Raw genomic sequence first — 57,068 nt, 5'->3', positions numbered from 1 at the left:
CGGCCTTCCGGGAACGTCTCAGCGATTTTGAGGCCGTCAGCACCGGCAGTTTCAGTGGCGCAAGTGGGTTAATTAACGGCTGGCTGCACGGCCCCTCCAGGCCAGGTAAGCGAAGCGCCACCGACAAAACGACGGCTCCTCAGCTGACCTCACTTCATCCGGTGTTCCCCGTTGAGCAGCGCTTCGCGATCGAAAAAGCGCTGGATCACCCCCTCCGCCATAAACGCCGCCCGATCGGACATATGGGCGATGACGTCGGCATCGTGGCTGACCAGCAGATAGGTCATGTCGTGCTCCTGTTTCAGGCGATTAAGCAGATTGAGGATTTCCGCCTGCACCGACATATCCAGCGCCGAGGTCGGCTCATCCAGCAGCAGGATCTGCGGACGCAGCAGCAGGGCACGGGCAATGGCCACGCGCTGCCGTTGACCGCCGGAGAGCTGGTGCGGATAGCGGCGTGCGGCGTCGGCGGCCAGACCCACCTGCTCAAGGGCGGTGGTTACCCGCGGGGCAACGTCGCGGATGCCGTGGATCTGCAGCGGCTCCGCCAGGGTGCGCCACAGGGTGTGGTTGGGATGCAGCGAAGCATACGGATCCTGAAACACCATCTGCACATTGCGTCGCAGCTCGCCCTGAAAGCGGGCGCCCGGCGCGATGGCCTGGCCCAGCAGCGCCACGCTGCCGCGCCATTCGCGCTGTAATCCGGCGAGCACGCGCAAAATCGTCGATTTGCCGCAGCCCGAGGCGCCGATCAGGCTGAAGGTTTCCCCGGCGTCGACACGGAAACTGGCGGCGGAAACCGCCGTCTTCGCGCCGAATGTTACCTGTAGATCCTTAAGATTAACGATCGCCATGGGTCGTCTCCGTAAAGTCCTGGGTTCTGTCGAGGGTCGGCAGCATCTGACCGTAGGTTTGCGCATTTGGCCGGCAGGTCCACAGGGTGCGGGTATAAGGGTGCGTCGCGGTCGGCAGCGCCCGCGCCGGCATCTCATCGACCTGTCTCCCCTGGTACATCACCAGCACGCGATCGCAATGCGCGGCCACCAGCGGTAGATCGTGGCTGATCAGTAACATGGCCATCTGCCGCTGCGCGCACTGCTCCACCAGCAGCTCGAGGATCTGGTTGCGCAGGCGGGCGTCAAGGGCCGAGGTCGGCTCGTCGGCTATCAGCACCCTCGGGTTATTGAGCAGCGCGAGGGCGATCATCACCCGCTGCCCCATCCCGCCGGAGAGCTCGCCGGGATAGCGGCTGAGGACCGCGAGATCCAGACCGACGGCGGCGATGGCGTCTTTGACCGCCTCGGCGCGAGCGCGGCGGCTGAGACGCTGATGCAGGGTTAACGCCTCCTCCAGCTGCGTCTGAATGGACTGCACCGGATTCAGCGCATAGCGCGGATCCTGCAGCACCATGGCGATATCGTTGCCGCGCAGTTCGCGCCAGCCGCGGGCGCTGAGGGTCAGCACATCGCGCCCCAGCACCTCCAGCCGTTCGGCGCTCACCACCCCGGGCTTGCGCACCAGGCCCATCAGCGCCCGGGCGGTCATCGATTTGCCGGAGCCGGATTCCCCCACCAGCGCCAGCCGCTCGTTGCCGAGGGTGAAGCTGACGTTGTCCACCACCCGGGCGGTGGGGTAGTCGACGGCGAGTCCCTGGACGGTCAGTCGGATGTCAGTCATGTTGCGGCTCCAGAATATCGCGCAGGCCATCGCCCAGCAGGTTAAACGCCAGGCTGGCGAGCAGGATCGCCGCGCCGGGGATGGCGGCGATCCACCACTGATCGAAAATCACCTGCATCCCGTCGGCAATCATCGCTCCCCACTCCGCCATCGGCGGGCGGGCGCCCAGGCCGAGAAAGCCGAGCCCGGCGGCGGCGAGGATAATGCCAGCCAGATCGAGCGCCAGCCGGACAATCGCCGACGGCAGACACAGCGGCAGAATATGGCCGACCAGCAGCCGCCGGCCGCGGATGCCCAGCATCTCCGCCGCGGCGAGATAGTCGCTATGGCGCAGGCGCTGAATTTCGCTGCGCGCCTGACGGGCGTAGGCCGGCCAGGTAGTCAGGGCTAACGCCAGCGCGCCGTTGACCAGCCCCGGGCCGAGCATCGCCACGAACGCGAAGGCGAGGATCAGCCGCGGCATCGACATCACCACGTCGGTAAAGCGCATCAGTATCCGCTCCAGCCACCCGCCATAGTAGCCGGAGAGAATACCCACCAGCAGACCGACGGGCAGGGTAATGGCGGTCACCAGCGCGACCAGACCCAGCGCCGGACGGGCGCCGTAGAGCAGGCGCGACAGCAGATCGCGGCCGTAGCTGTCGGTGCCGAGCCAGTGCCCCGCGCCCGGGCCCTGCAGACGGGCGGCGGCATCCTGCCAGTTGGGATCGTGCGGCGCCAGCCACGGGGCGAACAGCGCGGTCAGCACCAGCAGAATCACCAGGGTCAGGCCGCAGAAGGCGGCGGGTGAGCGGCGCAGACGGCGTAAAAACAGATAAGTCGGCATCAGCGCACCCTCGGGTCGGTTAACCGCACCAGCAGGTCGGTCAGGTTATTGATCAGCACAAAACTCACGCCGATCAGCAGCGTGCCGCCCATGATCGCCGTGGTATCCCCGGCGAACAGCGCGGTGGTGAGGTAGCGGCCGATCCCCGGCCATGAGAAGACGGTTTCGGTGAGCACCGCCCCTTCGAGCATTGAGGTCCAGGCGAGGGCGGTCACCGTCAGCAGGGTGCCGCGGATATTGGGCAGAACGTGACGCAGCAGAATCGTCATCTCACCGGCCCCTTTGGCCCGCGCCAGCAGAATGTACTCTTTGTTCATTTCACTGAGACAGGCGGAGCGGGTCAGACGGGTGATGCTCGCCAGCGAGTAATAGGCCAGCACCAGCCCCGGCAGCAGCAGATGGCCGATAGCATTTTTGAAAGCCGCTGTATCGCCGGAGAGCCAGGTGTCGATCAGCGCAAAACCGCTGCGCGGCTCGACGGTGTACTGATAAATATCGTCGAGACGACCCGGGCCCGGCGCCCACTGCAGCCGGGCGTAGAACAGGGCCAGCATCAGCAGGCCGAGCCAGAATATCGGCACCGAGTTGCCCAACAGGGTAAAGGTGCGCACCGCCAGATCCCACGGCGAACCGGCGTAACGGGCGCACAGCACCCCGGCGACGATGCCCAGTATCGCGCCGACGATCAGCGCCAGGGTCGCCAGCTCAAGGGTCGCCGGGAAGACCGCCAGCAGATCGTGGAGCACCGGCTGGCCGGTGGCGCTGGCGATACCGAGATCGCCATGGGCCAGGTTGACCAGATAGTGCCAGAACTGCACCGGCAGCGGCTGGTCGAGACCCAGCTGATGGCGAACCTGATCATAGGTCGACTGGCTGGCATGGTCGCCGACGATCTGCAGTACGCGGTCGACCGGCGACAGCGCGGAGAGCGAGAAGGTGACCAGCAGCAGCCCGAACAGCGTCAGCAGCAGCGTCAACAGCCCCTGCAGCAGGCGGGTAAGATGAGTGGAAAACGATGGCATGGAAAATGGAAATTCCTGGTATATCAACATGGTTCCCGGCGGCGCGACGCCCACCGGGTCCGGGTGGAGAAACGGTCATCCGGGCAGGGCGAGACCGCCATGCCCGGTAACATAACCCGCTTACTTGGTCACGTTATCGTACCAGACCATGTCGGCGTTCAGCCCCTGCTGATAGCCCTTCACGTTATCGCGCACCACGATCTGGGTTTTCCCCTGGTCAATAAAGACGTATGGCGAATGCTGCAGCAGGGTTTCCTGCATCGTTTTGTACAGGTCGAGGCGTTTTGCCGGGTCCGGCTCCGCCACCGCGGCGAGGGTGGCTTTATTCAGCTCAGGGATCTGCCAGCCGTTGAGCCCGGCCACGGTGCTGGATTTACCATCGTTCCATGCAAAGGCGCTGGCGTTGGAATGGGCATCAAAGTAGTCCGGGATCCACAGGCGGATCGCCGCCTGATGCTGCTTCGCGCGCACCCGGGCATAGACCTGGCTGCCGGCGGCGGGTAGCAGATCCACCTTCACCCCACCCTGGGCAAAGCTGGCCTGCAGCGACTGGGCGATGGTGATAAACGGCGGTTTGTTCTCCACGTCGAGGGTGAAGTGGGCATCCTTAATGCCCGCTTTATCAAGGATAGCCTTAGCTTTTTGCGGGTCGAAGGCGAATGGATTGGTCTCCAGTGCCCCCGGCAGGCCGGCCGGCAGGAAGCTTTGGTGAATAAAGTACTGGCCTTTCAGCAGATTTTTGGTGATGCCCTCATAATCGACCAGCCAGCGCGCCGCCTCCCAGAAGGCCGGATTATTGAGCAGCGGGTTGGCGCTGTTGGCGGTATTAAACACCAGATAGTTCTGCTCGGCGGACGGGATGCTCAGCACCTTCACGCCGGGTTTATCCTGCAGGGCGGCAATCTGGTCAGCGCCGAGATCGCGCGCCACGTCGGCATCCCCCTGCTGGATCAGCAGGCGGCGGGAAGCCGGGTCGGGGACGTTTTTAATAATGATGCTCTTGATCTTCGGCGCGCCGGTGGGGGAGCTGGCGTTGGCTTCCAGCACGATGGCCTGATGCGGCTGGTAGACGCGCATTTTATAGGCGCCGCTGCCCGCCGAGTGCATCTTCAGCCAGTCGTTGCCGAAGTCGTTATTTTTCGCGTTCGGCGCCACCTGTTTTTCATCAACGATGGAGGCGATGGGGGTGGAGAGTATATTCAGCGCCACCGCCGGGCTGACGTCGGCGGTCCAGTGCAGCGTCAGGGTATGGTCGTCAACCTTTTTCAGCTGGCTGGCGATGTTGTCCGGCTGCCAGCCGAGCACGTTGAGAATAAACGCCGGCGATTTATTCAGCGTCACCGCGCGGGTGTAAGAGAAAATCACATCTTCCGGGCGCAGCGGATTACCGGAGGCGAATTTGGCATCCGGCTTCAGTTTGATGGTCAGGTTTTTCGCCGCCGGGTCGGCCTGCCAGCTTTCGGCGAGGATCGGTACGATTTTTTCAGGGTTGTTGCGGTCCGGCTGTACCAGACGCTGGTAGAGGCTGGGCACCGTCTGAATGCTGGAGAGTTCGTTCGCTTCCGCCGGGTCGAGACTGACGATATCGTCGAGACCCTGGGCGACCACCAGCGTGTTGGGCGGCGTGGCGGCATGCGCGGCGGCGGAGAGCGCCGTCAGTACCAGTAAAGGCAACAGTTTCTTGGTCATATGCAATCCCTGAAAAATGGTTATTTTAATTTTTTATGCTTCGCTACGTTAGGCCGCTTGCCAAAAGGCGTAAAGTCAAAATAAGGATATCCTTATGCTAAAAACGCATAATCAAGAACGACAGGTTATTGCCAGGCGTGCAGAAGCGCCTTTCTCGGCTGCTGGCTTCTTGCTATAACGCATTGTCTATTGCGAGGAGGTGGGTGTGCCGGAAATCAATGAGTTTGGCCAGCAGGTGAATGATCTTGTCCCTGGCTGGCAGGGGGCGCGAGTCCTGCGGCGAACGGCGTTAAATGGCCGTTTTTGTCGACTGGAGCCGCTGGACGTTGACCGTCATGCGGCGGATCTGTTTGCCGCCTATGCGCTCGGCGACAACAGCGACTGGACGTGGCTGGCGTCTACGCGGCCGGAGAGCGTAGCGGCGACCGCCCACTGGATCGCGGGCAAGGTGAATGATGATGCTCTGGTGCCCTACGCGGTGATTGACCTGCGTAGCGAGCAGGCGGTGGGTATCGTCAGCTATATGGCGATCGAACGGGAAATGGGCACGGTTGAGATCGGCCATGTCACCTGGTCGCGACGGATGAAAAACACCCCGCTGGGTACCGAAGCGGTCTGGCTGTTGCTGAAGAACGGCTTTGACCATGGCTACCGTCGGCTGGAGTGGAAATGCGATTCGATGAATGTCGCCTCGCGCCGGGCCGCCGAGCGGCTGGGCTTTAGCTGGGAAGGGCGTCTGCGGCAGAGGCTGGTGCGCAAAGGGCGGACGCGCGACAGCGATATGCTGTCCATCATCGATGGCGAGTGGCCTGCGCGCGATGCGGCGCTGCGGGCGTGGCTGGCGGCGGAGAACTTTGCTGCCGACGGGCAGCAGATCAAACGCCTGGAGGCGTTTCGCTAACATCAGAGGCTGTCCCGACCTTCCGGGAACGCCTCTGCGATTTTGACGCCGCCGATACCGGTGGCGTAAGTGGCTACATTAACCGCTGGCCGCCCGGACCGTAGGCCGGGCAAGGCGTAGCCGCCGTCCGGCCTAAACGATTAGCGGCGAACCGGCGCGTCGCCAGCGACATAATACGCCGCGGTGCTGCGCGGCAGCGGCTGGCGGCCGCGAATGGCGTCAGCCATCTTCTCGCCGATCATAATGGTGGTGGCGTTCAGGTTGCCGGTGATGATCTGCGGCATAATTGACGCATCGACCACCCGCACTCCTTCCAGACCGTGGACACGGCCTTCGCCGTCGACCACCGCCATCTCGTCGTAACCCATCTTACAGGTCCCGCACGGGTGGAACGCGGTCTCGGCGTGGTTGCGCACAAACTCATCCAGCTCGGCATCGCTCTGGCAGTCAATACCCGGGCTGATTTCGCGGCCGCGATACTTATCCAGCGCCGGCTGGTTCATGATCTCCCGGGTGATGCGAATGGCGTCGCGGAACTCCTGCCAATCCTGCTCATGGGACATATAGTTAAACAGGATCGCCGGATGGGCGTGCGGGTCGCGCGACTTCAGACGCACGTGGCCGCGGCTGGGGGAGCGCATCGAGCCGACGTGGCACTGGAAGCCATGCTCTTTCACCGCGTTGGAGCCATTGTAGTTAATCGCCACCGGCAGGAAATGGTACTGAATGTTCGGCCAGGCGAACTCGGCGCGGCTGCGGATAAAACCGCCCGCTTCGAACTGGTTGCTGGCGCCGATCCCGGTGCCGCCGAACAGCCACTCGGCGCCGATCTTCGGCTGGTTCCACCACTGCAGCGCCGGGTAGAGCGACACCGGCTCTTTGCACTCGTACTGCAGGTACATCTCCAGATGGTCCTGCAGATTCTCACCCACGCCGGGGAGATCGTGCACCACCGGGATATCGAACTGCCTGAGCAGCTCGGGGTTGCCGACGCCGGAGCGCTGCAGGATCTGCGGCGAGGCAATCGCCCCGGCGCACAGCAGCACCTCTTTGTTGGCCGTCGCTTTTGACGGGATAGTGCTTTCCCCCTCCAGCCACTCGACGCCCACCGCGCGCTTGCCGGAAAAAATAATGTGATCGGTCAGCGCATGGGTGCGGATGGTCAGGTTGGGGCGACCGCGCGCCTGGTCGAGATAGCCGCGGGCGGTGCTGGCGCGACGGCCCTGCGGCGTCACGGTGCGGTCCATCGGACCAAAGCCTTCCTGTTGGTAGCCGTTGAGATCGTCGGTGCGCGGATACCCCGCCTGCACCCCGGCTTCAACCATCGCCTCGAAGAGCGGATTATTGCCCGGCTTCGGCGTGGTGACGCTCACCGGGCCATCGCCGCCGTGATAGTCGTTGGGCCCGATATCGCGGGTTTCCGCTTTCCGGTAGTAGGGCAGGCAGTCGAGATAGCTCCAGTGTTCCAGTCCAGGGGCGGCGGCCCAGTTATCGAGGTCCAGAGCGTTGCCGCGAATGTAGCACATGCCGTTAATCAGCGAGGAGCCGCCGAGCCCTTTGCCGCGCCCGCACTCCATGCGGCGGTGGTTCATATAGGGCTCCGGTTCGGTCTCGTAGGCCCAGTTGTAGCGTTTGCCCTGCAGCGGGTAAGCCAGCGCGGCGGGCATCTGGGTGCGGAAATCGAACCGGTAGTCCGGGCCGCCGGCCTCCAGCAGCAGGACGGTGGTGTTTGGATCTTCAGTCAGTCGTGTCGCCAGAACGTTGCCGGCGGAGCCGGCGCCAATAATGATGTAGTCAAATTGCAAAAAAACCTCCCGGTTAAAATATGGACTGGAATTTACCCATCTCAACCTGGATGGACTTCACCTGGGTGTAACTCTGCAGGGTCATCACGCCGTTCTCGCGGCCAATACCGGAGTGCTTATAACCGCCGACCGGCATCTCCGCAGGGGATTCCCCCCAGCTGTTGATCCAGCAGATGCCGGCTTCCAGCTGATGAATGGCGCCGTGGGCGCGGTTCAGGTCGGCAGTGACGATACCCGCCGCCAGACCGTAGTCGGTATCGTTGGCGCGGCGGATCGCTTCTTCTTCGGACGCGTAGGTGAGGATGGACATCACCGGGCCGAAGATCTCCTCGCGCACGATGGTCATCTCATCGGTGCAGTCGGTAAACACCGTCGGGGCCACCCATGCGCCGTTGTCAAAGCCTTCGCCCTTCAGCACGTCGCCGCCGCACAGCAGGCGCGCGCCTTCTGCTTTGCCTTTGGCGATGTAGCGCAGCACATTGTCACGGTGCGGGAAGCTGACCAGCGGGCCAAAGTTGGTGGTTTCATCGAACAGATCGCCCGCGCGGATGCGGCCCACGCGCTCAACGATTTTCTGCTCAAACGCCGCCTTAACCTTCGCGGGGACGAACACGCGGGTGCCGTTGGTGCACACCTGGCCGGAGCTGAAGAAGTTGGCCATCATGGCGATGTCGGCCGCGAGATCGAGATCCGCATCGTCGAAAATAATCAGCGGCGATTTACCGCCCAGCTCCATGGTGACCTCTTTCAGCGATGAGGCTGCGGAGTTGGCCATCACCTTTTTGCCGCTGGCGACGCCGCCGGTAAAGGAGACTTTAGCGATGCCCGGATGTTCAGTCAGGTACTGGCCGGTCTCCGCACCCACGCCCGGCAGGACGTTAAACACCCCGTCCGGCAGGCCCGCTTCGCTGTAAATTTCCGCCAGCCTGAGGGCGGTGAGCGGGGTGACTTCGCTCGGTTTGAAAATCATTGCATTGCCGGCGGCCAGCGCTGGCGCCGATTTCCACAGGGCGATCTGGATCGGATAGTTCCACGCGCCGATCCCGGCCACCACACCCAGCGGTTCGCGGCGGGTGTAGACGAACGACGTCTCGCGCAGGGGGATCTGACTGCCTTCCAGCGCCGGGATCAGCCCCGCGTAATACTCCAGCACGTCGGCGCCGGTGACGATGTCCACGGTTGAGGTTTCGGAATACGCTTTACCGGTGTCGAGGGTTTCCAGCTTTGCCAGCTCGTCGTTGCGCTCGCGCAGGATATCGACGGCGCGACGCAGGATGCGCGAGCGTTCCATGGCGGTCATCGCCGCCCAGATTTTTTGCCCGCGCCGCGCGCTCTCAACGGCGCGGTCGACATCCTCGCGTCCGGCAGCCTGAACGGTCGCCAGCACCTCGCCAGTGGCAGGGTTGATGGTCTCGAAGGTGCGACCGCTGGTGGCCGATGTATAACCACCATTAATATAAAGCTGCTGTTCTGCCATTCGGGACATAACGCCTCCTCGGTTATGGGTTCGATAAATGCTGACGAATAAAGTGGCTGGTCAGCGACTGCGCCAGCGTCTTATCCAGCGGTTTGCCGCTGAGCGCCGCCCGCAGCCACAGGCCGTCTATCAGCGCCGCCAGCCCGTAGCCGGCCTCCTGGGCCTGCTCGCGCGGCAGCTCGCGGCGGAACTCGTACACCAGGTTTGACAGCAGGCGGCGGCTGCTCACCTGCTGCAGGCGGTAGAGCATCGGCTGGTGCATGCTGCTGGCCCAGAAGGCCAGCCAGGCCTTCATCGCCGCGCTGCTGATCTGCGTCTCATCAAAGTTGCCGCCGACTATCGCCTGCAGACGCTCTCCGGCGCTGCCGTCCGGCAGGGCGTGCAGACGGTTAAGCACCGCGTCGCGCAGCTGGCTGGTGATGTCGCGCATGGTCGCTTCCAGCAGACCATTTTTGTCTTTGAAATAGTGACTGATGATCCCCGTCGATACGCCCGCCCGCCGGGCGATCTGCGCGATGGTCGCGTCGTGCATTCCGACTTCATTTATTGCGTCCAGCGTGGCGTCGATCAGTTGCCTGCGCCGGATTGGCTGCATCCCCAGTTTGGGCATTTTTGCCACTCCATTCATCAGCGTTGGTTAACTATTAAAGCGGTTTTTGATTGGACGTTCAATATAAAATGTGTCTTAATTGTTACGTTATTGAATTTTAATAGTTACAAAAACAGTGGGGATACTGGATGACAGATCTTTCGCAAAACAGAGAAAAGGACAAAATCAATCCGGTGGTTTTTTATACCTCGGCCGGACTGATTTTGTTGTTTTCCCTGATGACGATCTTTTTTCGCGATTTTTCTGCCGAGTGGATTGGGCGCACCCTGGACTGGGTGTCGAAAACCTTCGGCTGGTACTATCTGCTGGCGGCGACGCTGTATATCGTCTTCGTCGTCTGCATTGCCTGTTCGCGCTTCGGCTCGGTGAAGCTCGGGCCGGAGCAGTCTAAGCCCGAGTTCAGCCTGCTAAGCTGGGCGGCGATGCTGTTCGCCGCCGGGATCGGCATCGACCTGATGTTCTTCTCGGTCGCCGAACCGGTGACGCAATATATGCAGCCGCCGGAAGGGGCGGGGCAGACCATCGAGGCGGCGCGCCAGGCGATGGTGTGGACGCTATTCCACTACGGACTCACCGGCTGGTCGATGTATGCCCTGATGGGCATGGCGCTGGGATACTTTAGCTATCGTTATAATTTGCCGCTCACCATCCGCTCGGCGCTCTATCCTATCTTCGGGAAAAAGATTAATGGCCCCATCGGCCACAGCGTCGATATCGCGGCGGTGATCGGCACCATCTTCGGCATCGCCACCACCCTCGGCATTGGCGTGGTGCAGCTCAACTACGGTCTGAGCGTGCTGTTCGATATTCCTGACTCGCTGGCGGCGAAGGCGGCCCTGATAGCGCTGTCGGTGATCATCGCCACCATCTCGGTCACCTCCGGGGTGGACAAGGGCATCCGCGTGCTCTCCGAGCTGAACGTCGCCCTCGCGCTGGGGCTGATCCTGTTCGTGCTGTTCATGGGCGATACCTCCTTCCTGCTCAATGCGTTAGTGCTGAACGTCGGCGACTACGTCAACCGCTTTATGGGCATGACGCTGAACAGCTTCGCCTTCGACCGCCCGGTGGAGTGGATGAACAACTGGACGCTCTTTTTCTGGGCGTGGTGGGTGGCCTGGTCGCCGTTCGTTGGCCTGTTCCTGGCGCGCATTTCGCGCGGGCGCACCATCCGCCAGTTTGTGATGGGCACCCTGATTATTCCGTTCACCTTTACCCTGCTGTGGCTGTCGGTGTTCGGCAACAGCGCGCTGTATGAGATCATCCACGGCGACGCGGCCTTTGCCGGGGAGGCGATGCTCCACCCGGAGCGCGGCTTCTACAGCCTGCTGGCGCAGTATCCGGCGTTTACCTTTAGCGCGTCGGTGGCGACCATTACCGGTCTGCTGTTCTACGTCACCTCTGCCGACTCCGGCGCGCTGGTGCTGGGAAACTTTACCTCGAAGCTGAAGGACATCAACAGCGACTCCCCGAACTGGCTGCGCATCTTCTGGTCGGTGGCTATCGGTCTGTTGACCCTCGGGATGCTGATGACCAACGGCATCTCGGCGCTGCAGAACACCACGGTGATCATGGGGCTGCCGTTCAGCTTTGTGATTTTCTTCGTGATGGCCGGACTGTATAAGTCCCTGAAGGTGGAAGATTACCGCCGGGTCAGCGCCAGCCGCGACACTGCCCCGCGCCCGCTCGGCCTGCAGGATCGGCTGAGCTGGAAGAAGCGCCTGTCGCGGCTGATGAATTACCCGGGCACGCGCTATACCAAACAGATGATGGAGACGGTGTGCTTCCCGGCGATGGAGGAGGTTGCCCAGGAGCTGCGGCTGCGCGGCGCCGCGGTGGAACTGAAGAGCCTGCCGCCGGAAGAGGGCGAGAACCTTGGTCACCTCGATCTGCTGGTGCACATGGGCGACGAGCAGAACTTTATCTACAAGATCTGGCCGCAGCAGTACTCGGTGCCGGGCTTTACCTATCGGGCGCGCAGCGGGAAATCCACCTATTACCGGCTGGAGACCTTCCTGCTGGAGGGCAGCCAGGGTAACGACCTGATGGATTACAGCAAAGAGCAGGTGATCACCGATATTCTCGACCAGTACGAGCGGCACCTGAACTTTATCCATCTGCACAGGGAAGCGCCGGGGAACAGCGTGATGTTCCCGGATGGCTAGTCAGGGGAGCCCCCGTCGGGGAAAGACTGACGGGGGCGACGGGCCGTTACTGGTAGTTAAAAGCGTCCGGATGGTTGTCGAGGCTGCCGCTGAGGGCGGCATACAGCACGGTTTTGCCATCAATGGACAGGGCGTCGCTGACGTTAAGCCAGGTTAGCTTCTCCTGGTCGGTTTTTTCATCGACCACCGAGTAAACGCCTGACATCTGTTTGGTTTTTTCCGACCAGATCACCGCGATACGCTCATGGCCGCAGTCGTGGGGTTTGCAGGCGCTTAGCACCTGCCAGGATTCGCTACCCAGCTTCACCGTCTGCGCCGGCGAACCGGTGCCGCCGGTAGTCACCCAGGCGGGCAGCTGATGGCCTTTGACCATCTGGTTAAACGACGCCCGGGTGGCGGTATCGTGGGCCAGACTGTTCAGCGTGACGTCGCCTTGCGCCATGACGCTGGCGGAGGCGGCTAAGGCGATAATAGCGGTAAGCGTTTTAAACATGTTTCCTCCTGGACTTATTCCGTCCTCATAACAAGCCTCTTTATAGTGAGCGTAGATAATGATTAATGCAAACTATGACATAAATCCCGCGAATGATTAGCAGCGGTGCGCGCATGGACGTTACGCTAAGCGATATGCCATGATGCGGATTGATTAAAATTTTCCAATATATGCCCTTGTGATAAAGCAGTTAGCGAAATGGCATAGTTATTCAGGCGATAAAGCATGGCGTATGTGAATCATCTACTGACGTTTATTGAGAGTAATCCGGCGCTGGCGGTGGGATTTAACCTTATTCTGCTGCTGCTCTCTGGCATATTTGCCCACCTTTTATGCAAGTTCTTGCTGATTAAAGTGGTGCGTAAGGTCTTCTTTGGTAGCCATAAACAGGACGTGCCGCTGGAGAAGGATCGACGCATCGCCGAAAAGCTGTCCAATTTCATTCCGGTTATTATCGTCTATTACGTTCTGCAGTTTATGCCAGCGATGCCGGCATCGCTGGTGACGGCGATTAATACCATCTGCGGGATCTTGTTTTTTATTTTTATGTCGGTGTTTTTCAACGAGATGCTGGATATTGTCAACAGCTCTTATCTGCGAAAAACCAAACGTAAAAATCATTCCATTAAGGGCTATATCCAGATAGGCAAAATCTTAGTCCACATCCTGGCGGCGATTATGATCCTCGCCGTGATGTCGAACAAATCGCCGATCATTATTATCTCCAGTCTCGGGGCGGTGGCGGCGGTGCTGATGATCGTCTTCCAGCATACCCTGCTGTCGCTGGTGGCGAACGTTCAGCTGTCGTCCAACGACGTGCTCCAGCTGGGGGACTGGATTGAAATGCCTGACAAGAACCTCAGCGGTGAGGTGACGGATATCGCGCTGCACACCATTACCATCCGTAACTGGGACAATACTATTTCCCGTATTCCCACCAAGAATTTCCTCACCGAGACCTATACCAACTGGCAGGCGATGTTCTCCTCCGGGGCGCGGCGGATCATGCGCAGTATCGCCATCGATCAGCACTCGGTGCGTTTTCTCAACCAGGAGATGCTCTCCTCGATGCTGACCATCCGCGGGGTAAGCGAGCCTCTGACCACGCTGCTTGACGGTCGCGATCCCGGCGGCGTGGCGGACCGCTGGTTTGTCGATAACGGCCTGACCAACCTGACCCTGTTTCGCCACTACCTGATGCACTATCTCGCCGAGCGACCGGATATTATTAAGGAGATGTATATTGTGGCGAGGACGCTGAAACCGTCGCCGTCGGGCATCCCGTTAGAGATTTACTGCTTTACCTCTTCGACGCTGTGGAAAGACTACGAGAATACCCAGTCGGCGATATTTGAGTACATTACCGCGGTGGCCGGGCAATTTTCCCTGCGCCTCTATCAGTATCCCGCCGGGCACGATTTCTGGCGTCTCTCCCAGGAGCACGCCGCCCGGGCGGGCCTGCCGCCGTCGGCGGAAGGCTAAGCGCTGAGCTGCTGGCGCCAGAGGGCGATCTCCTCCTCCAGCCAGGCGATGAACCGGGCGACTTCCGGGCGGTTCTCCGCCTGCGGGGAGACGGTCAGCCAGTAGTGCCAGGGGTAGGGGACGGTGACGGCGGTGAGCTGCACCAGCTCGCCGCGGGCTATCGCCCCCGCCACCAGCGAGCGCCGCTCCAGCGCTACGCCCGCTCCCAGGCGAACCGCCTCCAGCACCAGGTTGGAGTCGTTCAGGCGCAGGCCCGCAGGAATGATTGTCTTTTCCAGCCCCGCCTGGCTGCACCAGGCGTTCCAGGACTCCATGGAAAAAACGATATCGCTGGCGGCGATCGCCTGCGGGGTGGTCGGCAGGTCGCCGCCGCGATAGTGCGGCGCGGCCACCACCAGCTGTTCATCGGCAAACAGATGTCGGCTTTCCATCCCCTCCCAGTCGCCTTGCCCCATGCGAATGGCCAGATCGATACCCTCCTGCTGCAGGTTAACCACCGCCAGGCTGGTCAGCAGGCGCACCGCGATCTGCGGATGCCGCGCCTGAAAGCGCGCCAGCCGCGGCAGCAGCCAGTGGCAGCCAAAGGAGGGGAGCGTCGCCAGGGTCAGTTCCATCGTGCGGGGTTTGATCTGCACCATCCGCGTGGCGTCGGCGATGTGCTGTAACGCCTCGCGGATTTGCAGGGCATAAAGCCGCCCCTCTTCCGTGATGCGCACCCCGCGGCCGTGGCGGACAAACAGTGTGACGCCGACCAGGGCTTCCAGCTGTTTGATGTGCTGGCTGACCGCCGAATGGGTCACGCTCATCTCATGGGCGGCCTGCGTCACGCTGCCGAGGCGCGCCACCGCCTCAAAGCTGCGCAGGCTGGCGACAGGGGGAAAATCTGCCATGGTCATCTCTCTTGTCAGGGGGGCAATACGTTAACGTTACTACCGGGTTAGCGGGTTTTAAAGCCGCCGCGATCAGACAGTGGACGGACTTCAGGCGCTCTCAGTCGGTATAGCACAGGGGAGACAGGCGGACTATCCCGTGGCGCCAATTTGTTAGTTTTTCTAACCTTTGCGGTAAGCATCCCCTGATATTCGCGGGGCGGCTTTTCCAGTAAGGTAAGCCAGCAACCCCTTTATCGCAGGCAGGAGTGACGATGAAACTCATTGGTATGATGGATTCACCTTATGTAAGACGCGTGGCGGTTTCTCTGGCGCTCTATGGCGTGGAATTCGAGAGCCTGCCGCTGTCGGTCTTTAGCGGCTTTGATGAATTCACCCGTATTAATCCGGTGGTCAAGGCGCCGACGGTGGTTCTCGATGACGGGACACAGCTGATGGACTCCACGCTGATCCTCCACTATTTCGAAACGACCTATCCCGCCGGACGCCGGCTGCTTCCCGCGCATTCCGAGGCGCTGGCCCGCGACCTGCACCTGCTGGGGGTGATCCTCGCCGCCAGTGAAAAAGCGGTCCAGCATGTTTATGAGCACCGTCTGCGGCCGGAGGAGAAGCAGCATCAGCCGTGGATAGCCCGGGTGACCGGTCAACTGCTCGCCGCCTGTCGGGAATGGGACGCCCGGCTGGCAGACCGCGTTGCCGCCGCGCAGCCGGACCAGGTGTTGGTCACCAGCACGGTGGTCTGGTCCTTTATCCAGTTGATGATCCCGACGGTGGTGCCGGCAACGGCGTTTCCGCATATCCGCGCGCTGGCGGAGAAAGGAGAGGCGCTGCCGGCGTTTCAACAGTATCCGCTGAGTTAACGGCGGGGATGGCGCGTTGGATTGCAGCCGGACAAAGACGTTATCGCCCGGCTGGGTTGCGCTCAGCGTCTTGCCAGCGTCACCGCGTGTTGCCAGGACTGCCATCGCTGCACAAGCCGATGATGCCGGAGCGGGTCTGGCGCATAAGTGATGTGTTCTGGCAAAAAGGGCTGAAGCTCTGCCACCGTCAGCTTGTGCAACGCTTTACGCGCCAGCAGTGCCGCACCGGTCGCTGACAGCTCGGCCACATCGCTGCGCATCACCGGACAACCCAGCAGGTCGGCCTGGTACTGCATTAACCAGTCGTTTTTGGTGGGGCCCCCATCCACCAGCAGCGTGTTGAGCGTAAAGCCATGATGGGCACGCATCGCAGTGATTACATCGGCAATCTGGTAGGTAATAGACTCGAGCGCGGCACGAATGAGATGGGCACGCTTCACCCCCCGGCTTAACCCATGGATCAGTCCGCGGGCATTCTCGTCCCACCAGGGCGCCCCCATGCCGGTGAGGGCAGGTACAAAAAAGACGCCTAAGGTGGAGTCTACCGAGCGAGGCAGAGCATTCAGCGCCTGGGCCAGCTCAACGGGAGAGAGTTCGCTCAAGCCTGTACTGTCGGCCATCCACGCCACCGCATCGCCGGTATGGGGAATATTCCCCTCTAGTGCATAGACCAGCTTTTCTCCGTCGTGCCAGGCCACCGTGGTGGCGAGATTGCTGACGTGACACGCCACCGAATCGACGGGCGCCATCACCGAGGTTCCTGTACCGTAAGTAGCTTTAACGCAACCGGCGGCGCCCAGACCGTGGGCGAAAAGGGCGGCATGCGAATCGCCAATCATCGCCATTACCGGGATCCCATCAGGGAGGGTGGCTAAACCAGCGGTGTAACCAAACAGGCCGCTCGATGGTTTTATCACCGGGAGTGCTGCAGGCGGAATGCCAAACAGGGCGAGCATATCGGTATCCCAGTCCGCTGTTTGCAAATTCATGAGCTGCGTACGAGACGCGTTCGCGTAATCACAACAAAAATGCTGGCCTTGCGTCAGGTGCCAGAGTAGCCAGCTATCCACCGTACCGAGGCAAATCTCGCCATCTTTCGCCCGGTTGAGGCCATCCGGGGTGTGGTCCAACAGCCAGCGCATTTTCGAGGCGGAAAAGAGCGGGGCGATTGGCAGGCCGGTTACCGCCTTGATCTGCGGCTCATGACCTTGTTCACGCAGCGAGCGGCAAAATGTGGCGCTACGTGAACATTGCCAGCTCAGGGCGGGCGCTATGGCCTCGCCCGTTTCCCGATACCAGCCCACGACGGTTTCGCGCTGGTTGCTGATCGCCAGGGCCGCCACACGCTCCGCGCCAACGGCGGCCACTGTGCGAGAAATCACCTCCAGCGACGCGGCAAGCAGAAGCTCCGCTGACTGTTCTACCCATCCTTCCTGAGGCGTAGCGATCTCAAGCGCGCGGGAAAATTGCGCGATTACCCGCCCGTGGCTATCGAAGGCAACGGCTTTGGCATTGGTCGTGCCCTCATCGAGGGCAATAATAATATCCTTGTTTACCGACATAGCGGACTCCGGCCTTACTGGTGGAGATAGGTCGACACGCCCAGGTATCGCGTAAACGCCTCGTGCAGAATTGAAGCACTGGCAGAATGGTTCATCGCGACATGGTGCTCAAAGCCGTTACGGCAGATCCACGACAGCAGATTTTCCAGGTGGGGAACCTGAATGACCGCCCGACAGCCTACCGTATCCAGGGGATCGTCAACCGATTGGCCTTCGCCGACGTAGGCCTTGATTTCGCCAGTCAGGTCGTCAGTGCTGAGGCGAAAATAGGTCAGCGCGCCGCTTTTCATGCGACCATGCACGGCACCGCAGGTGTTTTCTTTGCCGACGGTGGTGCCAATAATATCGGCCGTTCCCATGTGCGGCGACTCGAGACTGGCCGAGGCAAAGTTCCCGCAATGGAACAGCACACATTTATCGCGATCGTCGCCGAAGTTATTATTCCAGTCCGCGATCGAGGCGGGGCTCAGATTGCTGCTGGCGAGCGCGTACATGGAGAGCGCGCCCATGACATCGACTTCACAGGCGCTTGGCATCAGTTGTCCGGACATCACGCTCATGATGGAGCAGACGTTAATCCCCAGATTTTCCTGTAGCGAGGTCCAGCACTGAATCGCGGTGGTGTCGATATCGTTGGCAACAATCCACTCGCTCAGGACCACAAACAGTTTTGCCATAGTATTCAGTTTATCTGCCGGAATACCGCTGGCGTCGGCATTATCGATCAGCAGGCGGCGCTTCTCATCCACACGAATATCGTCATCACGCAGGCACTTAATCCGGGTAAATACCTCGGATAGATCTAACGTTTCCACTGCGATGCCCAAACGTTCGAGCAGTTTTTCGCTGTAGCGCACGGTGTTAAAGCCCGCAGGACGGGCGCCAATCGCGCCAACGCGTACACCGCGCATACTGTTTACCACGCGACATATCTGCGTGAAGCGCCGGAGATCCTGCTCAAACACCTCGCCGCTAAGTGCGCAAACGTGCTGGGTGGTCAGCGTAAACGGGATACCGTACTGGCGCAGGTTGTTGCAAAGGGAAATTTTGCCGCAGAAGCTATCGCGGCGCGTCGACAACCCCATTTTATCCAGATTATCCTCTTCGGCCTGAATAAGCACCGGGACGTTGAGACCGGAGAGGCGCAGCGTCTCGGCGATGGCTTTTTCATCACCAAAGTTGGGTAACAGCACCACGACACCGTGAATGTTGTCGCGGTGGGTGCGGAACAGCTCGGCGCAAATTTTGGCATCCTGCCGGGTTTCCACGCCACCCAGTTCCGTCTGGGATGGATCAAGCATAATGGTGTTAATCCCAAGGCGGCTAAACAGGGCTACCGCCTGTTCGCGCGCTTCGGCGACCAGATAGCTGGGGAAAAATCCCCGATTGCCAATAATGACGCCCATGGTGAGTTGTTGAGGAATACGGGACATTGCGTTCTCTCCAGTAAGATGTTCTTGTTATTTTTCAGGATGCTTTTTTTGTGTGCAGCTTGCGGGCGTGCTTCGCCACCCCGGCGGCATCGATTTCATGGCGCGCGCGCGTGGCGGCGCGATCGGCGGCAATGGCGTATTGCCCGTCAGGGATACCTAAGCGTTTCAACGGGATAGCGCACCCGGCCTCGGCCAGCACTTCCGCCACCAGACTCCCGACGCCGCCGTTGACGTTGTGTTCTTCCACCGTGATCGCGACCGGACAGGACTGTATTGCCTTTAGTAGCGCCTGGGTATCACAAGGACGAATAGATGGGACACTGATAACGGTGGCGTCAATACCTTCTGCTGCGAGTTGTGCGGCGGCTTCCACTATTTCATGTACCGTTGAGCCCATGGCAACCAACGCAACATCGCGCCCCGAACGCAGCACATCAATGTTGCCCGGAATAAACCGGTAATGTTCGTCATGCAGTTCCGGTAGCGCTTTACCATCGAGGCGGATATACACTGGCCCGATGTGGGCAAGGGCATAATCGATAATCTGTCGGCACTCGCCGGGACTGGACGGCGCGTAAATTTCAATATTGCCAAAACCGCGCAGAACGGCGATATCGTCAATGCTATGGTGAGTGCTGGCCAGCGGACCGTAGCTGGCGCCCGCGTTCAGCCCGAACAGTTTGACGTTGGTGTTGTTGTAGCAAACGTCGACCTTAATCTGCTCATTGGCACGTGAGATAAGGAATGGCGCCGCGTTGCAGGTCACGGCCACTTTCCCCCCCAGCGCCAGGCCGGCGGCAGCGCCAACCAGCGTCTGCTCGGCGATGCCGACGTTGACCAGCCGGCCAGGGAATCTTTTGATAAATGGGGCAATTTTCGCCGTTGAGGTGGAGTCAGCCACTACTGGCACCAGATCCACGCCGCGGTCTACGGCATCAATAAAGGCATTCACCATCACCGTGGCGAGATGTTCGCTATTACTCATCTTTCAGTTCCTCCAGCGCCAGTTCAATTTCTTCTCCTTTCGGTACCCGGTGATGCCACTCGGGCCTTCCCTGAATAAAAGAAATACCTGCGCCTTTGGTGGTATTGGCAATCACGACGTGTGGTTTCCCGTTCGGCTGCAAGCGCTCAAGGGTGGCGACCACCTCCGCCATATCGTTGCCGTTGCACTGTGTGACCTCCATGCCGAAAGCGCGCCATTTTTCATCCAGCGGGTCGGTATTCATGATCTCTTTGGTCGCACCGGCCAGCTGCAGATTATTTTTGTCGTTGATAATAATAAGGTTATCCAGCTGGTAGTGGGCGGCGACCAGCGCGGCCTCCCAGTTGCTGCCCTCCGCCAGTTCGCCATCGCCGGTGACGACAAATACGCGACGCGGGTTGTTATCGCGTTTCGCTGCCAGCGCAATGCCTACCGCCACGGGCAGACCATGGCCCAATGCGCCGGTATTGAGCTCAATACCCGGCGTCTTGTGCTTCACCGGATGTCCAGGCAGATGCGAGTCGGCGTGTTGATAGGTTGCCAGCCAGTCAAGGGGGATAAAGCCTGCCTCGGCCAACACGCAGTAGTAACCGCCGACAGCGTGCCCCTTCGATTGAATATAAATATCGCGCTCGTCGCTCTTTTCTAGCGCAGGAGAGCAGTTAAGGATGCGAAAGTAGAGGGCGGTCAGAAGTTCGACTTGTGACAAATCTGCACCGGTGTGGCCGCCTGCCGGGCTTTCCGCATTTAAGACGATGATGCGGCGGCGGATGGCGCGTGCTTTTTGTTCTAACTCCTTAACGGAGAGTGAAAACGGATTCATAAAACACCTCTTGAAAGTAAATTCTTGTATGAATAAATATTCCAGTAGGGTAAAAAAACACTTTCCATCCTGACTACCTTTTATCGTCGACAAAACAAGGTATTAATAAGTGATTGAATATATATTCACTACTGATTTATTATTCACATAGGTAAGATATGCCCTGTGACGGGGTTTGTCCACGATTTGTACGGCCTATTTTCTAAAAAAGGAGAAAACGATCACATTTGGATCGTCGGGAAAAGGGCGCTGCGCTTGTTATCTATTCAATGATGCATAAAAATAACGAGCAGAAAACAGAGGGGAATGCCATGTCGAAGCAGGATGAACAGCGGTTGCTGGTGAAGATCGCCACGCTTTACTACAGCGAGAATAAAAAGCAGTCCGAGATCGCCTCGCTGCTGCATCTGTCCCAGTCTTTTGTTTCACGGGCGCTTACCCGCTGTCAGAAAGAGGGGCTGGTGAAAATTACCGTGGTCCAGCCGACAAACATTTTTGTCGATCTGGAAAAGGCGATTGAGGAGCGTTTTGGCATTCGACAAGCGATAGTCGTGGATGTGGGCGAGAATGCTAGTTACAGCCAGGTAAAGCATGCCATCGGCAGCGCGGCGGCGCACTATGTCGAAACGCGGCTGCGGCCGGAAGACCTCGTGGGGATCTCGTCCTGGAGCAGTACGATCCGCTGCATGGTGGATGAGATGCATCCGCAGAACATTCGCGCCGCCGGGGTGATTCAGCTGTTGGGCGGCGTCGGTCCCAACGGCAACGTGCAGGCTACCATTTTAACCCAGCAGCTGGCGGCACATTTAGGCTGCCCGGCGTGGCTGTTGCCGTCGCAGAGTATTGAGCATTCCGTGGAGGAGCGCAGCCGTCTGGTAAACAGCCCGGACGTCGCGGCGGTGGTGGCGAAATTTGCCGAAGTGGATGTGGCCATCGTCGGTATTGGTGAACTGGAGCCTTCGCAGCTGCTGAAAAACTCCGGTAACTATTATAATGAAAGCATGCTCCAGCTGCTGGCGGAGCGCGGCGCGGTGGGGGATATCTGCCTGCATTACTATGATGCGGCGGGCAAACCGGTACTGAGCCAGGATGAGGATCCGGTGATCGGGATGGAGCTTGAGCAAATTCGTCGCTGTCCGCAGGTGATTGCGCTGGCCGGCGGCGTGGACAAAGAGAACGCCATCCGCGGCGCGTTGCAGGGCGACTATATTGATGTCCTGATCACCGACTTCCCGACCGCGCGCGCGTTAATTAAGGGCTAAGCGGGGGGGGGAGACTGGCGTGCCTGGCGTGCCAGCGTCGCCAGTTCGTCCGCGCTGAGGCGAGTCATCCGCAACACGGTTTCAGTGTCCATACCGTTCTCTAACATCATCAGCGCGATGCGGCAGGCTTCGCGATGCTCGCCCGCCTGTAAACCTTCCTGAAGCCCCTCTTGCTGGCCTTGCTGTAACCAGCGTTGTTTTCCCTCTTCGCGACCTTTCTGCTTCAGGTACTCGGCAATCGTCATCAGGGTATCCTCATATTGCGGCAGACGTTCGACCAGCTGGTCGATAAAGTTATCCGGGTCGGCGCTATTGCCATGCAGCGACATATAGGTAAATAACGTTTTGAACTGCTGGTGGTCAGTGTATCCCATTAGCACCACCTCCACCAACTGCTGGAGGATATGGCTGAGATCGCGTTGACGGATGTGTTTCTGGACCAGTTCCAGAAGCGCGATCCGCCGATGCTGTAATATGGCGTCGTCGGGAATATCGGTCACATCGACGAGCGGAAAGGCCCCGAGATAAAGCTGTTTTGCCGGTGAGTCAGGTGGAAACTCATCCAGCCAGCACAGTGAAAAGGGATAGGGAGAAATGCTGCCATGATAAAACAGCATGGGAATTACCAGCGGCAGCGCTTTATGGCCGCGATCAAGATGCTGTTGCATGGCCGCGAGGGCATAGCGCAGGAGTCTGAATGCCATATGGCTGTCCGGGGTGCTCTGATGCTCAATGACCACATAGATATAGCCCTCTCCCTTGCTGGTCTGCAGAGAGTAGAGAATATCGGAATAGCTGGCGCGCAGGTTGCCCTCAACAAAGCTCCCGGATTCCAGGTGCAGAGTGCTTAAGTCGCACAGTTGCCGCAGCGCGGGCGGCAGATGAATATCCAGAAAATCGCGTGCGGTTTCGCTGTCGCGCAGAAAGCGCTTAAACAGACTGTCGTGCGGGGTCGAGTGAGGACGTTTTTTCATGGCTTCCTTGCCTGGCAGAGCAGAGTGGCGGGATGCTACCACCGCTTGCCGTCGGGCAGGATTTTTCGATGAGGTTTTGCGAAGCGCCTCGGAGAAAGGCGCATCGTGAGTCAGTCTCGCCTCCTGTGGCCTGAGCCACAGGAGGTCTTGCGGTTACTTATTCTCCATGACCGCTTTCTGGGCGACCACCGCCGCCTTCTGCTGCATCCGGTTTTGCATCTGATCGATAATGACCGCCACAATAATCACGATCCCTTTGATGACCATCTGCCAGAACTCGCTCACCCCCATCATCACCAGTCCGTCGGCGAGAAAACCGATGACAAACGCACCAATCAGCGTACCCAGGATGGTTCCCCGGCCGCCGGCCAGCGATGTTCCGCCCAGTACGACGGCGGCGATAGCATTCATCTCAAAAGCGGTACCGTTAGCCGGATGGCTGGCCAGCAGCTGCGCGGAGACCACTATCCCGGCAATGGCGGCGCAAAAACCGGACAGCGTGTAGACCAGCACTTTAATTTGCTTCACTTTCACGCCGGAGAGCTCGGCGGCGCGCTCATTGTCACCGATCGCATAAACATGGCGGCCAAAGGGCAAACGCCGCGCAATATAGGCGATGATCAGCGCCAGCAGGATCATCAGCCAGATGGCCCACGGGATGCCAAAGAGCGCACCTGCGCCAATTTCATCGAAACCCGTGTTGCCCAGCTGCGGATTGCCCGCGAGCCCGGGGAAGGTTTGGCCATCAGAGGTCAGCATCGCGGCTCCGCGGAGCACATACATGGTACCGAGGGTGCAGATAAACGGCGCCACATTGTAGCGGGTAATGATCCAGCCATTAACGGCGCCAATCAGCGCGCCTATCAGCAGCACCAGGGGCACAATGACCCACACGCTTGGAAAAATGGCGATGCCGAACATCGGCAAGACGATCCCTTTGGTGATAAGCCAGCCGGCTATCATTCCGCAGAGACCGAGCGTAGCGCCAATCGAAAGGTCGATACCGGCAGTGATAATGACAAAGGTGATCCCCAACGCCAGAAAGGCGTTAATCGCAATGTGTTTAATCATAATCACCATGCTGCCAGCGGATAAAAAACCGGGCACGGTCATCGTGAAGAAGCCGACAATCAGGAACAGCGCGATAAAGGTGCGCAGTTTTAATAACAACAGCAGGATATTTTCACGGGAGAGAGAGGCTCCGCCGCGCGGCGCCAGTGCGACCAATTGTGTCATTTTCATCTTAGAACCCCTGAGCGCTTGCTGAAACCAGCGCCGACTCTTCGGCCTGGTCACGAACGATATCGGCGGTCAGTTTGCCGCCTGACATCACCAGGATACGGTCAGAGACCGCCATGATTTCTTTTAAATCGGAGGTGGAGAACACCACCGCCATTCCCTGCTGCGACAATTGCACCATCATGCGAAACACATCCCCCTTGGCGCCGATGTCGATTCCGCGCGTAGGCTCGTCAAGAAACAGCACCTTCGGATTGGTTAACAGCGAACGGCCAATAACCACTTTTTGCTGATTGCCGCCGCTGAGCGCCTGGATCTCGACCTCTGGTGATGAGACCTTAATAGAGAGATTGCCAATCGTGCTGGCGACGACGGCCTCTTCCTCTTTATTGGCAATGGTTAACCCGCGCTGAAGACGACGCCACAGGCTGGCAATGGTCAGATTGCTGGCGACTGACGAGATGGGAAAAATCCCGGTCCGCTTACGATCTTCCGGCACCAGACTCATGCCCATGCGGATACGTTCGGCCGTGGTTAACCGCTGGGGAACCGGTTTGCTGTCCAGCCAGATCTTGCCAAAGTAGTGGCGCGCTGTCCCCAGCAGACATTCAAACAGCTCGGTTCGCCCGGCGCCCATCAGACCGTAGATCCCAATAATTTCACCGGCATGTGCTTTAAAACTGACGTTATCCACCACCGTATTGCCCGCGGCATTCACGCAGGTCAGGTTCTCCACTTCCAACAGTGGGGCGCCGAAGCGGCGATCCGGGGGAAGAAAATGGCTTACCGGATCGCTGCCCAGCATTTCACGGACGATCCATGGCACATCAATTTCACTCACCCTGGCCTCCGCCTGGAATTTGCCGTCACGGAGTATGGTAATGACGTCGCCGATGGCCATCAGCTCCTCCAGACGGTGTGAGATGTAGATAATGGACACCCCCTGACGCGTCAGTTCGCGGATGACCCGAAACAGAATATCCACCTCGGTTTTGCTTAATGCTGAGGTGGGCTCATCAAGGATCAGAATGTCCGCATTTTCCGCCAGCGCTTTGGCTATTTCGACCAACTGCTGCTGACCGACCTTCAGGTTACCCACCAGCTCCCGCGGCGAGATCGGCTGATCGAGTCGCTGCAACAGCTCCGCGGCTTGTCGTTCCTGCTCTGCTTCGTTAATTGGCGTCAGCCCGCGCTGTAGCTCGCGACCAAGAAAGATATTTTCCGCGACGCTAAGATTTTCAAACAGGTTCAGCTCCTGGTGGACCATACCAATGCCGTGGGCGGCGGCCTCGCGGGTGCTGGAGAAATGGACTATGTTGCCGTTGAGCTCCATTTCACCCAGGCTCGGCTGTTGCACACCGGCGAGAATTTTCATGAGCGTTGATTTACCGGCGCCATTTTCGCCAATGATCACGTTAACTTTGCCGCGCCAGACGTTGTAGTCGACGTTATCCAACGCCACCGTGCCGGGGAACAACATCGAAATACCACGGGTGCGTAAAATGATATCCTCTGCGGGTGAACTGGCCATCAGCGCGCCTCCTGTTTTAGCTGAAGAGCGGCCGCATCCTGCAGACTGCCGTTAATAACCGTGACCGCAAAGAGAATATCGACAGGCTTGCCTGTCCAGCTCGCGTCCACTGTCGGCAACGATTTTATCGCCTCCCGGTTGTAGGCGCGTGAAAGCTGTGCAAACTGCACCTGGTTGGTAAAGTCTTCAAATTTGAAACCGCTGGCATCGCGGATGGCATTGCCTCGCATGACAGGACCTAATTGCACGACCAACGGCTGGCCGTGTAGCGTAAGTTTGAGCTTTTGCTCGCGTGGGTTGCCGACGTCAATCCCGGTCACCTCGCTGTTCAGGCGGACAAAGACGCTCTGTGGCGTAGCGCCAGACGCCTGGCGCACTTTTACCAGCGCAGTCGCGTCCAGCGCATGTTGGTTCGCTGCGTCAATCACACGAGATTGCCAGGTTTGTTGCGCGATCTGCTGCGGGGTGAGATGGTCGAAGCTGGGTTTCGCGTTCGGGTCGGCAGGCAGCACTGGCTTGCCATTCTCATCTAAGTCCACCACCGTGCAGGCCGTCAGCAACAGGGCGGCGCACCCCATCAGCACGGCGCCCCATTGTTTTAACCGCATCATTTCCGCCTTACTCGCTGAGGTTGAACATGTTGAGTTTTTTCGCATTGCCACTATCGATGAGGATGCAGTCCATCAACTGCTTCTCTTCTTTCTGGGCTTTCCCGTTCTTGAGGAAAAAGTCCGCCTGTTCCACGGCCATTTGCGCCTGCTTCCAGCCAGGCTGGAGAACCGTGGCTTTAATGTTGCCCTGCTTGAGTATCGAGTCGCGCGTGTAGTCGCTGCCGTCGAAGCCGACGACAATCACGTCGTTTTTACCTGCGGCTTTCAGCGCCGCTTCCGCCCCCAGCGCCATGGTATCGTTGCCGGAAATCACACCGACGATATCCGGATTCGTCTGCAGAATAGCTTCCATACGGGTAAAGGCTTCCGTCTGGCTCCAGTTCGCCGTCTGCTGGGCGACCATTTTCATTTCCGGATAGTCGTCCAGCACATCGTGATAACCCTGCGAGCGGACGCTGGCGTTGGTGTCGGACTGACGACCTAACAGTTCGACATACTTGCCTTTACCGTTGAGGAGACTGGCGAATTTTTCCGCGCCAAGCTGGGCGCCCTGATAGTTGTTAGAGACGATCTGCGCCACGGCGACGCCGGTTTTATTGATCTCTCTGTCGATTAAAAATGCCGGCACACCTGCCGCTTTTGCTTTTTCCAGCGGGCCGACGGTGGCATCCGCGCCAGCGTTATCCAGGATGATGGCTTTGGCTTTCCGCGCAATAGCCGTTTCAATCAATTGGTTTTGTTTGTTGACGTCATCGTCGTGTGAGGCGACCAGGGTGCTGTAACCCAGCTCTTTCGCTTTCGCCGCTGCGCCGTCAGCCTCGGCTTTAAAGAACGGATTATCATGTGAAGGGGTAATGATTGCGATCAGGCCATTATCGGCGGCGAAAAGTGAGCCAGATGCGGCCATCATGGAGGCAAACAGAACAGACTTTATCAGGGTAGTTTTCATTATTATCTCCGCATTGAATATATATTCAATAATGATTTATTATTCAATGTAACCATAAAGCGGCCAGCCAGAACTGTCTACGGTTTGCACAGGTAATTTCTTAAAAAGCGAAAAGGATCACGCTTCGCGAGGCGGGCAGGTACAGGTAATAACGAAATCGTCTTCTATCAGATGGTTGATTTGCAAGGTGAAATGAGCAAGCTGTACGGAGAAGCTGGCGGTAAAACGTAAATGGATCTGCTGCGCAGTGAGTGCCACAATCCGGGCGCTGTGGAAGCCGGGCAGGGCTAAAGCGTGAGAGGACCAGGCCTTAAACCCACTCTCTTTCGCCGAAAAGGCCAGCGTCAGCGCCAGCGGGAAGGGCAGGCCGCTGTGCAATAGCACCTTTTTTTCCGCCTCGTTGATAATGCTGCTTTCCAGCTCCGCCGCCAGCTGTGGAGTAAACCGGCGCTCGATGTCGACGCCCACCGGCCGGTCAGCGACCACCGCCAGCGCGCGCTGGCCGCAGTGGCTGATACTACCGAACCAGGGCGCGGGCCACAGCGGCTGGCGCCGATCGCCAATCGCGGGAGGCTGTTTTTCTCCCACCTCGCGCAGGGCGTACACCGCGGCGATGCGCCCGGCCAGGTGCTCCGCCTGCCGCTTGCGGCCCCAGCCGCTCAGGCTGGCGTGGTAGGGCAGCCACAACAGATCTTCAGGCTGGAAAGTCGCCGGGTCGAAATCGATCTGCTGCAGCGTATAGCCGGCCAGCGGCAGGGGGGCGTGATGTATGCGCATAGGGCAAGAATACCGTGGTTGTCCCCGCCCTTTATCCTGCAAGGGCGGGGCAGGGAGAACCCGCTATCAGAAGTGGGTGTTGACGCTCATATACCAGGTGCGGCCCGATTCGTTGTAGGTCTCGGCGCCGGCGCCGTACATCGTGCCGGTGGCGCCCCCGGTGGTCTGGGCGTTGCCCGCGCGCCAGTGGCGCTTGTCGAAGACGTTATCCACGCCGCCGGTCAGACTAACGTATTTGGTCACGTCCCAGGTCGCGCTCAGGCCGAGGATGCTGTAGGGGCTGACCTCGTTCTTCTCGCTGCCGGTGACCGGTTGACCCTTATAGTTGTACTTCTTCGGCTCCTGTTTGCCGTACCAGGTAAAGGTCGACTGCAGCGAAACGTCATCGCGTACCTGCCAGCTCAGCGTGGAGTTCAGCGTGTATTCCGGGATAATCGACAGCCGATCGCCGGTCTCTTTATTCTTACTCTGCAGCATGTAGGTGATGTTGTTGGTCCAGTTCACGGTCTCGCTCACCGGGACGTTCAGCGTACCTTCCAGGCCTTCCACCACCGCTTTCGGCACGTTTTCCCATTGGTAGAGGTCGGTGCCTTTATTATTTTGATAAACCGGGGCGTAGCCCGCTTCAATTTTGTTGCGATAGTCGTTGCGGAACCACGTGACGCCCGCCAGCCAGCCGTCGCGTTTAAACTCGAGGCCAATCTCTTTGTTGATGCTGGTCTCGGCTTTTAAATCTTCATTCCCCTGCAGATAGCAGCCGTCTTTACTGGCGTAGCAGCCCTGGCCTTTGCTGTAGAGAATGTAGTTCGGGTTGGTCTGATACAGGCTCGGCGCTTTATAGGCACGGGCGATACCCATCTTCAGCGTGAAGTCGTCCCACAGGCCCTGAGACAGATTGAGGGACGGGCTCCAGTTGTTGCCGACGATGCTGTGATGATCGAAACGCAGCGCCGGGGTCAGCATGGTGGTGTCGGTCAGCTCCATGTTGTTCTCAGCGAACAGGGAGAAGATCTCCGCCTTCGAGTAGGGGCTGCGGCCGGTGCTGTCGTAGCCCGGAATTTCTCCCCCCGACAGCGCCTGGGTGTTGGAGGCCTTATCCTTCATGCGCTGCTGGTTCCACTCGCTGCCCAGCGTCAGGTTCTGATTAACCAGATAGTCGAACGGGATGCTGACTTCGCTGTGCAGCATCACATCCGCCAGATCGATATCCGTAAACTGGTTGCTGTTGAAGATCCCCTCGGTCCCCCCGGCGAGGCCTTCGCCTTTGCGCGAGTTGCGGGTACGTTCGTACTGCGCCCAGTTGCTGGTGGTCACCCCGTTGTCCCAGGCGCCGTTCCAGGTGACCGAGTAGGTGTTGCGGTACAGACGGTTGGTCTCTTTGCCGTAGTTCTCTTTTACCAGGTCGTTGGAGTTGGTGTTCTGGGTGTCGCCTGCATAGAGGTTGCCCTGGCGGCTGTAGCCGGCCTCAAACTCCAGCGACTGCATCGGGGCGAATTCCCAGCGCACCAGACCATCGATGTTTTTATTTTTTACCCCTTCGCGCCCGGCCGGCAGGGTGTCGGCATAGATCCCGGTACGTTCGGACTGATGGCCCTGGTTGATGTCCCAGGCGTCGGCCTGGGTTTTGTCGAGGTTACCGAACAGGCGGAAGCTGAAATCGCCGCCCAGCGGGCCGCTGAGGCTGAAGTTGGTGCGCTTGGTGGAGCCTTCGTCTTTGTGCTCCGGGGCGTTCATATAGGTGTTCCAGGAGCCGTGCCACTCATCGCCGGTTTTTTTAGTGATGATATTCACCACGCCGCCGGCGGCGCCGTTGCCGTAGCGGGCGGCGGCCGGGCCGCGAATCACTTCGATGCGTTCGATCATCTCCGGCGGCACCCAGCTGGTGTCGCCGCGGGTGTCGCGCTCGCCGCGCCAGCCGAGACGCACGGAGTTGCGGCTGGTGACCGGCTTGCCGTCGATCAGGATCAGGGTGTTTTCCGGGCCCATGCCGCGGATATCAATCTGGCGGTTATTCCCGCGCTGGCCGCTGGTGGAGTTGCCGGTCAGGTTGACCCCCGGCATGGTGCGAATGATCTCCGAGACGTCGCGCGCTGGCGGACGTTTGCGGATCTCATCGGCGGTGATGGTGGAGACGCCCGGCGCCTGCAGGTTCTGCTCGGCGGCGGTGACCACCATGGTCTCTTCCGCGGCGCTGTTTTTATCGTCGGTGGCGGTTTCCGCTGCGCTTAACGGAAAAGCAACCCCGTAAATTCCCAGATTGACCAGCAAGGCCAGGGATTTGATCCTGTTATTCATTGTTATTCCTGCTTTTTTGTCGCCACGTTCCCCAAACGCCCCTTCCCACCGGGAGGGGAGGCGGCATAAATGTTGCCGGAAGAGGGCAAAGGCACTCCGTCGCTAGCTGAATAAGCTCTCTTCGACATGTGTTGTGAAAGACGCGCTTCCCACGGCGCGCTAATACGCTATTGCAAATGCAAATAGTTATCAATAATATTATCAATAAAGAATGACAATTAATTAAAAAAGTCACGCGATACATAGGGTTAATGACTGAATGTTAACGACAGGAAGCGAGGAGTGGTGGCGAACTCTGCAGGGACCGCAGTCCCGGGCGGTGGATGACGCCATCGAGGTGACGTTCTGGTGGCGGGATCCGGTGGGGGATGAAACGCGTTCTCCACGCCGTCGGGTATGGCTCTATATCACCGGCGTGACCGACCACCATCAAAATGCGCGACCGCAATCGCTGCAACGTCTGCCCGGGACCGACGCCTGGTGCTGGCGAACCACGCTGTCGCCGACCTGGCGCGGCAGCTACTGCTTTATTCCCTCCGACCGTGATGATGATTTTTCCCCTGAGGTGTTCAGCGCCGATAAGCCGGACCGCGCGCTGCTGCGCGAAGGCTGGCGCAAACTGCTGCCGCGGGCGATAGCCGATCCGCTGAACCCGCACAGCTGGCGGGGCGGACGCGGCCATGGAGTCTCCGCCCTGGAGATGCCGCAGGCGCCGGCGCAGCCCGGCTGGGATCAGCTTAATGAGGCGCATCCTCCCGCCCGTTGCCTTGAGTGGCGCAGCGCGCGTCTGGGCAACCATCGCCGGGTCTGGATCTACACCCCCGGCGAGGCCGTCGACCCGCAAACGCGGCCCCTGGCGATCCTGCTTGACGGCCAGTTCTGGGCCGAAAGCATGCCGGTGTGGTCGCCGCTGGCCGCGCTGACCCGCGAGGGGAGGCTGCCGCCGGCGGTCTACCTGCTGATCGACGCGATCGACAACCAGCGCCGCGGGGTTGAGCTGCCCTGTCATCGCGATTTCTGGCTGGCGGTGCAGGAGGAGCTCCTGCCGCTGGTCCGCGGTCACGTCCCGTTCAGCGACCGCCCGGAGCGGACGGTGGTGGCCGGGCAAAGCTTCGGCGGCCTGGCGGCAATGTTCGCCGCCCTCAACTGGCCGCAGCGCTTTGGCTGCGTGCTCAGCCAGTCAGGCTCCTACTGGTGGCCGCATCGCGATGGCAGCGGGACGGGCTTTATCGGCGAACGTCTCCGCCAGGGCGAGGCGTCCTCGGCCGGGCTGCGCATCTGGCTGGAAGCGGGCCAGCGTGAACCGATTATTTTTCGCGCCAACCAGGCGCTGCTGGCGCAACTTACCACAACGCAGCAGACGATTTTCTGGCGTCAGGTTGACGGCGGGCATGATGCGCTTTGCTGGCGCGGCGGGCTGACGGCGGGGCTGATCCAGCTCTGGCAGCCTCTGCTGTCGCCCCCTTAGCACAGCGCTTTACGACAGGAGTTTGATATGCAATTCAGTAACCCCTTCGACAATCCGCAAGGGCAGTTTTACATTCTGCGCAATGACCAGCGGCAGTTCAGCCTGTGGCCGGGGCATTGCGCGCTGCCTGCCGGCTGGACGGTGGTGTGCCCTCCGCAGTCGGTCGAGGCGTGCAACGCCTGGCTGGCGGCCAACTGGCCGACACTGACCCCCGCCCATCATGCGGCATAAGGAGCTGACCATGACCACTCGTTTACCGCTGGTTGCCGCGCAGCCGGGGATCTGGATGGCCGAGCGCCTCTCCACTCTGCCTGGCGCCTGGAGCGTGGCCCACTATGTTGAACTGCGCGGCGCGCTCGACCCGGCGCTGCTGGGTAAGGCGATTGTCGCCGGGCTGCAGCAGGCGGATACCCTCAGCCTGCGCTTTGAGGAAGAGGAAGGGGAAGTCTGGCAGTGGCTGGCGGCGGAACGCACCTTTGGCGAACCGCCGATCGTTGACCTGCGTACGGCGCCGGATCCGCATTGCGCCGCCACGGAGCGGATGCAGGCGGATCTGGCGCAGGATCTGCGCGTCGATGGCGGCAACCCGCTGGTGTTCCATCAGCTGCTACGCGTCGGCGACGACCAATGGTACTGGTATCAGCGCTATCACCACTTGCTGGTGGATGGCTTCAGTTTCCCGGCGATTACCCGGCAGATCGCCGCCATTTACCGCGCCTGGCAGCGTGGAGAAACCACCCCGGAATCGCCTTTCACCCCCTTTGCCGAAGTGGTGGACGAGTACCAGCGCTACGCCGGCAGCGAGGCCTGGCAGAGGGATAAAGCCTTCTGGCAGGCCCAGCGCCAGGCGTTACCGGCTCCCGCCTCGCTCTCTGCCGCCCCGCTGGGCGGGCGCGCCGCCGGGAGCGATATCTGGCGGATGAAGCTGGCGATGAACGCCGACGCCTTCCGCCGCCTGGCCGGCCATGCGCCGCAGTGTCAGCCCGCTGACCTGGCGCTGGCGCTCACCACGCTGTGGCTGGGCCGCCTGTGCAACCGGATGGACTACGCGGCGGGCTTTATCTTTATGCGCCGGATGGGCTCAGCGGCGCTGACCTCGACGGGGCCGGTGCTCAACGTCCTGCCTCTGGCGGTGCATATTGACGCCCAGGAGACGCTGGCGGACCTGGCGATGCGCCTCGCCGCGCAGCTGAAAAAGATGCGCCGCCATCAGCGCTATGACGCCGAGCAGATCGTCCGCGACAGCGGCAAAGCGGCCGGGGACGAACCGCTGTTCGGCCCGGTGCTGAACGTCAAAGTCTTTGATTACCAGGTGGATATCGACGGCGTCGAGGCGGTGACTCACACCCTCGCCACCGGCCCGGTCAACGATCTCGAGCTGGCGCTGTTCCCGGATGAGACCGGCGGGCTGTCGCTGGAGATCCTCGCTAACAAGGCCCGGTACGATGAAGCCGAGCTGCGTCGCCACATGGCGCGACTGACCGCGCTGCTGGCGCAGTTTGCCGCCGATCCGACGCTACGCTGCGGCGAAGCGGAGATGCTCTCCGCCGACGAGCAGGCCCGGCTGGCGGCGGTCAACGATACCGCTATGCCGCTGCCCGCCACCACCCTCAGCGCGCTGGTGGCCGACCAGGCGCGGAAGACCCCGGATGCCCCGGCGCTGGCGGATGCTAACTGGCAGTTCAGCTATCGTGAGATGCGTCAGCAGGTGGTGGCGCTCGCGCAGCTGCTGCGTCAGCGCGGCGTGAAGCCGGGCGACAGCGTGGCGGTGGCCCTGCCGCGCTCGGTGTTCCTGACCCTGACGCTGCACGGCATTGTCGAAGCGGGAGCCGCCTGGCTGCCGCTGGACACTGGCTACCCGGACGACCGCCTGCGGATGATGCTGGAAGACGCCCGGCCGTCGCTGCTGATCGCCACGGAGGATCAGCTGGCCCGCTTCAGCGATATCCCCGGGCTGGAGAGCCTCTGCTACCAGCAGCCGCTGGCCGTTGCGGATGACGCGCCGCTGGCGCTGTCAAAACCGGAGCATACCGCCTATATCATCTTTACCTCTGGCTCCACCGGGCGGCCAAAAGGGGTGATGGTCGGCCAGACCGCCATCGTCAACCGCCTGCTGTGGATGCAGGATCGTTATCCGTTATCTGCCGACGACGTGGTGGCGCAGAAAACGCCGTGCAGTTTTGACGTTTCGGTGTGGGAGTTCTGGTGGCCGTTTATCGCCGGCGCGCAGCTGGTGATGGCCGAGCCGGAGGCGCACCGCGACCCGCAGGCGATGCAGCAGTTCTTCGCCCACTACGGCGTGACCACCACCCACTTTGTGCCGTCGATGCTGGCGGCGTTTGTCGCCTCGCTGGATGCCGACAGCGTGGCCGCCTGCCGCACGCTGCGGCGGGTATTCTGCAGCGGCGAAGCGCTGCCGACAGAATTGTGCCGCGAATGGGAGCGCTTGACCGGCGCGCCGCTGCATAACCTGTACGGCCCGACGGAAGCGGCGGTGGACGTCAGCTGGTATCCGGCCTGCGGGCCTGAGCTGGCGGCGGTGACTGGCAGCAGCGTGCCGATTGGCTGGCCGGTATGGAACACCGGGCTGCGCATTCTTGATGCCGCGATGCGCCCGGTGCCGCCGGGGGTGGCGGGGGATCTCTATCTCACCGGCATTCAGCTGGCGCAGGGCTATCTGGGGCGTCCGGACCTCACCGCCAGCCGCTTTATCGCCGACCCGTTTGCCCCCGGCGAGCGGATGTATCGCACCGGCGACGTGGCGCGCTGGCTGGCGAACGGTGCGGTGGAGTATCTTGGCCGCAGCGACGATCAGCTGAAGATCCGCGGGCAGCGCATCGAGCTTGGCGAGATTGACCGGGTGATGTCGGCCCTGCCGGACGTGGCGCAGGCGGTGAGTCATGCCTGCGTCTTCAACCAGGCGGCGGCGACCGGCGGCGATGCCCGGCAGCTGGTGGGCTATCTGGTCTCTGACTCCGGCCTGCCGCTGGATACCGCGGCGCTGAAAGCGCGGCTGGCGGAACAGCTGCCGCCGCATATGGTCCCGGTGGTGCTGATGCAACTCCCCGACCTGCCGCTCAGCGCCAATGGCAAACTGGACCGCAAAGCGCTGCCGCTGCCGACCCTCGGCGGCGAGCGCAGCGGCCGGCCGCCGGAGCCCGGGATGGAAACCGTTGTCGCCGCCGCCTTCAGTCAGCTGCTGGGCTGCGAGGTGAATGATATCGACGCCGATTTCTTCGCCCTCGGCGGCCATTCGCTGCTGGCGATGCGCCTGGCGGCGCAGCTCAGCCGCCAGCTGGCGCGGCAGGTGACCCCGGGGCAGGTGATGGTGGCCTCGACGGTGGGCAAACTGAGCGCGCTGCTGGCCGCCGATCTCAGCGATGAGCAGGCTCAGCGCCTGGGGCTGGATGCGCTTCTGCCGCTGCGCGAGAGCGACGGCCCAACGCTGTTCTGTTTCCATCCGGCCTCCGGCTTCGCCTGGCAGTTCAGCGTGCTCGCGCGCTATCTCAGCCCGCGCTGGTCGATTACCGGTATTCAGTCGCCGCGCCCGCAGGGGCCGATGGCCGGCGCCGCCAGCCTCGACGAGGTGTGCGAGCATCATCTGCAAACGCTGTTGGCGCAGCAGCCGCACGGTCCTTATTACCTGTTCGGCTATTCGCTCGGCGGTACCTTAGCCCAGGGCATTGCCGCCCGCTTGCGCCAGCGCGGCGAAGCGGTGGCCTTCCTCGGCCTGCTGGATACCTGGCCGCCGGAGACGCAAAACTGGGCGGAGAAAGAGGCGAACGGGCTGGATCCGGCGGTGCTGGCGGAAATTGCCCGCGAGCGCGAAGCGTTCCTCGCCGCCCAGCAGGGGCAAGCCTCCGGCGAGCTGTTCAGCGCCATCGAAGGCAACTATGCCGACGCGGTGCGGCTGTTAACCACCGCGCACAGCGCGAAGTTTGACGGCAAGGCGACGCTGTTCGTGGCGGAGAAGACGCGGCAGGCGGGGATGGATCCGCAGGTCGTATGGGGCCCGTGGGTGGGCGAGCTGGAGGTGTTCAGCCAGAACTGCGCCCACGTCGACATTATCTCCCCGCAGGCCTTTGAAGCCATCGGCCCGGTGGTCAGGGAGATTCTGGGATAACGGTTGAGTTCGGGCTACAGCAGGTAGCCCGGCTCAGCGTCGCGCAAGCCGGGGAAAGGGGAAATTACCGGCGGCCCAGCGGCACCACCAGCGGCGTATGCGCCACCGGATCCTCAATGATCGTGCAGCGCAGACCGTAAATCCGTTCAATCAGATCCGCCGTGACGATCTCCTTCGGCGCCCCCTCGGCGACGATCTTACCGTCGCGCAGGGCGATCAGGTGGGTGGCGTAGCGGCAGGCCTGGTTAAGATCGTGCAGCACCGCCGCCAGGGTATAGCCCTTCTCGCGATTCAGCTCGCTCAACAGCTCCAGCAGGTCGATCTGATGGCTGATGTCCAGCCAGGTGGTCGGCTCATCCAGCAGCATAATCGCCGTCTCCTGGGCCAGCACCATCGCAATCCACGCCCGCTGCCGCTGGCCGCCGGAAAGCGTATCGACGCTCTGCAGCGCCAGGTCGCTGATCCCGGTGGCCCGCATCGCATTATTCACCGCCGCTTCATCTTCTTTGCGCCAGCGGGTGAACAGCGGCTGGTGCGGGTAGCGCCCGCGGGCCACCAGCTCCTGCACCGTAATATCGCCAGGAGTGGTGGCATTTTGCGCCAGCAAGCCGATGCGGCGGGCGACCTCTTTACTGGCGTACTGCTGGATCTGCGCGCCGTCGAGCCAGACATGGCCGCTGGCCGGCGTCATCAGACGGCTGAGGGTGCGCAGCAGCGTCGACTTGCCGCAGCCGTTGGGGCCGATAATGGCGGTGAAGTGGCCGTCAGGGATGGTCACGTTCAGCGACTCGGCGATGGTCTTGTTCCCGTAGGCCAGGGTTAACTGCTCGCCGCGCAAACGGGAGGGGACAGCACTCATTTTTTGCGGGACTCCTGAATCAACAATGCAATAAGGTAAATACCGCCGAGGCTGACGGTTAGTACGCCCACCGGCAGCTGCCAGGGCATAAACAGCCGCTGGGCGCCGTAATCGGCCAGCGCCAGCAGCAGCGCGCCGCACAGGGCCGACTGGGTCAATCCCCAGCGGGCCGTGCCGCTCAGGCGGCGGGCGATGTGCGGCGCCACCAGCGCGATAAATGAGATGGGCCCTGCCAGCGCCGTCGAGGCGGCGGTGAGCACCACCGCCACCAGCATCAGCAGCAGGCGCGAACGCTCGACCTGCACGCCCAGCGCGCAGGCGGTATCGTCGCCCATCTCCAGCAGCCGCATCCGACGAACCAGCAGGGCGCTGCCCACCAGCATCAGCAGGATCAGCGGCGCCGACGGCCAGGTTTTACCCCAGGTCAGGCCGTTAAGCGATCCGGCGTTCCACAGGCCCGCAGAAAGGGCGGTCTCCAGCGAGGCGCGCAGCAGCAGCCAGGTGTTGAAGGCCACCAGCATGGCGCGCACGCCGATGCCGATAATAATCAGGCGGAAGGTCTCGATCCCGTTGCGCCAGGCCAGCAGCCAGACCACCAGCGAGGTGAGTACCCCGCCGGCCATCGCCGCCAGGGCAATCGCCGTCAGGTTCTGGCCGAAGAGAACCATCGCCACCAGCACGCCGCTCCAGGCGCCGGTGTTAAAGCCCATCACGTCCGGGCTGCCGAGCGGGTTACGGGTCAGCGACTGGAAAATGGCGCCGCTGACGCCGAGCGCGGCGCCGATGAGCAGCGCCATTAACACCCGCGGCAGCCGCCATTCGTTCACCACCATCGCGACGTTGCGCGGCGCGTCGCCGAACAGGGCGGAGAAGACCTGGTCAATCGTTAGCGGCACCGGGCCTTGCGCCAGCCCGAGCAGGGAAATCAACAGGCTGGCGGCCATCAGCAGCAGACAGCTGGCTATCAGGCGGCGGGACGGGGCAATCACAGGCCACCTCCGCGCGGCTGGCGCCGCACCAGCCAGATCAGCACCGGCGCGCCGAGAAAGGCGCTCACCACCGATACCCGCAGTTCGCCGGGCACCAGCAGGCGGCCAATCACGTCGGCAAACAGCAGCAGGGCCGGGGTGGCCAGCAGGGTGACCGGCAGCGACCAGCGATGATCGGCCCCCACCAGCCAGCGGGCCATATGCGGCATCATCAGGCCGATAAAGGCGATCGGGCCGACCACGGCGGTGGCGCTGCCGCACAGGACGGTAATCACAATCAGGCCGATCAGCTGGGTGCGGGCGACGCTGCTGCCGAGGGCGGTGGCGGTATCGTTACCGAGGCTCAGGCTGTTAAGCGCCCGGCTCAGCAGCAGGGCGGCGATCCCCGCCATCGCCACCGGCAGCAGGACAATTTTCAGGGTTTGCAGGGTGCGAATATCCAGCGAACCGGCCTGCCAGAAGCGCAGCTGATCGTAGACGTCCGGGTTGAGCAGGGCGATGCCGTTGGACAGCCCCTCCAGTACCGCCGCGAGGGCGACCCCGGCGAGGGTGAGGCGCACCGGGCTCAGCTGGCCGCCGCCCTGGCTGCCGGTGAAGGCCACCAGCAGCGAGGCGCAGAGCGCGCCGCAAAACGCCAGCAGCAGCTGTTCCTGCGGGGAGGTGATCCCGAACAGCGCAGCGCCGAGGACGATGGCGAAGCTGGCGCCGGAGTTGACCCCCAGCAGGCCGGGGTCGGCCAGCGGGTTACGGGTGAGCGTTTGCATCAGCGCGCCGGCGAGGCCGAGGGCGACGCCGGCCAGCAGACCGGCCAGGGTGCGCGGCAGGCGCGCGTCCAGCACGATGGTGCAGTCGGCGCTTTGACAGGTTCCGCTAAAGGCGGTGAATACCGTGCCGATCGGCAACGATTTGGCGCCGATGGTCAGGCTAAGCGCGGCGGCTAAGGCGAGTAACAGCAACAATCCGGGCACGGCGACAGAGCGTACCGCGGTCGTAGAAAACGACATAACTGACATCCCTGATATGATAATGATAGTAATTATCGTTATCGATTTTATTCAGCTATGGTAGCATGACCCACAGTAAAAAGGGTATTAAAAATAACGACAAGGCGCTGTAATGAACCGACAATCCTGGCTGCTCAACCTCAGCCTGCTGAAAACTCACCCGGCGTTTCGCGCCGTTTTTATCGCTCGCTTTATCTCTATTCTGTCGCTTGGCCTGCTGGGCGTGGCCATCCCGGTGCAGATCCAGATGATGACCCATTCGACCTGGCAGGTCGGGTTGTCGGTGACGCTGACCGGCGCGTCGATGTTTATTGGCCTGATGGTGGGGGGCGTACTGGCCGACCGCTATGAGCGCAAACGCCTGATCCTGCTGGCGCGCGGCACCTGCGGCGTGGGCTTTGTCGGCCTGTGTCTGAACGCCCTGCTGCCGGAGCCGTCGCTGGCGGCGATCTACCTGCTGGGGATCTGGGATGGGTTCTTCGCCTCGTTGGGGGTGACCGCGCTGCTGGCGGCGACGCCGGCGCTGGTGGGGCGGGAAAATCTGATGCAGGCCGGGGCCATCACTATGCTCACGGTGCGCCTGGGCTCGGTGATTTCGCCGATGATCGGCGGCCTGCTGCTGGCCTCCGGCGGCGTGGCCTGGAATTTCGGCCTGGCGGCGGCGGGGACCTTTATCACCACCTTAACCCTGCTGCGTCTGCCACAGCTGCCGCCGCCTCCGCAGCCGCGCGAGCATCCGCTGCGTTCCCTGCTGGCGGGGCTGACCTTCCTCTGCCAGAGTCCGCTTATCGGCGGGATTGCGCTGCTCGGCGGCCTGCTGACCATGGCCAGCGCGGTGCGGGTGCTCTATCCGGCGCTGGCCGGGAGCTGGCAGATGTCGGCCGGGCAGATTGGCCTGCTGTACGCCGCGATTCCGCTCGGCGCGGCGCTGGGGGCGTTGACCAGCGGCCAGCTGGCCCAGACCGTGCGGCCGGGCGCGCTGATGCTGGCGACGACGGTGTGCTCCTTTGTCGCCATTGCGCTGTTCAGCCTGATGCCGCACTGGGCGTTGGGCGCGCTGTGCCTGGCGCTGTTTGGCTGGCTGAGCGCTATTAGCTCGCTGCTGCAGTACACCCTGATCCAGACCCAGACGCCGGAACATATGCTCGGGCGAATTAACGGTCTGTGGACCGCGCAGAACGTTACCGGCGACGCCATCGGCGCGGCGCTGCTCGGCGGGTTAGGGGCGGTGATGACGCCGATCGCTTCCGCCAGCGCCAGCGGCTGGACGCTGGCCCTCGTCGGCGTGCTGCTGGTGGGGCTGCTACGCGAGCTGCGCCGTTTCCAGCGCCCGGAAATAGTCAACGAAAGCTGAGTACGGTGTGATTGCCCGGTGGCGGCTACGCCTTACCGGGCCTACGGTACGGCAGGCCGGTGCAAGCTCAGTAGGCCGGTGCAAGCGTAGCGCCGCCCGGCAAAGCGTTCCGACCGCATACTCGTCATGATGCCCGGTGGCGGCTGCGCCTTACCGGGCCTGGGGTACGGCAGGCCGGTGCAAGCTCAGTAGGCCGGACAAGCGCCGCGCCGCCCGGCAAGGTGTTCCGACCGCGTACCCGTCCTGATGCCCGGTGGCGGCTGCGCCTTACCGGGCCTACGATACGGCAAGCCGGTGCAAGCTCAGTAGGCCGGGCAAGCGCAGCGCCGCCCGGCAAAGCGTTCAGGCTGCGTTCCCGTCCCGATGGCACGGCCCGCGTTAGCCGAACAGGCTGGAGAGACGCTGGAGCACCAGCAGGGCGCTGTAGTAGTCAAGACGGAAGGTCTCGGTGCCCAGCGGGTAAACGCGTTTGCCTTCGACCGCCGGGAGATGCGCCAGCAGCGGGTTGGCGTAAATGGCATCGACATCTTTCTGGTCGCCGGCGAACAGGAACAGGCTCTGGCCGTTCAGACCGGCGGCCAGGTTCTCCCCGCCCAGCTGCACGATATCGTGGCGTTTGCCTTGACTATGGCTGGCGGGCAGGCCGCCCGGCAGCGTCGCCAGGCTAAAGCCCAGCTGTTCGAGCATCTGCCCCTGGGCCGATTCCGGCGTCCAGATATTGGCGCTGTGCGCGGCGGCGGTATAGACGAGGGCGGTGACCGGCTGCGGCGGCAGCTTCATTTTTTCTTTTAACGAAACGAGCTGTTTATTGAAGTCGGCGATGCGCGCGCTGGCCTGTTGCTCATGGCCGGTGATCTGTCCCAACTGGGTAAGCAGCGTTTGCCAGCTTTTATCGTCATAGTTGATGACCAGCGTCGGGGCGATCGTTTTGAGCTGATCGTACAGCGGCAGGGCGGAGTCGCCGCCGGTGGCGCTCACCAGGATCAGATCTGGCATCTGGGCGGCCACCGCTTCCGCGCTCGGTTCGCCGATGTACAGCCGCGTCAGCTTGCGGGCTTTGGCGACCTCACTCCACTGGCGCAGAAAGCCCTGGCTATCGGCCACGCGGTTGTTCGGGGTGGTGGCGCCGCTGGCGACCACCGGGGCGTCGATCGCCAGCAGCGAGCCGGTGAGGGTCACGCTGGTGGAGACAATGCGCAGCGGCTGGCTCGGCAGGGTGTGCGTCCCGTAGCTGTCGGTGACCTGGCGCGGCCAGTCCGCCGCCTGGGCTGAGGTAATTCCTAAAAACAACAGCATCCCGGCCAGCGCACCGCGGCGGTAAAAAGAAGAGAAGTTCACGTCATCGCATCCTGATTCGAAGGGTAATAAATGCGTCTCATTTTCAACTTTGCGCCGACAGGATGCAAGCCAAAGTGGCGGCGCGATGACGTAACGCGGTTGACATGACGGGCAATACCTTTTAGGTTAGCCAACCAAAATACAAATGATAATTATTCGTAATATATTTATCGTTTTTGGAGGATGATATGGAAACGTCACTGGCTGAGGATGTACAGAAATCTACCCGGACCTTATCGCCGGACAGCTTCTTCTTTATGTCGCCGTACCGCAGTTTTAGCACCTCAGGCTGCTTCCGCCGCTTCTCAGCGCCCGCCGACGGCGGCGATGCGCTGAATGGCGAGTTCCAGCAGCAGATGGCCGCCGCCTTTGCCGAGGCCCGGGCGGCGGGGATCCGCAAGCCGGTGATGGTTGGGGCCATCCCGTTCGACACCTGTCAGCCTTCCGAGCTCTATATCCCGGAGCGCTGGGAAGCGTTCTCGCGCCCGGAAAAACAGCGTTCCGCCCGCTATGCCGCGCCGCTGGAGGCGATGGAGGTGGTGGAGCGCCGGGAGATCCCGGAACAGGATGCGTTTTTAGCCATGGTGGAACGCGCCGCCGCGCTGACCGCCACGCCGGAAGTGGACAAAGTGGTGCTATCACGACTTATCGATATCACCACCCGCGATCCTGTCGATAGCGGCGCCCTGATGGAGCGACTGATCGCCCAGAACCCCGCCAGCTTCAACTTCCATGTGCCCCTCTCCGACGGCGGCGTGCTGCTGGGCGCCAGCCCGGAGCTGCTGCTGCGTAAAGAAGGACCGCACTTCAGCTCGCTGCCGCTGGCCGGCTCCGCCCGCCGCCAGCCGGACGATGTGCTGGACCGCGAAGCGGGCAACAGGCTGCTGGCGTCCGGCAAAGATCGCCACGAGCATGAACTGGTGACCCAGGCGATGAAGAGCGTGCTGGGCCCGCGCAGCAGCCAGCTGTCGCTGCCGGCATCGCCGCAGCTGATCACCACCCCGACGCTCTGGCATCTGGCGACGCCGATCGAGGGCACGGCGCTGGCGGAAGAAAACGCCATGTCGCTGGCCTGCCTGCTGCACCCGACTCCGGCGCTCAGCGGCTTCCCGCACCAGGCGGCGAAGCGCCTGATTGCCGACCTGGAACCCTTCGACCGCCAGCTGTTCGGCGGCATCGTCGGCTGGTGTGACGATGAAGGCAACGGCGAATGGGTGGTGACCATCCGCTGCGCGCGTCTGCAGCAGCGTACGCTGCGCCTGTTTGCCGGCGCGGGCATCGTTCCAGCCTCCTCGCCGCTGGGCGAATGGCGCGAAACCGGCGTCAAACTGACCACCATGCTTAACGTATTTGGCTTGAATTAAGAGGCAAGGATGATTGCATTTACCCGTTGGCCGGATGAGTTCGCGGCCCGCTATCGCCAAAAAGGCTACTGGCAGGATCTGCCATTAACCAATCTGATCACCCGTCACGCGGAAAACGACGCCGTGGCGATTATCGATGGCGATCGACACATTAGCTACCGCCAGTTTAACCAGCGGGTGGACAACCTTGCCTGCTCTCTGCAGCGTCAGGGACTGAAGCGCGGGGAAACCGCGCTGGTGCAGCTGGGCAACGTCGCCGAGTTTTACATCACCTTCTTCGCGCTGCTGCGCATCGGCGTCGCGCCGGTGAGCGCGTTGTTCAGCCACCAGCGCAGCGAGCTTAACGCCTACGCCGCGCAGATTAAACCGGCGCTGCTGATCGCCGACCGCGAGCACGCGCTGTTTACCGACGATAGCTTTCTTCACGCGTTTATCGCTGAACATCCTTCCCTGCGCGTGGCGCTGCTGCGTAACGACGGCGGCGAGCGCGATCTGGCGACGGAGATTAACCGCCCGGCGGATAACTTTATCGCTAACCCAACCCCTGCCGACGAAGTGGCTTTTTTCCAGCTCTCCGGCGGCAGCACCGGGACGCCGAAGCTGATCCCGCGTACCCATAACGACTACGACTACAGCATTCGCCGCAGCAACGAGATCTGCGGGATTAACGCTGAGACGCGCTACCTCAACGCGCTGCCGGCGGCGCATAACTATGCGATGAGCTCCCCGGGGTCGCTGGGCGTTTTCCTCGCCGGCGGGCGGGTGATCCTCGCCGCCGACCCCAGCGCCACCCTCTGTTTCCCGCTGATTGAAAAACATCAGATCAACGTCGCCTCGCTGGTGCCGCCGGCGGTCAGCCTGTGGCTGCAGGCGATCCATGAATGGGGCGGCAATGCCCAGCTGCAGTCGCTGCAGCTGCTGCAGGTCGGCGGCGCGCGCCTGTCGGCGACCCTTGCCGCGCGCATCCCGGCGGAAATTGGCTGCCAGCTGCAGCAGGTGTTCGGCATGGCGGAGGGGCTGGTGAATTACACCCGCCTTAATGACAGCCCTGAGCGGATCATTCATACCCAGGGCTGCCCGATGTGCCCGGACGATGAAGTGTGGGTGGCGGATGCCGACGGCAACCCGCTGCCGCGCGGCGAAGTGGGCCGCCTGATGACCCGCGGGCCGTACACCTTCCGCGGCTACTACAACAGCCCGCAGCATAACGCGGAAGCCTTTGACGCCGACGGGTTTTACTGTTCCGGCGATCTGATATCGATCGATGAAGACGGGTATATCACCGTCCAGGGCCGGGAAAAAGACCAGATCAACCGCGGCGGCGAGAAGATCGCCGCCGAAGAGATCGAAAACCTGCTGCTGCGCCATGAGGCGGTGATCCACGCCGCGTTGGTCAGCATTGAAGACAACCTGCTGGGCGAGAAGAGCTGCGCTTACCTGGTGGCGACCTCGCCGCTGCGCGCCATCGCGGTGCGCCGCTTCCTGCGCGAGCAGGGAGTGGCTGAATTTAAACTGCCGGACCGCGTGGAGTGCGTTGCCGCGCTGCCGCTGACGCCGGTGGGCAAAGTCGATAAGAAACAATTACGTCAGTGGCTGGCCGAAGGCAAGCTGGGCTGAAGGAGAACAGAAAATGGCAATCCCTAAATTACAGGCTTACGCGCTGCCGGAAGCCAGCGATATCCCGGCGAACAAAGTCAGCTGGGCCTTTGAGCCCTCCCGCGCCGCGCTGCTGATCCACGATATGCAGGAGTATTTCCTCAATTTCTGGGGCGAAAACAGCGCGATGATGGAGAAAGTGGTGGCCAATATCGCCGCCCTGCGCGACTTCTGCAAACAGAACGGCATTCCGGTGTACTACACCGCCCAGCCGAAAGAGCAGAGCGATGAAGATCGCGCGCTGCTGAATGATATGTGGGGGCCGGGGCTGACCCGTTCGCCGGAGCAGCAGCAGGTGATTGCCGCCCTGGCGCCGGATGAAGACGACACCGTGCTGGTGAAATGGCGCTACAGCGCGTTTCATCGCTCGCCGCTGGAGGCGATGCTGAAGGAGAGCGGCCGCGACCAGCTGATCATCACCGGCGTGTATGCCCATATCGGCTGCATGACCACCGCCACCGACGCCTTTATGCGCGATATCAAACCGTTCTTTGTCGCCGACGCGCTGGCGGACTTCAGCCGCGAAGAGCACCTGATGGCGCTGAAATACGTCGCCGGCCGCTCCGGCCGCGTGGTGATGACCGAAGCGCTGTTGCCGCTGCCGGCCTCCAAAGCGGCGCTGCGCGCGCTGATCCTGCCGCTGCTCGACGAATCCGACGAACCGCTGGATGATGAAAACCTGATCGACTACGGTCTGGATTCGGTGCGGATGATGGCCCTGGCCGCCCGCTGGCGCAAAGTGCACGGCGATATCGACTTCGTGATGCTGGCGAAAAACCCGACCATCGACGCCTGGTGGGCGCTGCTTTCCCGCGAGGTGCGATAATGGCGGCGCTGGATTTTCGCGGTCAGACCGTGTGGGTGACCGGCGCAGGTAAAGGGATCGGTTATGCCACCGCGCTGGCTTTTGTGGAGGCCGGCGCCAACGTCATCGGTTTCGACCTCGCCTTTGACGGCGAACGCTACCCGTTTGCGACCGAAACGCTGGACGTCGCCGATGCCGACCGGGTGCGCGAGGTGTGCAGCCGCCTGTTGGCGAACACCGAGCGGTTAGACGTGCTGGTGAACGCCGCCGGGATCCTGCGCATGGGCGCCACCGACCAGCTAAGCGCGGAAGACTGGCAGCAGACCTTCGCGGTCAACGTCGGCGGGGCGTTCAACCTGTTTCAGCAGACGATGGCCCAGTTCCGTCGCCAGCGGGGCGGGGCCATCGTCACCGTCGCCTCCGATGCCGCGCACACGCCGCGCATCGGCATGAGCGCCTATGGCGCCTCGAAGGCGGCGCTGAAAAACCTGGCGCTGACCGTCGGCCTTGAGCTGGCGGGCAGCGGGGTGCGCTGTAATCTGGTCTCGCCGGGCTCTACCGATACCGATATGCAGCGCACGCTGTGGGTCAGCGACGATGCGGAGCAGCAGCGGATCCGCGGTTTCGGCGAGCAGTTTAAGCTCGGCATCCCGCTGGGTAAGATTGCCCGCCCGCAGGAGATTGCGAATACCATTCTGTTCCTCGCCTCTGCTCATGCCAGCCATATCACCCTGCAGGATATCGTGGTGGACGGCGGCTCGACGCTGGGGGCGTAAATGGCCTGGAAACGAGCGCTCACGCTGGCGGCGCTGAACGCCAGCAGCGAAAACACCCTGGTGGCGCATCTGGGGATCGTCTACACCCGGCTGGAGGCGGGGCTGCTGGAGGCGGAGATGCCGGTGGATGCCCGCACCCATCAGCCGTTTGGCCTGCTGCACGGCGGCGCTTCAGCGGCGCTGGCGGAGACGCTGGGGTCGATGGCCGGCTGGCTGATGACCGACGAGGGGCAGTGCGTGGTCGGCACCGAGCTGAACGCCACCCATCACCGGGCGGTCTCCAGCGGGAAAGTGCGCGGCGAGTGCCGCCCGCTGCATCTTGGCCGGCAGAGCCAGAGCTGGGAGATTGTGGTGTATGACGAGAAGGGGCGGCGCTGCTGCACCTGTCGTCTGGGCACCGCGGTGCTGGGCTAAGCAGCCACGCTTTCCCCGGCTTGCGCTACGCTTAGCCGGGCTACGTATCGGCGCAATGGGTAGCCCGGATAAGGCGCAGCGCGCCGCCATCCGGGAATATCCCTGCTCGGCTGTACTTAGCAGGGCTACGGTTTCTGGGTCAGGAAGCCGCTGTTTCCCCGGCTTGCGCTGCGCTTAGCCGGACTACGGATCTGTAGGTCGGGTAAGGCGTTAGCCGCCACCCGACAAACAAACGGCACCGTTCACGATAATCCTTTCATTCATTTTCCAGCCTTAAGTGATCTCGCTAGCAATGTGAGACAAATCTCTGTGGGTGGACGGCATCTGCGCTGTTTCGATGTTGTTAAATTCTGCGTTGTGTTCTAGAAACAAACTGTAACATCCTGATTACCCTACCGGTGGACCACAACAATGAATAATTCAGGGAAATACCTTATCTGGGCACTGCTCTCCGTGATCGGAGCCTTTGCCCTCGGCTACATTGCTTTAAACCGGGGTGAGCAGATCAACGCGCTGTGGATTGTCGTCGCGGCAGTCTGCGTTTATCTGATCGCGTATCGTTTTTACGGCCTGTATATCGCCAAAACCGTGCTCGGCGTCGACCCGACGCGCATGACGCCCGCGGTGCGGCATAACGATGGCCTCGACTATGTCCCGACTGACAAAAAAGTGCTGTTCGGTCACCATTTTGCCGCCATCGCCGGCGCGGGGCCGCTGGTGGGCCCGGTGCTCGCCGCGCAGATGGGCTATCTGCCGGGGATGATCTGGATCCTCGCCGGCGTAGTGCTGGCCGGGGCGGTGCAGGACTTTATGGTGCTGTTCGTTTCCACCCGTCGCGACGGCCGTTCGCTGGGCGAACTGGTGAAAGAGGAGATGGGGGCGACCGCCGGGGTGATTGCCCTGGTGGCGACCTTTATGATCATGGTGATTATCCTCGCGGTGCTGGCGATGATCGTGGTGAAAGCGCTGACCCACAGCCCGTGGGGAACCTATACCGTGGCCTTTACCATTCCGCTGGCGCTGTTTATGGGGATCTATATTCGCTATCTGCGCCCGGGGCGCATTGGCGAAGTGTCGGTGATTGGCCTGATATTCCTGGTGTTCGCCATTATCTCCGGCGGCTGGATAGCGGAAAGCCCGACCTGGGCGCCGTTCTTTGACTTTACCGGCGTCCAGCTCACCTGGATGCTGGTGGGCTACGGCTTTGTCGCCGCGGTGCTGCCGGTCTGGTTGCTGCTGGCCCCGCGCGACTACCTCTCCACCTTCCTGAAAATCGGCACTATCGTCGGTCTGGCGATCGGCATTCTGATTATGCGTCCGACCCTGACCATGCCGGCGCTGACCAAATTTATCGACGGTACTGGCCCGGTATGGACTGGCAACCTGTTCCCGTTCCTGTTTATCACCATCGCTTGCGGCGCGGTGTCGGGCTTCCACGCCCTGATTGCCTCCGGTACCACGCCGAAGATGCTGGCGAATGAAAATCAGGCCTGCTTTATCGGCTACGGCGGCATGCTGATGGAATCCTTCGTGGCGATTATGGCGCTGGTGGCCGCCTGTATCATTGACCCGGGCGTCTACTTCGCGATGAACAGCCCGATGGCGGTGCTGGCGCCGGCGGGAACCACCGATGTGGTGGCCTCGGCGGCGCAGGTGGTGAGCGGTTGGGGCTTTGCGATTACCCCGGAAACGTTGACGCATATCGCCAATGAGGTGGGCGAGCAGTCCATCATCTCTCGCGCCGGCGGGGCGCCTACGCTGGCGGTGGGCATGGCCTACATTCTCCACGGCGCGCTGGGCGGGTTGATGGACGTCTCGTTCTGGTACCACTTCGCCATTCTGTTTGAAGCGCTGTTTATCCTGACGGCGGTGGATGCCGGCACCCGTGCGGCGCGCTTTATGCTGCAGGATCTGCTGGGGGTGATCTCCCCGAACCTGAAGCGTACTGACTCGTTACCGGCTAACCTGCTGGCGACGGCGCTGTGCGTGCTGGCGTGGGGCTACTTCCTCCATCAGGGAGTGGTCGATCCGCTGGGCGGCATTAACACCCTGTGGCCGCTGTTCGGTATCGCCAACCAGATGCTGGCGGGGATGGCGCTGATGCTCTGCGCAGTGGTGCTGTTCAAGATGAAACGTCAGCGCTATGCGTGGGTGGCGCTGGTGCCGACGGCCTGGCTGCTGATCTGTACCCTCACCGCCGGCTGGCAGAAGGCCTTCAGCCCGGACAATAAAGTGGGCTTCCTGGCGATTGCCAACAAGTTCCAGGCGATGATCGACAGCGGCAAAATCCCGGCGCAGTATACCGAGTCGCAGCTGGCGCAGCTGGTGTTTAACAACCGTCTCGATGCCGGGCTGACCATCTTCTTTATGATCGTGGTGGTGGTGCTGGCGCTGTTCTCGATTAAAACCGCGCTGGCGGCGCTGAAAGAGAATAAACCGACGGCGAAAGAGACACCGTATGAGCCAATGCCTGAAAACCTGGACGCGATAGTGACCCAGGCGAAAGGGGCGCATTAACCTGTGTGCCGGGTGGCGGCTTCGCCTTACCCGGCGTACTTTTTCTGTGAGATCAGAATTATGTTCGACACCCTTTCCAAAGCAGGTAAGTACCTGGGCCAGGCCGCCAAAATGATGATCGGCGTGCCGGATTACGACAACTACGTCGAGCACATGCGCGTCAACCATCCGGATCAGACGCCAATGACCTACGAAGCATTTTTCCGCGAACGCCAGGACGCCCGCTACGGCGGCAAGGGCGGGGCGAAGTGCTGTTAACCCTCTTTCGGCAGATAGAGGCTGATCTGCTCCTGCTTACAGCCGTAGAGCACCGCCAGCTTCTCGCGGGTGCGCTTCTGCGGACGGGAGTCCAGCGCTTCCAGCTGTGACACGGCGGACTGGCTGATGCCGAGCTTTTCGGCGACCTCCTGCTGGGACATCCCGCGCAGGATGCGCCACGCAGCCTGCAGGCTGACGTTTTCTTTATGCATCACGTCGCATACTTCGCCTGGCAGCATGACGTTATCATAGATGTCTGATTCATAAGGAATATCTTCCCAGTCGCTTTCATCCTCGTCGTCGTACTCCAGCAGAGCCAGGCGCATACGAAAGTAATCACTGTAAGGAATGACGACATACTGGTCTTTTCCTTCTTCATCCTTGATGTACTGAATAGTCATATTCGGCATGCTCCTCATGCAGGTAGGTGGTGGTGGTTCGGCGTTTAACCGCCACTATCGATTTTAGAAAATGGCTTATCTGCCGTTTTTGACCAGACAATCTTCATCCGTACCTCCACTGTACGACCACACAAAATATAAGGAAATAATAAGACTATTAGATAAATTCCGAATTTCTTATGGGGTAGGGTAGAGCGGAGAAAAAACGCAGGTAAGCGGCAAAACGCAACGCGTCGAGGCGGCTCGAAAAGGCCTCTGCCGGGCGACAGAGGCTTGCAGAAAATGTGCGATCAGGCGTTCAAACCGCCATCCACGTCCAGCCCGGTGCCGGAGATCTGCCCGGCGGCCGGGCTGGCGAGGAAGGTGACCGCCGCGGCGATGTCTTCCGGCTGGCCGTAGTGACCTAACGCAATAAGTTGACGCTGGGCATCGGCCTGCTCGCCATCTTCCGGGTTCATATCGCTGTTGGTCGGGCCGGGATGGACGAGGTTAACGGTGATCCCGCGGGGGCCTAAATCGCGCGCCAGGCCGCGGGTAAGGGAGTTGAGGGCGGACTTGGTCATCGAGTAAACCGCGATGCCCGGCTGCGCCACGCGGTTAGCCAGACAGCTGCCGATGTTGATGATGCGCCCGCCGTCTGACATATGCACCAGCGCCTCCTGGATGGCGATAACCACCCCACGAATATTGACGTTGATAAGCGCGTCGATGTCCGCCAGCGTCATGGACTCCAGCGGGCCGCCGCGCGCGATCCCGGCGTTGTTGACCAGAATGTCCAGCCCGCCGAGGGAACGCGCCGCATGGGTGACGGCATCCTGAATCGCCTGCGCGCTGGCGCTGTCGGCCTGCACCGCTTCACCGTGCCTACCCAGCGCCTTTATTTCCTCGGCGACCGCCTGGGCTTTATCGGCCGATTTTTCATACGTAATAACCACGTCGGCGCCGGCGCGCGCCAGCGACAGGGCGATAGCCCGACCCAACCCACGGCTGGCGCCGGTAACCAGCGCCTTCTTACCTGTTAAATCGATCTGCATGATGACCTCGTTGCGAGAGTGGTGAGAATCATCATTAGGTATAGACGGTCGGGGTGATTAACGGCTGAAGTATTCCACCTTCTCAAACGCCGCGCGCAGAACCTCAGGGGTTAACGTCACCGGTAAATAGTGAATCGACTCGCCCGGGCGCAGGGTATGGGCAATGACCCGGTCAAGCTCTGCGCGGTTAGTGATATCGACCTCCAGCGCCGCCAGCGTCGCCGGCAGGTTAAAGCGCTGCCAGGCCTGCACCAGCTGCGCCAGGACCTCATCCTGACCGAGCAGGGCGCTTTGCACCAGAATGCCGTAGGCCACTTTGGTGCCGTGGAGGAATTTATCCGTCTGCGGTAGCACCGTCAGCCCGTTGTGCACCGCATGGGCGGCGGCGACCCGGGTGTAGCGTTCCCCCAGCCCGCCAACCATCCCGCCGCCGGCGATAACTGCATCCACCACATCGCGAAACGCCTGGCTCAGCTCGCCGCGGCGCTGGTCCGCCAGCGCCGTTTCGCTGCTGGCCAGCAGCACGTCGCGGATCGCCAGCGCGCCGTTAATCCCCAGCCGCACGGTGAGCGGCAGGGCCTCCGGCTGCGGCGCCAGCACCACTGCCTCATACCATTTGGCTAAGGTGTCGCCAATGCCCGCCAGCAGGTACTCCGCCGGGGCGTTGAGAATGATGCGCGGCTCGACCAGCACCAGGAAATTCGCGTCATCGAAGATCTCAAAATTCAGGGCCTGTCCGGCGTCGCTGTACCACACCGACAGCGGCGTCCATGCCGCGCAGGTGGCGGCGATGGTCGGGATGGCCACCAGCGGAACCCCCAGGCGGCGGGCCAGCACTTTCGCGCTGTCGAGCAGCGCGCCGCCGCCTACGCCAATCACTACCGCCCGATCGTCACCTGAGGCCTGCGCCAGCCCCGCCACGTCGCGTTCGCTGCAGTGGCCGGTAAAGCGGATCTTTTTCGCTTCCGGCAGGTGGAAGGCCGCCGGCAGAAAAGGTTCGGCGCCGGCCAGGGCGCGCTCGCCATAGACCCACACCGCCCGCGACAGCTGGTCGGCGTTAAAAAAATCGCTTAGCCGCTGAAGGCTGCCAGGGTGGGAGAAATAGTTGGCCGGGCCGGGCACGACGCGGATCTCGCTGTTGCTCATGAAAGCTGTCCTTATAGGTGTTGGGCTAACCTGATGTTATGTCTGGACATCCAGATGGCTAATATTATTTCGTTGTATCTTATGCTTTTTACGCAGTTGTCAGCCAGCGGCGGCTATGAAAAATTCGTTAAATCAGAAGATTAATTGCCGCACGGGAGCAGTGATGAGCGCGAATCGCCTTGAGATGCATAACATTAGCCTGGCCTTCTCCGGCTTTCAGGCGCTGAACAAGGTAGCCTTCACCCTTCATGGCGGGTCGGTGCATGCCCTGACCGGCGCCAACGGCGCGGGTAAGTCGACGCTGATGGCGGTACTGTGCGGCACCCACGCCCATTATCAGGGCGAAGTGACGATCAATAACCAGCCGGTCACCATTCGTTCGCCGCGGGATGCCAAACAGCTGGGGATCCACCTGGTGCAGCAGGAGGTGGACGTGGCGCTGGTGCCGGGCCTGAGCATTGCCGAAAACATCATGCTGGACAGGCTGGCGGAGCCGGGGACGACCTTCTGCTGGTCGCGGGTTCGGCAGCTGGCGCGCGAGGCGCTGGCGCAGCTGGACGTGGCGCTGGACGTCAGGCGCTCTATTGACAGCTGCACGCTCGCCGAAAAACAGCAGATCCTGCTGGCCCGCGCCCTGTCGCACCATTGCCGCTTTCTGATCCTCGATGAACCCACCGCGCCGCTGGATCAGCATGAAAGCGAACGCCTGTTTGCGGTGGTACGCCGTCTGCAGCAGCAGGGGATCGGGGTGGTGTTTATTTCGCACCGCATCCACGAGCTGAAGGCGATCTGCGACACCCTGACGGTGCTGCGCGACGGGCGTCTGATTGAGAGCGGCCCGATGGCGCCGCTGAGCGGGGAACAGATTGTCGAAAAGATGCTGGGCCACGAGCTGAGCGATATCTTCCCGCCGCCGCGTCCGCCGCACGGTGAAGAAGTGCTGCTGCAGGTGGAAGGGTTGCACGATGAGGCGCTGCTGCAGGATATCTCGCTGCGCCTGCGTAAGGGGGAAATTCTGGGGATCGCCGGGCTGGCCGGGGCGGGCAAAACCGAGCTGTGCAAAGCGCTGTTCGGCGCCAGCAAAAGCCGGGTGCAGCGCGGCGAGCTGAACGGCCAGCCGTGGCGGCCGCGGGATCCCGCCGACTCGGTGGGGCGCGGCCTGGCGCTGGTCCCGGAGGAGCGGCGCAAAGAGGGCATTTTCATCGAAGAGCCGATCGCGATGAACCTGGCGGTCAGCGCCGATAACCACTTTTCGCGCTGGAGCCTGTTCGGCCATCGCCAGGCCTGGCGCTGGGCGGAGGAGGTGATAGCCCGCCTCGGCGTGCGCGCCACCGGTCCCGGTCAGACGCTGCGTCGTCTGTCCGGCGGCAATCAGCAGAAGGTGGCCATTGGCAAATGGTTGCGCGGCGATGCCAACGTTTTGATTTTTGACGAACCGACCAAAGGGGTCGATGTGAAAGCGAAAACCGATCTGTTCATGCTGATCGATGGTCTGGCGCGGGAAGGCAAAGGGGTGATTTATGCCTCGGGTGAATTCGCCGAGCTGGTCGGTTTATGCGACCGCATCTGCGTACTATGGGACGGACGGATCGTGGCGGAGATCCCCGGCGCGGAAGCCCGGGAAGAGACACTGCTTTATTATTCAACCGGAGGAGCGGCAGCGTGAGCAAGGCCCTGGCAGTGAACGCGACGGTATCAGGCCGTCAGCGATTTTTTGATTTTCTCTATAAGTGGGGCATGTTGCTGACCGTGGTGCTGCTGGTGGCGGTCTTTGGCTTCGCCTCGGACAACTTCCTTGACCCGTTCAACATCATCAACATTCTGCGCTCGATAGCCATCGTGACGGTGATTGCCATTGGGGTGTCGATTTCCCTCACCATCGGCGGCTTCGATCTGTCCGTCGGATCGACGGCGTCGCTGGCCAACGCCCTGGTGATCTCCCTGTTTGTCTGGCACGGCCTGGGGACCACCGAAGCCATCCTGATCACCCTCGCGCTCTGCACCCTGGTGGGGCTGTTTAACGCCTTTCTGATCGTGGTGCTGCGCATCCCCGACATGCTCGCCACCCTGGCCAGCCTGTTTGTGATTCAGGGGGTGGCAATGACATACAGCTACGGCGGGTCGATTACCGAAAACATGGTGCTGCCGAGCGGCGAGATGGCGGACGGCACCATCCCGGCGGCGTTTGGCGCGCTGGGCCAGGTGCCGACCATCGTCATCATCATGCTGGTGGTGACGCTGGTCGCCCAGCTGGCGCTGTCGTTCACCACCCACGGCCGGCGGATGTACGCCATCGGCGGCAACCCGGAGGCGGCGCGGCTCTCCGGCCTGCGGATCACGCGTTATAAAGTGGCGGCGTACGTGATTGCCTCGCTGCTGGCCGGGCTCGGCGGCATTCTGCTGGCCTCGCGTATCGGATCGTCGCAGGTTAACGCCGGCGGCGGCTATCTGATGGACGCGGTGGCGGCGGCCTGGATCGGCTTTTCGCTGGCCGGCTCCGGCAAACCGAACGCTCTGGGGACGCTGGTGGGGGCGGTGATCCTCGGCGTGCTCTCCAACGGGCTGGTGATGCTCTCGGTGCCGTATTACGCGATGGACATTATTAAAGGGCTGGTACTGGCTGGCGCGCTGGCACTGACCTATTTTCAGCGCCGTACTTAACATTTCACAGGGTAAACCGCATGAAAAAGATCGCACTCTCTCTCATTACGCTGGGTCTGCTGCAGTCGACGGCGGCGCTGGCCACCGCCCCGACGCCGGTGCCGGCGGCCATTGCCGAACACAACGGCCCGATCCGCATTGCAGTGATCCGCAACCTGGGGTCTGACGATAACACCACCCAGTTTGTCGCCGGGGCGCTGCAGGAAGGCAAAAAGCTCGGTTTCAAAATCAGCACCTTCCTGAGCAACGGCGATGACGCCAAATTCCAGGACTTCGTCAACCAGGCGATCAGCCAGAAATACGACGGCATTATTCTCTCCCAGGGGCGTGACCCCTATTCGACGGCCCTGGTGAAGAAGGCGGTGGACGCCGGGATCAAAGTGGCGGTGTTCGATACCGCGGTGAGCGGCGAGATCCCCGGCGTAACGGTCAGCCAGCAGGATGACGCCTCACTGACCGATCTCTCCTTTGGCCAGCTGGTGAAAGATTTCAACGGCAAAGCCAACATCGTCAAGCTGTGGGTGGCGGGTTTCCCGCCAATGGAGCGCCGTCAGACGGCTTACCAGACGCTGCTGAAGCAAAATCCGGGGATTAAAGAGCTGGAGTCGATCGGCGCCGTTTCGTCCGATGTGCAGGGCGATACCGCTAACAAGGTGGGGGCGATCCTCGCCAAATATCCGAAAGGGAAAATCGACGCTATCTGGGGCACCTGGGATGCCTTTAGCCAGGGGGCCTATAAGGCGCTGAAAGAGAACGGCCGCACCGAGATCAAACTCTACAGTATTGATATTTCCAACCAGGATCTGCAGCTGATGCGCGAAGCCGGCAGCCCGTGGAAGGTGAGCGTGGCGGTGGATCCGAAGCTTATCGGCGCGACCAACGTGCGGCTGATCGCCAATAAGATCGCCGGCGAGCCGACGCCGGCCACCTACGACTTCAAGGCGGCGGCGATCCCGCAGGCGCTGCTGGCGGCCCAGCCGGGGGCGGTGAACGTGGCCTCGCTGGGGAAAATCATTCCGGGCTGGGGCCAGACGGAAGACTTTATCGCGCCGTGGTTTGCGACGCTGGAAGCGAAAAACAAATAAAACGAAGCCGGGTGGCGGCGGGGGCGGCCTGTTGCCCTTTCCCACAGGGAGAGGGGGAAAACCAACAGCGCCCGTAGGCCCGGTAAGCGCAGCGCCACCGGGCGAAAGGAATTCCCTATGTCAGCATTACCTTCCCCAGAATACAGCCGCAATATGCGGCTGATCGGCCATAGCGACCAGGGCGGTCGTCCGGACGGCGTGCAGCTGATGGTGCACCGCGGATTCGCCTATATCGGCCATATGGTGTCGCAGGGTTTTTCCGTGGTCGATGTTCGCGATCCGACCCGGCCCACCACGGTCAACTATATTGCCGCGCCGCCGGGCACCTGGAACGTGCACCTCCAGGCGCATGACGATCTGCTGCTGGTGATCAACGCCCGAGATCTGTTTGCCGACGCCCGTTTTGCCGATGAGAAGGTGTACTACACCCGCTCGGTGGGTGACACGGTCAGCGATGTGCAGGACAAAGGCTGGAGTGCCGGGCTGCGCGTGTTTGATATCTCCACGCCGGATAAGCCGCGTGAAATTGGCTTTCTGTCGCTGAGCGGTATCGGCATTCACCGCATCTGGTACGTCGGCGGCCGCTGGGCGTATGTGTCCGCGCTGATCGACGGTTTTACCGACTACATCTTCCTGACCATCGATCTGGCCGATCCGCGTAAACCGCAGGTTGCCGGGCGCTGGTGGTTGCCGGGGATGCACCAGGCGGGCGGTGAAACACCGGACTGGCCGCAGGGTAAACGCTATGCGCTGCACCACGCCATTATTGCCGGGGATACCGCCTACGGCAGCTGGCGCGACGGCGGCCTGACGCTGCTGGATGTCAAAGACCGTACCCAGCCGACGCTGATCAGCCATCGCAACTGGAGCCCGCCGTTCGGCGGCGGAACGCATACCGCGCTGCCGCTGCCGGATCGCGATCTGCTGGTGGTGCTGGATGAAGCGGTGCTCGACAATCAGGAGGACGGCGAGAAGCTGATCTGGCTGTTTGATATTCGCGAGCCAGCGAACCCGGTAAGTATCTCAACTTTCCCACAGCCTGATGAAATCGACTATGTGGCGAAAGGGGCGCACTTCGGGCCGCATAACCTGCATGAGAACCGGCCGGGGAGCTTTGTCAGCTCAACGCTTATCTTCGCCACCTATCAGAATGCCGGCGTGCGGGCGTACGATATTTCCAACCCGTATCGTCCGCTGGAGACTGGGGCGCTGGTGCCGGCTGCTCCTGAGAGGATGATGGATACCCGTCCCGGCCGCCCGCGGGTGATCCAGTCCTGCGATGTGTTTGTCGATGCGCAGGGCATTATCTACAGCACCGATTACAACGGCGGGCTGTCGGTGATTGAGTATCTGGGGTGAGGACAAGGTAAACGCAAAAAGGCAATGACAATTGCCTTTTTCTGGCTGATGACAAACCTGTTTCGTTATTGTGCTCGCATGTCTGCCGGGTGGCGGCTTTCGCCTTACCCGGCCTACAAAAG

General features: G+C 61.5%; 48 protein-coding genes and 2 pseudogenes. 21 read left to right on the top strand and 29 right to left on the bottom strand.

Translation table 11 applies throughout. From position 1 onward, the window contains the following. Positions 1-149 precede the first annotated feature (149 nt). The 5 genes from ABLU95_RS19970 to ABLU95_RS19950 form a co-directional block, all read right to left on the bottom strand. Positions 150-854, bottom strand: a complete 705-nt coding sequence (locus ABLU95_RS19970) for an ABC transporter ATP-binding protein (RefSeq protein WP_277475401.1) — start codon at positions 852-854, stop codon at positions 150-152. Continuing rightward, positions 841-1,677, bottom strand: a complete 837-nt coding sequence (locus tag ABLU95_RS19965; RefSeq protein WP_080901318.1) for an ABC transporter ATP-binding protein — start codon at positions 1,675-1,677, stop codon at positions 841-843. Before ABLU95_RS19965 ends, ABLU95_RS19970 begins: the two co-directional genes overlap by 14 nt. Further along, the gene (locus ABLU95_RS19960) at positions 1,670-2,503 is read right to left on the bottom strand and encodes an ABC transporter permease (protein ID WP_048334327.1); all 834 of its coding nucleotides are present in this window, start codon (positions 2,501-2,503) and stop codon (positions 1,670-1,672) included. The genes ABLU95_RS19965 and ABLU95_RS19960 overlap by 8 nt, the downstream gene beginning before the upstream one ends. Then, a complete protein-coding gene (locus ABLU95_RS19955; protein ID WP_065882575.1) occupies positions 2,503-3,525 on the bottom strand; it encodes an ABC transporter permease in 1,023 nt (340 codons plus the stop codon). The genes ABLU95_RS19960 and ABLU95_RS19955 overlap by 1 nt, the downstream gene beginning before the upstream one ends. Positions 3,526-3,645: 120 nt before the next feature. Continuing rightward, positions 3,646-5,214, bottom strand: a complete 1,569-nt coding sequence (locus ABLU95_RS19950; protein ID WP_348880278.1) for an ABC transporter substrate-binding protein — start codon at positions 5,212-5,214, stop codon at positions 3,646-3,648. Between the two features lie 205 nt (positions 5,215-5,419). On the opposite strand from ABLU95_RS19950, the gene ABLU95_RS19945 reads away from it, so the two are divergent. Then, complete coding sequence (locus ABLU95_RS19945; protein WP_048296987.1) at positions 5,420-6,115, top strand: GNAT family protein; 696 nt, start codon at positions 5,420-5,422, stop codon at positions 6,113-6,115. A 140-nt stretch (positions 6,116-6,255) separates the two neighbouring features. On the opposite strand, the gene betA is transcribed toward ABLU95_RS19945, so the two are convergent. Genes betA through betI form a run of 3 tightly spaced genes read right to left on the bottom strand, consistent with a single transcriptional unit; the run spans position 6,256 to position 10,007 of the window. Then, positions 6,256-7,920 carry a choline dehydrogenase gene (gene betA, locus ABLU95_RS19940; RefSeq protein WP_023288757.1) on the bottom strand — a complete coding sequence of 555 codons (1,665 nt, stop codon included), beginning with the start codon at positions 7,918-7,920 and terminating at the stop codon, positions 6,256-6,258. Between the two features lie 13 nt (positions 7,921-7,933). Continuing rightward, complete coding sequence (betB, locus tag ABLU95_RS19935; protein WP_132134088.1) at positions 7,934-9,406, bottom strand: betaine-aldehyde dehydrogenase; 1,473 nt, start codon at positions 9,404-9,406, stop codon at positions 7,934-7,936. Positions 9,407-9,419: 13 nt separating this feature from the next. After that, a complete protein-coding gene (gene betI, locus ABLU95_RS19930) occupies positions 9,420-10,007 on the bottom strand; it encodes a transcriptional regulator BetI (protein WP_348880276.1) in 588 nt (195 codons plus the stop codon). A gap of 128 nt (positions 10,008-10,135) precedes the next feature. On the opposite strand from betI, the gene betT reads away from it, so the two are divergent. Next, on the top strand, positions 10,136-12,169 hold the full coding sequence (betT, locus tag ABLU95_RS19925; RefSeq protein ID WP_023288760.1) for a choline BCCT transporter BetT: 2,034 nt from the start codon (positions 10,136-10,138) through the stop codon (positions 12,167-12,169). Between the two features lie 46 nt (positions 12,170-12,215). Here the strand turns inward: betT and ivy are convergent, their stop codons facing one another. Continuing rightward, positions 12,216-12,662, bottom strand: coding sequence for an Ivy family C-type lysozyme inhibitor (gene ivy, locus ABLU95_RS19920; protein WP_348880275.1), 447 nt, complete (start codon positions 12,660-12,662; stop codon positions 12,216-12,218). Between the two features lie 225 nt (positions 12,663-12,887). On the opposite strand from ivy, the pseudogene ABLU95_RS19915 reads away from it, so the two are divergent. Together ABLU95_RS19915 and ABLU95_RS19910 are read left to right on the top strand one after the other, a co-directional pair. Then, positions 12,888-13,308, top strand: a pseudogene (locus ABLU95_RS19915) (hypothetical protein). Beyond that, on the top strand, positions 13,209-14,144 hold the full coding sequence (locus ABLU95_RS19910) for a mechanosensitive ion channel domain-containing protein (RefSeq protein WP_306064786.1): 936 nt from the start codon (positions 13,209-13,211) through the stop codon (positions 14,142-14,144). Before ABLU95_RS19915 ends, ABLU95_RS19910 begins: the two are co-directional and overlap by 100 nt. Here ABLU95_RS19910 and ABLU95_RS19905 read toward each other — a convergent pair. Next, a complete protein-coding gene (locus ABLU95_RS19905; protein WP_023288763.1) occupies positions 14,141-15,034 on the bottom strand; it encodes a LysR substrate-binding domain-containing protein in 894 nt (297 codons plus the stop codon). The two genes, ABLU95_RS19910 and ABLU95_RS19905, sit on opposite strands and share 4 nt — an antisense overlap. Before the next feature lie 254 nt (positions 15,035-15,288). On the opposite strand from ABLU95_RS19905, the gene ABLU95_RS19900 reads away from it, so the two are divergent. Then, complete coding sequence (locus ABLU95_RS19900) at positions 15,289-15,894, top strand: glutathione S-transferase family protein (protein WP_348880274.1); 606 nt, start codon at positions 15,289-15,291, stop codon at positions 15,892-15,894. 62 nt (positions 15,895-15,956) lie between these two features. On the opposite strand, the gene ABLU95_RS19895 is transcribed toward ABLU95_RS19900, so the two are convergent. Genes ABLU95_RS19895 through ABLU95_RS19880 form a run of 4 tightly spaced genes read right to left on the bottom strand, consistent with a single transcriptional unit; the run spans position 15,957 to position 20,697 of the window. Continuing rightward, complete coding sequence (locus ABLU95_RS19895) at positions 15,957-17,456, bottom strand: FGGY-family carbohydrate kinase (RefSeq protein ID WP_348880273.1); 1,500 nt, start codon at positions 17,454-17,456, stop codon at positions 15,957-15,959. Between the two features lie 14 nt (positions 17,457-17,470). Then, positions 17,471-18,889 carry an L-fucose/L-arabinose isomerase family protein gene (locus ABLU95_RS19890; RefSeq protein ID WP_087849790.1) on the bottom strand — a complete coding sequence of 473 codons (1,419 nt, stop codon included), beginning with the start codon at positions 18,887-18,889 and terminating at the stop codon, positions 17,471-17,473. Between the two features lie 34 nt (positions 18,890-18,923). Beyond that, entirely contained in the window at positions 18,924-19,874 is a 951-nt protein-coding gene (locus ABLU95_RS19885; protein ID WP_044521532.1) for a transketolase C-terminal domain-containing protein, read from the bottom strand. After that, positions 19,867-20,697, bottom strand: a complete 831-nt coding sequence (locus tag ABLU95_RS19880) for a transketolase (RefSeq protein WP_004885699.1) — start codon at positions 20,695-20,697, stop codon at positions 19,867-19,869. Before ABLU95_RS19880 ends, ABLU95_RS19885 begins: the two co-directional genes overlap by 8 nt. A gap of 311 nt (positions 20,698-21,008) precedes the next feature. Between ABLU95_RS19880 and ABLU95_RS19875 the strand changes: the two genes are divergently transcribed. Beyond that, positions 21,009-21,959, top strand: coding sequence for a sugar-binding transcriptional regulator (locus ABLU95_RS19875; RefSeq protein ID WP_004885703.1), 951 nt, complete (start codon positions 21,009-21,011; stop codon positions 21,957-21,959). Here the strand turns inward: ABLU95_RS19875 and ABLU95_RS19870 are convergent. The 7 genes from ABLU95_RS19870 to fepA form a co-directional block, all read right to left on the bottom strand. Continuing rightward, the gene (locus ABLU95_RS19870) at positions 21,956-22,933 is read right to left on the bottom strand and encodes an Rpn family recombination-promoting nuclease/putative transposase (RefSeq protein WP_348880271.1); all 978 of its coding nucleotides are present in this window, start codon (positions 22,931-22,933) and stop codon (positions 21,956-21,958) included. The two genes, ABLU95_RS19875 and ABLU95_RS19870, sit on opposite strands and share 4 nt — an antisense overlap. A 153-nt stretch (positions 22,934-23,086) precedes the next feature. Next, positions 23,087-24,175, bottom strand: a complete 1,089-nt coding sequence (locus tag ABLU95_RS19865; protein WP_348880270.1) for an ABC transporter permease — start codon at positions 24,173-24,175, stop codon at positions 23,087-23,089. A gap of 1 nt (position 24,176) precedes the next feature. Beyond that, on the bottom strand, positions 24,177-25,703 hold the full coding sequence (locus tag ABLU95_RS19860; RefSeq protein WP_072096476.1) for a sugar ABC transporter ATP-binding protein: 1,527 nt from the start codon (positions 25,701-25,703) through the stop codon (positions 24,177-24,179). Further along, positions 25,703-26,311, bottom strand: a complete 609-nt coding sequence (locus ABLU95_RS19855; protein ID WP_348880284.1) for a DUF2291 family protein — start codon at positions 26,309-26,311, stop codon at positions 25,703-25,705. The genes ABLU95_RS19860 and ABLU95_RS19855 overlap by 1 nt, the downstream gene beginning before the upstream one ends. 10 nt (positions 26,312-26,321) lie before the next feature. Beyond that, the gene (locus ABLU95_RS19850) at positions 26,322-27,263 is read right to left on the bottom strand and encodes a D-ribose ABC transporter substrate-binding protein (RefSeq protein WP_004178959.1); all 942 of its coding nucleotides are present in this window, start codon (positions 27,261-27,263) and stop codon (positions 26,322-26,324) included. Between the two features lie 117 nt (positions 27,264-27,380). Continuing rightward, positions 27,381-28,040 (bottom strand): enterobactin synthase subunit EntD, encoded by a 660-nt coding sequence (gene entD, locus ABLU95_RS19845; RefSeq protein ID WP_289552974.1) that lies wholly within the window; start codon positions 28,038-28,040, stop codon positions 27,381-27,383. 66 nt (positions 28,041-28,106) lie between these two features. Next, positions 28,107-30,335 carry a siderophore enterobactin receptor FepA gene (fepA, locus tag ABLU95_RS19840; protein WP_087826796.1) on the bottom strand — a complete coding sequence of 743 codons (2,229 nt, stop codon included), beginning with the start codon at positions 30,333-30,335 and terminating at the stop codon, positions 28,107-28,109. 259 nt (positions 30,336-30,594) lie between these two features. Between fepA and fes the strand changes: the two genes are divergently transcribed. The 3 genes from fes to entF are packed head-to-tail and all read left to right on the top strand — an operon-like array spanning position 30,595 to position 35,926. Further along, on the top strand, positions 30,595-31,803 hold the full coding sequence (fes, locus tag ABLU95_RS19835) for an enterochelin esterase (RefSeq protein ID WP_087775897.1): 1,209 nt from the start codon (positions 30,595-30,597) through the stop codon (positions 31,801-31,803). Positions 31,804-31,830: 27 nt separating this feature from the next. Then, positions 31,831-32,034 carry an MbtH family NRPS accessory protein gene (locus ABLU95_RS19830; RefSeq protein ID WP_032455062.1) on the top strand — a complete coding sequence of 68 codons (204 nt, stop codon included), beginning with the start codon at positions 31,831-31,833 and terminating at the stop codon, positions 32,032-32,034. Between the two features lie 10 nt (positions 32,035-32,044). After that, positions 32,045-35,926 carry an enterobactin non-ribosomal peptide synthetase EntF gene (entF, locus tag ABLU95_RS19825; protein ID WP_348880267.1) on the top strand — a complete coding sequence of 1,294 codons (3,882 nt, stop codon included), beginning with the start codon at positions 32,045-32,047 and terminating at the stop codon, positions 35,924-35,926. Positions 35,927-35,990: 64 nt separating this feature from the next. Here entF and fepC read toward each other — a convergent pair whose 3' ends face one another. The 3 genes from fepC to fepD are packed head-to-tail and all read right to left on the bottom strand — an operon-like array spanning position 35,991 to position 38,778. Further along, positions 35,991-36,785: an iron-enterobactin ABC transporter ATP-binding protein gene (gene fepC, locus ABLU95_RS19820; protein ID WP_032455067.1), complete on the bottom strand. Its 795-nt coding sequence runs from the start codon at positions 36,783-36,785 to the stop codon at positions 35,991-35,993. Beyond that, positions 36,782-37,774, bottom strand: a complete 993-nt coding sequence (gene fepG / locus ABLU95_RS19815) for an iron-enterobactin ABC transporter permease (RefSeq protein WP_004147521.1) — start codon at positions 37,772-37,774, stop codon at positions 36,782-36,784. The genes fepC and fepG overlap by 4 nt, the downstream gene beginning before the upstream one ends. After that, positions 37,771-38,778: a Fe(3+)-siderophore ABC transporter permease gene (gene fepD / locus ABLU95_RS19810; protein WP_348880264.1), complete on the bottom strand. Its 1,008-nt coding sequence runs from the start codon at positions 38,776-38,778 to the stop codon at positions 37,771-37,773. The genes fepG and fepD overlap by 4 nt, the downstream gene beginning before the upstream one ends. Before the next feature lie 112 nt (positions 38,779-38,890). Here fepD and entS point away from each other — a divergent pair, with 112 nt between their 5' ends. After that, positions 38,891-40,132 carry an enterobactin transporter EntS gene (entS, locus tag ABLU95_RS19805; protein ID WP_348880262.1) on the top strand — a complete coding sequence of 414 codons (1,242 nt, stop codon included), beginning with the start codon at positions 38,891-38,893 and terminating at the stop codon, positions 40,130-40,132. A 378-nt stretch (positions 40,133-40,510) separates the two neighbouring features. On the opposite strand, the gene fepB is transcribed toward entS, so the two are convergent. Next, entirely contained in the window at positions 40,511-41,470 is a 960-nt protein-coding gene (gene fepB, locus ABLU95_RS19800) for a Fe2+-enterobactin ABC transporter substrate-binding protein (RefSeq protein WP_032455076.1), read from the bottom strand. Positions 41,471-41,658: 188 nt separating this feature from the next. Between fepB and entC the strand changes: the two genes are divergently transcribed. From entC to ABLU95_RS19765, 7 genes are all read left to right on the top strand, one after another. Beyond that, complete coding sequence (gene entC / locus ABLU95_RS19795; RefSeq protein ID WP_048334357.1) at positions 41,659-42,834, top strand: isochorismate synthase EntC; 1,176 nt, start codon at positions 41,659-41,661, stop codon at positions 42,832-42,834. A gap of 9 nt (positions 42,835-42,843) precedes the next feature. Beyond that, positions 42,844-44,451, top strand: coding sequence for a (2,3-dihydroxybenzoyl)adenylate synthase EntE (entE, locus tag ABLU95_RS19790; RefSeq protein WP_348880261.1), 1,608 nt, complete (start codon positions 42,844-42,846; stop codon positions 44,449-44,451). Between the two features lie 13 nt (positions 44,452-44,464). Continuing rightward, positions 44,465-45,316, top strand: a complete 852-nt coding sequence (gene entB, locus ABLU95_RS19785) for an enterobactin biosynthesis bifunctional isochorismatase/aryl carrier protein EntB (protein WP_048334361.1) — start codon at positions 44,465-44,467, stop codon at positions 45,314-45,316. 8 nt (positions 45,317-45,324) lie between these two features. Then, positions 45,325-46,071, top strand: a complete 747-nt coding sequence (gene entA / locus ABLU95_RS19780; RefSeq protein ID WP_348880282.1) for a 2,3-dihydro-2,3-dihydroxybenzoate dehydrogenase EntA — start codon at positions 45,325-45,327, stop codon at positions 46,069-46,071. Further along, entirely contained in the window at positions 46,072-46,485 is a 414-nt protein-coding gene (entH, locus tag ABLU95_RS19775) for a proofreading thioesterase EntH (RefSeq protein ID WP_023288788.1), read from the top strand. A gap of 411 nt (positions 46,486-46,896) precedes the next feature. Further along, positions 46,897-49,002, top strand: coding sequence for a pyruvate/proton symporter CstA (gene cstA / locus ABLU95_RS19770; RefSeq protein WP_348880260.1), 2,106 nt, complete (start codon positions 46,897-46,899; stop codon positions 49,000-49,002). A gap of 60 nt (positions 49,003-49,062) precedes the next feature. Beyond that, a complete protein-coding gene (locus tag ABLU95_RS19765) occupies positions 49,063-49,260 on the top strand; it encodes a YbdD/YjiX family protein (RefSeq protein ID WP_023288790.1) in 198 nt (65 codons plus the stop codon). Here ABLU95_RS19765 and ABLU95_RS19760 read toward each other — a convergent pair. The 4 genes and pseudogenes from ABLU95_RS19760 to ABLU95_RS19745 form a co-directional block, all read right to left on the bottom strand. After that, positions 49,257-49,661, bottom strand: a complete 405-nt coding sequence (locus ABLU95_RS19760) for a helix-turn-helix transcriptional regulator (protein WP_348880259.1) — start codon at positions 49,659-49,661, stop codon at positions 49,257-49,259. The genes ABLU95_RS19765 and ABLU95_RS19760 overlap by 4 nt on opposite strands. Further along, positions 49,636-49,768: pseudogene (locus ABLU95_RS19755) on the bottom strand (hypothetical protein). The gene ABLU95_RS19760 and the pseudogene ABLU95_RS19755 overlap by 26 nt, the downstream one beginning before the upstream one ends. A gap of 183 nt (positions 49,769-49,951) precedes the next feature. Beyond that, positions 49,952-50,695 (bottom strand): 3-oxoacyl-ACP reductase family protein, encoded by a 744-nt coding sequence (locus ABLU95_RS19750; protein ID WP_004885764.1) that lies wholly within the window; start codon positions 50,693-50,695, stop codon positions 49,952-49,954. Between the two features lie 57 nt (positions 50,696-50,752). After that, a complete protein-coding gene (locus ABLU95_RS19745; protein WP_087849777.1) occupies positions 50,753-51,841 on the bottom strand; it encodes an oxidoreductase in 1,089 nt (362 codons plus the stop codon). A gap of 163 nt (positions 51,842-52,004) precedes the next feature. On the opposite strand from ABLU95_RS19745, the gene ABLU95_RS19740 reads away from it, so the two are divergent. The 4 genes from ABLU95_RS19740 to ABLU95_RS19725 all read left to right on the top strand — a co-directional run bounded on the left by ABLU95_RS19740 (position 52,005) and on the right by ABLU95_RS19725 (position 56,946). Then, entirely contained in the window at positions 52,005-53,507 is a 1,503-nt protein-coding gene (locus tag ABLU95_RS19740) for a sugar ABC transporter ATP-binding protein (RefSeq protein WP_101977995.1), read from the top strand. Next, positions 53,504-54,502 (top strand): ABC transporter permease, encoded by a 999-nt coding sequence (locus ABLU95_RS19735; protein WP_348880258.1) that lies wholly within the window; start codon positions 53,504-53,506, stop codon positions 54,500-54,502. Before ABLU95_RS19740 ends, ABLU95_RS19735 begins: the two co-directional genes overlap by 4 nt. A 20-nt stretch (positions 54,503-54,522) precedes the next feature. Further along, on the top strand, positions 54,523-55,587 hold the full coding sequence (locus ABLU95_RS19730; protein ID WP_348880257.1) for a sugar ABC transporter substrate-binding protein: 1,065 nt from the start codon (positions 54,523-54,525) through the stop codon (positions 55,585-55,587). A 117-nt stretch (positions 55,588-55,704) separates the two neighbouring features. After that, entirely contained in the window at positions 55,705-56,946 is a 1,242-nt protein-coding gene (locus ABLU95_RS19725) for an LVIVD repeat-containing protein (RefSeq protein ID WP_048297023.1), read from the top strand. The last annotated feature ends 122 nt before the right edge of the window (positions 56,947-57,068 follow it).

Origin of the sequence: Klebsiella sp. GG_Kp146 (genome assembly GCF_040061975.1) — a bacterium.
Taxonomy (GTDB): Bacteria; Pseudomonadota; Gammaproteobacteria; order Enterobacterales; family Enterobacteriaceae; genus Klebsiella; species Klebsiella quasipneumoniae.
Note: the sequence above shows the minus strand (reverse complement) of the source record. Positions and strands in the feature narration are given on the sequence as shown.

Coding starts and splice junctions, on each gene's coding strand:
- entS (WP_348880262.1), top strand. CDS start 38,891: ATGAACCGACAATCCTGGCTGCTCAACCTCAGCCTGCTGAAAACTCAC.
- fepD (WP_348880264.1), bottom strand. CDS start 38,778: ATGTCGTTTTCTACGACCGCGGTACGCTCTGTCGCCGTGCCCGGATTG.
- entB (WP_048334361.1), top strand. CDS start 44,465: ATGGCAATCCCTAAATTACAGGCTTACGCGCTGCCGGAAGCCAGCGAT.
- ABLU95_RS19880 (WP_004885699.1), bottom strand. CDS start 20,697: ATGAATCCGTTTTCACTCTCCGTTAAGGAGTTAGAACAAAAAGCACGC.
- fes (WP_087775897.1), top strand. CDS start 30,595: ATGTTAACGACAGGAAGCGAGGAGTGGTGGCGAACTCTGCAGGGACCG.
- ABLU95_RS19950 (WP_348880278.1), bottom strand. CDS start 5,214: ATGACCAAGAAACTGTTGCCTTTACTGGTACTGACGGCGCTCTCCGCC.
- ABLU95_RS19955 (WP_065882575.1), bottom strand. CDS start 3,525: ATGCCATCGTTTTCCACTCATCTTACCCGCCTGCTGCAGGGGCTGTTG.
- ABLU95_RS19740 (WP_101977995.1), top strand. CDS start 52,005: ATGAGCGCGAATCGCCTTGAGATGCATAACATTAGCCTGGCCTTCTCC.
- betB (WP_132134088.1), bottom strand. CDS start 9,406: ATGTCCCGAATGGCAGAACAGCAGCTTTATATTAATGGTGGTTATACA.
- entD (WP_289552974.1), bottom strand. CDS start 28,040: ATGCGCATACATCACGCCCCCCTGCCGCTGGCCGGCTATACGCTGCAG.
- ABLU95_RS19890 (WP_087849790.1), bottom strand. CDS start 18,889: ATGTCCCGTATTCCTCAACAACTCACCATGGGCGTCATTATTGGCAAT.
- ABLU95_RS19730 (WP_348880257.1), top strand. CDS start 54,523: ATGAAAAAGATCGCACTCTCTCTCATTACGCTGGGTCTGCTGCAGTCG.
- ABLU95_RS19760 (WP_348880259.1), bottom strand. CDS start 49,661: ATGACTATTCAGTACATCAAGGATGAAGAAGGAAAAGACCAGTATGTC.
- betT (WP_023288760.1), top strand. CDS start 10,136: ATGACAGATCTTTCGCAAAACAGAGAAAAGGACAAAATCAATCCGGTG.
- ABLU95_RS19855 (WP_348880284.1), bottom strand. CDS start 26,311: ATGCGGTTAAAACAATGGGGCGCCGTGCTGATGGGGTGCGCCGCCCTG.
- ABLU95_RS19875 (WP_004885703.1), top strand. CDS start 21,009: ATGTCGAAGCAGGATGAACAGCGGTTGCTGGTGAAGATCGCCACGCTT.
- ABLU95_RS19905 (WP_023288763.1), bottom strand. CDS start 15,034: ATGGCAGATTTTCCCCCTGTCGCCAGCCTGCGCAGCTTTGAGGCGGTG.
- entC (WP_048334357.1), top strand. CDS start 41,659: ATGGAAACGTCACTGGCTGAGGATGTACAGAAATCTACCCGGACCTTA.
- ABLU95_RS19850 (WP_004178959.1), bottom strand. CDS start 27,263: ATGAAAACTACCCTGATAAAGTCTGTTCTGTTTGCCTCCATGATGGCC.
- ABLU95_RS19895 (WP_348880273.1), bottom strand. CDS start 17,456: ATGTCGGTAAACAAGGATATTATTATTGCCCTCGATGAGGGCACGACC.
- cstA (WP_348880260.1), top strand. CDS start 46,897: ATGAATAATTCAGGGAAATACCTTATCTGGGCACTGCTCTCCGTGATC.
- entF (WP_348880267.1), top strand. CDS start 32,045: ATGACCACTCGTTTACCGCTGGTTGCCGCGCAGCCGGGGATCTGGATG.
- ABLU95_RS19910 (WP_306064786.1), top strand. CDS start 13,209: ATGTCGGTGTTTTTCAACGAGATGCTGGATATTGTCAACAGCTCTTAT.
- ABLU95_RS19830 (WP_032455062.1), top strand. CDS start 31,831: ATGCAATTCAGTAACCCCTTCGACAATCCGCAAGGGCAGTTTTACATT.
- ABLU95_RS19765 (WP_023288790.1), top strand. CDS start 49,063: ATGTTCGACACCCTTTCCAAAGCAGGTAAGTACCTGGGCCAGGCCGCC.
- entH (WP_023288788.1), top strand. CDS start 46,072: ATGGCCTGGAAACGAGCGCTCACGCTGGCGGCGCTGAACGCCAGCAGC.
- ABLU95_RS19900 (WP_348880274.1), top strand. CDS start 15,289: ATGAAACTCATTGGTATGATGGATTCACCTTATGTAAGACGCGTGGCG.
- entE (WP_348880261.1), top strand. CDS start 42,844: ATGATTGCATTTACCCGTTGGCCGGATGAGTTCGCGGCCCGCTATCGC.
- ivy (WP_348880275.1), bottom strand. CDS start 12,662: ATGTTTAAAACGCTTACCGCTATTATCGCCTTAGCCGCCTCCGCCAGC.
- ABLU95_RS19870 (WP_348880271.1), bottom strand. CDS start 22,933: ATGAAAAAACGTCCTCACTCGACCCCGCACGACAGTCTGTTTAAGCGC.
- ABLU95_RS19725 (WP_048297023.1), top strand. CDS start 55,705: ATGTCAGCATTACCTTCCCCAGAATACAGCCGCAATATGCGGCTGATC.
- ABLU95_RS19960 (WP_048334327.1), bottom strand. CDS start 2,503: ATGCCGACTTATCTGTTTTTACGCCGTCTGCGCCGCTCACCCGCCGCC.
- ABLU95_RS19750 (WP_004885764.1), bottom strand. CDS start 50,695: ATGCAGATCGATTTAACAGGTAAGAAGGCGCTGGTTACCGGCGCCAGC.
- ABLU95_RS19970 (WP_277475401.1), bottom strand. CDS start 854: ATGGCGATCGTTAATCTTAAGGATCTACAGGTAACATTCGGCGCGAAG.
- ABLU95_RS19860 (WP_072096476.1), bottom strand. CDS start 25,703: ATGGCCAGTTCACCCGCAGAGGATATCATTTTACGCACCCGTGGTATT.
- fepA (WP_087826796.1), bottom strand. CDS start 30,335: ATGAATAACAGGATCAAATCCCTGGCCTTGCTGGTCAATCTGGGAATT.
- ABLU95_RS19745 (WP_087849777.1), bottom strand. CDS start 51,841: ATGAGCAACAGCGAGATCCGCGTCGTGCCCGGCCCGGCCAACTATTTC.
- betI (WP_348880276.1), bottom strand. CDS start 10,007: ATGCCCAAACTGGGGATGCAGCCAATCCGGCGCAGGCAACTGATCGAC.
- ABLU95_RS19885 (WP_044521532.1), bottom strand. CDS start 19,874: ATGAGTAATAGCGAACATCTCGCCACGGTGATGGTGAATGCCTTTATT.
- ABLU95_RS19865 (WP_348880270.1), bottom strand. CDS start 24,175: ATGAAAATGACACAATTGGTCGCACTGGCGCCGCGCGGCGGAGCCTCT.
- ABLU95_RS19965 (WP_080901318.1), bottom strand. CDS start 1,677: ATGACTGACATCCGACTGACCGTCCAGGGACTCGCCGTCGACTACCCC.
- fepC (WP_032455067.1), bottom strand. CDS start 36,785: ATGAGTGCTGTCCCCTCCCGTTTGCGCGGCGAGCAGTTAACCCTGGCC.